Annotated in this window: 54 protein-coding genes and 1 other annotated feature (2 of these 55 running past the window's edge); of the genes, 13 read left to right on the top strand and 41 right to left on the bottom strand. The window is 39.1% G+C overall.

All coding sequences use genetic code 11. The annotated features are described in order from the left end of the window. A protein-coding gene (locus tag IHV11_RS03125; RefSeq protein WP_197193668.1) for a DHH family phosphoesterase crosses the window boundary here: on the bottom strand, positions 1-481 show its 5' portion. The gene continues 467 nt to the left of window position 1, outside the view; only the first 481 of its 948 coding nucleotides appear in the window; the start codon lies at positions 479-481; its stop codon lies beyond the left edge, outside the window. Positions 482-566: 85 nt separating this feature from the next. On the opposite strand from IHV11_RS03125, the gene IHV11_RS03120 reads away from it, so the two are divergent. Then, complete coding sequence (locus IHV11_RS03120) at positions 567-863, top strand: YtpI family protein (protein WP_197131588.1); 297 nt, start codon at positions 567-569, stop codon at positions 861-863. 40 nt (positions 864-903) lie between these two features. On the opposite strand, the gene IHV11_RS03115 is transcribed toward IHV11_RS03120, so the two are convergent. The 7 genes from IHV11_RS03115 to IHV11_RS03085 all read right to left on the bottom strand — a co-directional run bounded on the left by IHV11_RS03115 (position 904) and on the right by IHV11_RS03085 (position 7,600). Continuing rightward, the gene (locus IHV11_RS03115) at positions 904-2,220 is read right to left on the bottom strand and encodes a DRTGG domain-containing protein (protein ID WP_197132136.1); all 1,317 of its coding nucleotides are present in this window, start codon (positions 2,218-2,220) and stop codon (positions 904-906) included. A gap of 82 nt (positions 2,221-2,302) precedes the next feature. Continuing rightward, positions 2,303-2,545, bottom strand: coding sequence for a hypothetical protein (locus tag IHV11_RS03110; protein ID WP_197193667.1), 243 nt, complete (start codon positions 2,543-2,545; stop codon positions 2,303-2,305). Positions 2,546-2,602: 57 nt separating this feature from the next. Continuing rightward, entirely contained in the window at positions 2,603-3,283 is a 681-nt protein-coding gene (locus tag IHV11_RS03105) for a metal-dependent hydrolase (protein WP_197193666.1), read from the bottom strand. A gap of 124 nt (positions 3,284-3,407) precedes the next feature. Then, complete coding sequence (gene ald / locus IHV11_RS03100) at positions 3,408-4,529, bottom strand: alanine dehydrogenase (protein WP_197189570.1); 1,122 nt, start codon at positions 4,527-4,529, stop codon at positions 3,408-3,410. Positions 4,530-4,785: 256 nt separating this feature from the next. Continuing rightward, positions 4,786-4,950 carry a hypothetical protein gene (locus tag IHV11_RS03095; RefSeq protein WP_197131600.1) on the bottom strand — a complete coding sequence of 55 codons (165 nt, stop codon included), beginning with the start codon at positions 4,948-4,950 and terminating at the stop codon, positions 4,786-4,788. A 65-nt stretch (positions 4,951-5,015) separates the two neighbouring features. Further along, positions 5,016-6,401, bottom strand: coding sequence for an argininosuccinate lyase (argH, locus tag IHV11_RS03090; protein WP_197193665.1), 1,386 nt, complete (start codon positions 6,399-6,401; stop codon positions 5,016-5,018). Beyond that, the gene (locus tag IHV11_RS03085) at positions 6,398-7,600 is read right to left on the bottom strand and encodes an argininosuccinate synthase (protein ID WP_197193664.1); all 1,203 of its coding nucleotides are present in this window, start codon (positions 7,598-7,600) and stop codon (positions 6,398-6,400) included. The genes argH and IHV11_RS03085 overlap by 4 nt, the downstream gene beginning before the upstream one ends. 213 nt (positions 7,601-7,813) lie before the next feature. Between IHV11_RS03085 and IHV11_RS03080 the strand changes: the two genes are divergently transcribed. Beyond that, positions 7,814-8,128, top strand: coding sequence for a hypothetical protein (locus IHV11_RS03080; RefSeq protein WP_197131608.1), 315 nt, complete (start codon positions 7,814-7,816; stop codon positions 8,126-8,128). A gap of 152 nt (positions 8,129-8,280) precedes the next feature. Here IHV11_RS03080 and IHV11_RS03075 read toward each other — a convergent pair whose 3' ends face one another. The 8 genes from IHV11_RS03075 to IHV11_RS03040 form a co-directional block, all read right to left on the bottom strand. Then, positions 8,281-8,787 (bottom strand): MogA/MoaB family molybdenum cofactor biosynthesis protein, encoded by a 507-nt coding sequence (locus tag IHV11_RS03075; protein WP_197131611.1) that lies wholly within the window; start codon positions 8,785-8,787, stop codon positions 8,281-8,283. A gap of 18 nt (positions 8,788-8,805) precedes the next feature. Then, positions 8,806-9,636: an EcsC family protein gene (locus IHV11_RS03070; protein WP_197189572.1), complete on the bottom strand. Its 831-nt coding sequence runs from the start codon at positions 9,634-9,636 to the stop codon at positions 8,806-8,808. A gap of 76 nt (positions 9,637-9,712) precedes the next feature. Beyond that, positions 9,713-10,375, bottom strand: coding sequence for a GNAT family N-acetyltransferase (locus IHV11_RS03065; RefSeq protein ID WP_197193663.1), 663 nt, complete (start codon positions 10,373-10,375; stop codon positions 9,713-9,715). 144 nt (positions 10,376-10,519) lie between these two features. Beyond that, complete coding sequence (locus IHV11_RS03060) at positions 10,520-11,707, bottom strand: acetate kinase (protein ID WP_137788653.1); 1,188 nt, start codon at positions 11,705-11,707, stop codon at positions 10,520-10,522. A gap of 205 nt (positions 11,708-11,912) precedes the next feature. Continuing rightward, positions 11,913-12,911 (bottom strand): class I SAM-dependent methyltransferase, encoded by a 999-nt coding sequence (locus IHV11_RS03055; protein ID WP_197193662.1) that lies wholly within the window; start codon positions 12,909-12,911, stop codon positions 11,913-11,915. A 170-nt stretch (positions 12,912-13,081) separates the two neighbouring features. Further along, positions 13,082-13,582 carry a thiol peroxidase gene (gene tpx / locus IHV11_RS03050; RefSeq protein WP_191752649.1) on the bottom strand — a complete coding sequence of 167 codons (501 nt, stop codon included), beginning with the start codon at positions 13,580-13,582 and terminating at the stop codon, positions 13,082-13,084. Between the two features lie 88 nt (positions 13,583-13,670). Beyond that, the gene (gene ytfJ, locus IHV11_RS03045; protein ID WP_197193661.1) at positions 13,671-14,123 is read right to left on the bottom strand and encodes a GerW family sporulation protein; all 453 of its coding nucleotides are present in this window, start codon (positions 14,121-14,123) and stop codon (positions 13,671-13,673) included. Between the two features lie 2 nt (positions 14,124-14,125). Then, entirely contained in the window at positions 14,126-14,794 is a 669-nt protein-coding gene (locus IHV11_RS03040) for a DUF2953 domain-containing protein (protein ID WP_197193660.1), read from the bottom strand. Positions 14,795-14,947: 153 nt separating this feature from the next. On the opposite strand from IHV11_RS03040, the gene IHV11_RS03035 reads away from it, so the two are divergent. Then, complete coding sequence (locus IHV11_RS03035; RefSeq protein WP_197193659.1) at positions 14,948-15,745, top strand: NAD kinase; 798 nt, start codon at positions 14,948-14,950, stop codon at positions 15,743-15,745. Between the two features lie 70 nt (positions 15,746-15,815). Here IHV11_RS03035 and IHV11_RS03030 read toward each other — a convergent pair whose 3' ends face one another. The 6 genes from IHV11_RS03030 to ezrA form a co-directional block, all read right to left on the bottom strand. Then, on the bottom strand, positions 15,816-17,405 hold the full coding sequence (locus IHV11_RS03030) for an amidohydrolase (RefSeq protein ID WP_197193658.1): 1,590 nt from the start codon (positions 17,403-17,405) through the stop codon (positions 15,816-15,818). A 95-nt stretch (positions 17,406-17,500) separates the two neighbouring features. Beyond that, positions 17,501-19,075 (bottom strand): acyl-CoA synthetase MbcS, encoded by a 1,575-nt coding sequence (mbcS, locus tag IHV11_RS03025; RefSeq protein WP_197193657.1) that lies wholly within the window; start codon positions 19,073-19,075, stop codon positions 17,501-17,503. Between the two features lie 128 nt (positions 19,076-19,203). Further along, positions 19,204-19,389 carry an alpha/beta-type small acid-soluble spore protein gene (locus tag IHV11_RS03020; RefSeq protein ID WP_066396835.1) on the bottom strand — a complete coding sequence of 62 codons (186 nt, stop codon included), beginning with the start codon at positions 19,387-19,389 and terminating at the stop codon, positions 19,204-19,206. A gap of 515 nt (positions 19,390-19,904) precedes the next feature. After that, positions 19,905-21,116, bottom strand: coding sequence for a tRNA uracil 4-sulfurtransferase ThiI (gene thiI / locus IHV11_RS03015; RefSeq protein WP_197194904.1), 1,212 nt, complete (start codon positions 21,114-21,116; stop codon positions 19,905-19,907). 5 nt (positions 21,117-21,121) lie between these two features. Next, positions 21,122-22,264, bottom strand: coding sequence for a cysteine desulfurase family protein (locus IHV11_RS03010; protein WP_197193656.1), 1,143 nt, complete (start codon positions 22,262-22,264; stop codon positions 21,122-21,124). Positions 22,265-22,436: 172 nt separating this feature from the next. After that, positions 22,437-24,128 carry a septation ring formation regulator EzrA gene (gene ezrA, locus IHV11_RS03005; RefSeq protein WP_197193655.1) on the bottom strand — a complete coding sequence of 564 codons (1,692 nt, stop codon included), beginning with the start codon at positions 24,126-24,128 and terminating at the stop codon, positions 22,437-22,439. Between the two features lie 222 nt (positions 24,129-24,350). Here ezrA and hisJ point away from each other — a divergent pair, with 222 nt between their 5' ends. Beyond that, entirely contained in the window at positions 24,351-25,184 is an 834-nt protein-coding gene (gene hisJ, locus IHV11_RS03000; RefSeq protein WP_197193654.1) for a histidinol-phosphatase HisJ, read from the top strand. Here the strand turns inward: hisJ and refZ are convergent. Beyond that, positions 25,149-25,835: a forespore capture DNA-binding protein RefZ gene (gene refZ / locus IHV11_RS02995; RefSeq protein ID WP_231620176.1), complete on the bottom strand. Its 687-nt coding sequence runs from the start codon at positions 25,833-25,835 to the stop codon at positions 25,149-25,151. The two genes, hisJ and refZ, sit on opposite strands and share 36 nt — an antisense overlap. A gap of 152 nt (positions 25,836-25,987) precedes the next feature. Here refZ and IHV11_RS02990 point away from each other — a divergent pair, with 152 nt between their 5' ends. After that, on the top strand, positions 25,988-26,473 hold the full coding sequence (locus IHV11_RS02990) for a GAF domain-containing protein (protein ID WP_197193653.1): 486 nt from the start codon (positions 25,988-25,990) through the stop codon (positions 26,471-26,473). Positions 26,474-26,670: 197 nt separating this feature from the next. On the opposite strand, the gene megL is transcribed toward IHV11_RS02990, so the two are convergent. Beyond that, positions 26,671-27,849 carry a methionine gamma-lyase gene (megL, locus tag IHV11_RS02985; protein ID WP_197193652.1) on the bottom strand — a complete coding sequence of 393 codons (1,179 nt, stop codon included), beginning with the start codon at positions 27,847-27,849 and terminating at the stop codon, positions 26,671-26,673. A gap of 345 nt (positions 27,850-28,194) precedes the next feature. On the opposite strand from megL, the gene rpsD reads away from it, so the two are divergent. After that, on the top strand, positions 28,195-28,797 hold the full coding sequence (gene rpsD, locus IHV11_RS02980; protein ID WP_191751958.1) for a 30S ribosomal protein S4: 603 nt from the start codon (positions 28,195-28,197) through the stop codon (positions 28,795-28,797). A gap of 64 nt (positions 28,798-28,861) precedes the next feature. Here rpsD and IHV11_RS21420 read toward each other — a convergent pair whose 3' ends face one another. From IHV11_RS21420 to tyrS, 3 genes are all read right to left on the bottom strand, one after another. Continuing rightward, positions 28,862-29,791 carry a methyl-accepting chemotaxis protein gene (locus tag IHV11_RS21420; RefSeq protein ID WP_197193651.1) on the bottom strand — a complete coding sequence of 310 codons (930 nt, stop codon included), beginning with the start codon at positions 29,789-29,791 and terminating at the stop codon, positions 28,862-28,864. 147 nt (positions 29,792-29,938) lie between these two features. Beyond that, positions 29,939-30,841, bottom strand: a complete 903-nt coding sequence (locus IHV11_RS02970) for an aldo/keto reductase (protein ID WP_197193650.1) — start codon at positions 30,839-30,841, stop codon at positions 29,939-29,941. Between the two features lie 65 nt (positions 30,842-30,906). Continuing rightward, a complete protein-coding gene (tyrS, locus tag IHV11_RS02965; protein ID WP_197131655.1) occupies positions 30,907-32,166 on the bottom strand; it encodes a tyrosine--tRNA ligase in 1,260 nt (419 codons plus the stop codon). 54 nt (positions 32,167-32,220) lie between these two features. After that, positions 32,221-32,442, bottom strand: a binding site (T-box leader). 124 nt (positions 32,443-32,566) lie between these two features. On the opposite strand from tyrS, the gene IHV11_RS02960 reads away from it, so the two are divergent. Next, positions 32,567-35,434, top strand: a complete 2,868-nt coding sequence (locus tag IHV11_RS02960) for a transglycosylase domain-containing protein (RefSeq protein WP_231620175.1) — start codon at positions 32,567-32,569, stop codon at positions 35,432-35,434. A gap of 21 nt (positions 35,435-35,455) precedes the next feature. Here IHV11_RS02960 and acsA read toward each other — a convergent pair whose 3' ends face one another. Continuing rightward, on the bottom strand, positions 35,456-37,171 hold the full coding sequence (gene acsA / locus IHV11_RS02955; protein ID WP_197193649.1) for an acetate--CoA ligase: 1,716 nt from the start codon (positions 37,169-37,171) through the stop codon (positions 35,456-35,458). Positions 37,172-37,331: 160 nt separating this feature from the next. Between acsA and IHV11_RS02950 the strand changes: the two genes are divergently transcribed. The 3 genes from IHV11_RS02950 to IHV11_RS02940 all read left to right on the top strand — a co-directional run bounded on the left by IHV11_RS02950 (position 37,332) and on the right by IHV11_RS02940 (position 40,008). Next, on the top strand, positions 37,332-37,964 hold the full coding sequence (locus tag IHV11_RS02950) for a GNAT family N-acetyltransferase (RefSeq protein WP_197193648.1): 633 nt from the start codon (positions 37,332-37,334) through the stop codon (positions 37,962-37,964). Positions 37,965-38,213: 249 nt separating this feature from the next. Then, positions 38,214-38,864 carry an acetoin utilization AcuB family protein gene (locus tag IHV11_RS02945; RefSeq protein WP_197189585.1) on the top strand — a complete coding sequence of 217 codons (651 nt, stop codon included), beginning with the start codon at positions 38,214-38,216 and terminating at the stop codon, positions 38,862-38,864. Beyond that, complete coding sequence (locus IHV11_RS02940; protein ID WP_197193647.1) at positions 38,854-40,008, top strand: acetoin utilization protein AcuC; 1,155 nt, start codon at positions 38,854-38,856, stop codon at positions 40,006-40,008. Before IHV11_RS02945 ends, IHV11_RS02940 begins: the two co-directional genes overlap by 11 nt. A gap of 269 nt (positions 40,009-40,277) precedes the next feature. Here the strand turns inward: IHV11_RS02940 and IHV11_RS02935 are convergent, their stop codons facing one another. The 3 genes from IHV11_RS02935 to IHV11_RS02925 form a co-directional block, all read right to left on the bottom strand. Further along, a complete protein-coding gene (locus tag IHV11_RS02935) occupies positions 40,278-40,979 on the bottom strand; it encodes a 5'-methylthioadenosine/adenosylhomocysteine nucleosidase (RefSeq protein WP_197131667.1) in 702 nt (233 codons plus the stop codon). A gap of 21 nt (positions 40,980-41,000) precedes the next feature. Beyond that, positions 41,001-42,002: a catabolite control protein A gene (ccpA, locus tag IHV11_RS02930; protein ID WP_197131669.1), complete on the bottom strand. Its 1,002-nt coding sequence runs from the start codon at positions 42,000-42,002 to the stop codon at positions 41,001-41,003. Between the two features lie 259 nt (positions 42,003-42,261). Further along, positions 42,262-43,350 (bottom strand): bifunctional 3-deoxy-7-phosphoheptulonate synthase/chorismate mutase, encoded by a 1,089-nt coding sequence (locus IHV11_RS02925; RefSeq protein ID WP_197193646.1) that lies wholly within the window; start codon positions 43,348-43,350, stop codon positions 42,262-42,264. A 119-nt stretch (positions 43,351-43,469) separates the two neighbouring features. On the opposite strand from IHV11_RS02925, the gene IHV11_RS02920 reads away from it, so the two are divergent. Beyond that, positions 43,470-45,623: a cell division protein FtsA gene (locus IHV11_RS02920; RefSeq protein ID WP_197193645.1), complete on the top strand. Its 2,154-nt coding sequence runs from the start codon at positions 43,470-43,472 to the stop codon at positions 45,621-45,623. Positions 45,624-45,648: 25 nt separating this feature from the next. Here IHV11_RS02920 and ytxJ read toward each other — a convergent pair whose 3' ends face one another. The 3 genes from ytxJ to IHV11_RS02905 form a co-directional block, all read right to left on the bottom strand. Further along, complete coding sequence (gene ytxJ, locus IHV11_RS02915) at positions 45,649-45,987, bottom strand: bacillithiol system redox-active protein YtxJ (RefSeq protein ID WP_197131683.1); 339 nt, start codon at positions 45,985-45,987, stop codon at positions 45,649-45,651. Between the two features lie 82 nt (positions 45,988-46,069). Beyond that, on the bottom strand, positions 46,070-46,486 hold the full coding sequence (locus tag IHV11_RS02910; RefSeq protein WP_191751970.1) for a YtxH domain-containing protein: 417 nt from the start codon (positions 46,484-46,486) through the stop codon (positions 46,070-46,072). Beyond that, the gene (locus tag IHV11_RS02905; RefSeq protein WP_197189589.1) at positions 46,487-46,942 is read right to left on the bottom strand and encodes a DUF948 domain-containing protein; all 456 of its coding nucleotides are present in this window, start codon (positions 46,940-46,942) and stop codon (positions 46,487-46,489) included. A gap of 177 nt (positions 46,943-47,119) precedes the next feature. Between IHV11_RS02905 and IHV11_RS02900 the strand changes: the two genes are divergently transcribed. Next, complete coding sequence (locus tag IHV11_RS02900) at positions 47,120-48,232, top strand: aminopeptidase (protein ID WP_197193644.1); 1,113 nt, start codon at positions 47,120-47,122, stop codon at positions 48,230-48,232. A 212-nt stretch (positions 48,233-48,444) separates the two neighbouring features. Here IHV11_RS02900 and murC read toward each other — a convergent pair whose 3' ends face one another. The 7 genes from murC to IHV11_RS02865 form a co-directional block, all read right to left on the bottom strand. Then, a complete protein-coding gene (gene murC, locus IHV11_RS02895) occupies positions 48,445-49,752 on the bottom strand; it encodes a UDP-N-acetylmuramate--L-alanine ligase (RefSeq protein ID WP_197131692.1) in 1,308 nt (435 codons plus the stop codon). Between the two features lie 218 nt (positions 49,753-49,970). Continuing rightward, positions 49,971-51,068 carry a nicotinate phosphoribosyltransferase gene (locus IHV11_RS02890; RefSeq protein WP_197193643.1) on the bottom strand — a complete coding sequence of 366 codons (1,098 nt, stop codon included), beginning with the start codon at positions 51,066-51,068 and terminating at the stop codon, positions 49,971-49,973. Between the two features lie 342 nt (positions 51,069-51,410). Further along, positions 51,411-54,113, bottom strand: a complete 2,703-nt coding sequence (locus IHV11_RS02885) for a DNA translocase FtsK (protein ID WP_197193642.1) — start codon at positions 54,111-54,113, stop codon at positions 51,411-51,413. 143 nt (positions 54,114-54,256) lie between these two features. Beyond that, entirely contained in the window at positions 54,257-55,072 is an 816-nt protein-coding gene (locus tag IHV11_RS02880) for a DUF1444 family protein (protein WP_197189592.1), read from the bottom strand. A 72-nt stretch (positions 55,073-55,144) separates the two neighbouring features. After that, positions 55,145-55,570: a preQ(1) synthase gene (gene queF / locus IHV11_RS02875; protein WP_066396893.1), complete on the bottom strand. Its 426-nt coding sequence runs from the start codon at positions 55,568-55,570 to the stop codon at positions 55,145-55,147. 63 nt (positions 55,571-55,633) lie between these two features. Continuing rightward, positions 55,634-55,960 (bottom strand): thioredoxin family protein, encoded by a 327-nt coding sequence (locus IHV11_RS02870; RefSeq protein WP_197193641.1) that lies wholly within the window; start codon positions 55,958-55,960, stop codon positions 55,634-55,636. Beyond that, a complete protein-coding gene (locus IHV11_RS02865; RefSeq protein ID WP_197193640.1) occupies positions 55,929-56,981 on the bottom strand; it encodes a PTS transporter subunit IIC in 1,053 nt (350 codons plus the stop codon). Before IHV11_RS02865 ends, IHV11_RS02870 begins: the two co-directional genes overlap by 32 nt. 171 nt (positions 56,982-57,152) lie before the next feature. Between IHV11_RS02865 and IHV11_RS02860 the strand changes: the two genes are divergently transcribed. Continuing rightward, on the top strand, positions 57,153-57,671 hold the 5' portion of the coding sequence (locus tag IHV11_RS02860) for a methyl-accepting chemotaxis protein (RefSeq protein ID WP_197193639.1). 1,665 nt of this gene lie beyond the right edge of the window; only the first 519 of its 2,184 coding nucleotides appear in the window; it begins with the start codon at positions 57,153-57,155; its stop codon lies off the right edge, out of view.

Below are 57,671 nucleotides of genomic sequence, written 5' to 3'. Positions count from 1 at the left end.
AAAAGCGACCAGTGTCCCCAATAATACCAGCATAGATAAGTCTTGCTGCATGTTCATCAAGCTTAAGTCCAGACGTTGCTCCGAAAAGATAAAGATCCATTATCATCTCAGATGTAGAACTTGCTTCAGTATCCACCCAGATTAAATCTCCATAAGGATCTTCGTTAGGATGATGATCAATTTTAATAATAAAATCTCCAAGTGAATAACGATGATCACTGATACGAGGTGAGTTTGCTGTATCGCAAATGATGACTAAAGCACCTTTGTAAACATCGTCTTCTATGACATCCATTGTGTTTAAGAAGGTAAGACCCGCTTCCTCTTCCCCTACAACATACACTTCTTTTTGAGGATAGCTCGCCCTAAGGATCGCTGAAAGCCCACCTTGTGATCCAAGCGCATCTGGGTCTGGTCTGACATGTCGATGAATAATTATTTTTTCATACTGTTCGATTACTTGTAAGATTTGTTCTTTCATAGCAGACTCCTTTTAGATGTCGTTGTGGCAATTATGGTTTTAAACGTTTACAATATAGTGGAGTAAATACGTGGGGGAATTTTCAATGCCTATTTTTATTATCCTAATTATACTTTCTTTTGCTCTATATGTGTTCTATAAAGTTTCTGAAGTACGTGCAAAAGAACCATTCTTAAAGCGCTGGACAGGCACAAAAGCAAAAATGGCACTCGGTTCATTCTTAGCTTCCTTCGGTCTGAACGAACTAACAGCAGTTGAAGGACGTGTACAGCTTTGGGTGGCACTAGTCTTTTTAATTTACGGAATCGTTCTTTTAATCATGAATTATAAAATGTACAAGCATTTCCTTACGCTTGCACGTGAAGAAGCACAGAAAAATTAAATACGTATGGATAAAAAGTCCCTGCAGGAGGGACTTTTTATTATGAACGATGATCAAGAAGCTGTGCCATCATCATTGCTTTTCCAACAATCTTTCCATCATGATGGATTTCCACATCTACTTTTCCAAATTTCCGACTCACTTCAAGCACTCTTGGGATCAGTTCGATATCACTATCAATCTGTACAGGCTTAATATAGTAAAACGTTACGTTCTCCACAACGAGGTCGCCTTTTTTAATTTTTCTGAGTGCTTTCCGTGCGGTTTCAGTCACGATGGTCATCAATACACCATATGAAACAGTACCTAGGTGGTTGGTCATCTGCGGTGTAATTCTACAGAAGTACGTAACCTCGTTATCCACCTTTTGTTCTTTTAACTCTGTAGTTATCAAATCATCAAAGGTCGCGCCCACTTGAGGCTGCTTTTGCATCATCTGCATCGCTTTTAATACATCTTGCCTTGTTAAGATTCCGATCAGTTTATGAGAAGTTCCGATAACAGGGAGCAGTTCGATCCCTTCCCAGATCATCATATGAGCGCAAGCTGCAACAGATGTTTTTTCCGTAACGGTTAAAGGTGCACGAGTCATTACTTTTTCAACCTGCATGGAAACAGGAACACCTATAATGTCTTTAGAAGTGACTACACCTGTTACGCGATTGCCTTGATCGACCACCGGATAACGACTATGCATCGTTTGTTGATTCAATTCGTGCCAACGCTGAACTTTATCATGTTGATAAAGATAATGCGTCTCATCTATTGGAATTAAAATATCAGAAGCTAAAACGATATCCTTCTTGATCAAACGGTCATGAATCGCTTTATTTATCATTGTCGCAACAGTAAAGGTATCATAGCTCGTAGAGATAACAGGAAGTTCAAGCTCGTCAGCGAGTCTTTTCACTTCTTCTTCTGTATCAAAGCCACCAGTAACTAAGATTGCACTCCCTGCTTTCAGTCCAAGTTCATGCGCGTTCACACGGTTACCGACGATCAACAAACTCCCCGCATCAACATAGCGCATCATCGCTTCAAGTTTCATAGCTCCGATTACAAATTTGTGCAGCGTTTTATGAAGACCAGCGCGCCCGCCTAGTACTTGTCCTTCAACAATATTTACTACTTCAGCAAACGTTAACTTTTCAATATTACTTTTTGCTTGTCTTTCGATACGTATCGTACCAACACGTTCGATCGTGCTTACGATCCCCTGGTTTTCAGCTTCTTTTATCGCTCGATAAGCTGTTCCTTCACTAACGGTCAGATCTTTTGCAATTTGCCGAACGGAGATTTTTGATCCGACATCAAGGTCCAAAATATGCTGTAGTATTTGTTCATGCTTGGTTAGCATTACATTCACCGTTCCTTCTACCTGTATCTATCTGTTTTATCACTTTGACTAATACAGATTATACAGGCATTAGAACAGAAACTCAACTTTCCATGTGTATCCTTTTTTTCATTTTTGAATCTGAAGCTATACTTTGCTTTTTAACAGCCCTTTTTGGAGCCGTATCCTTTTTAAACAATAAGCTGACCAAAAGCATACTGGCAAATCCTATCCAAGCTACTGAAAAAAGTTGTTGCAGAAGCGGGCCGTCAAACGATATAACAGGTATCGCTACATAGAAAAGCACCAACAACATTAATACTTTTGCCATTTTTTCTTGTCTCATAAAAAACACAACCTCCCTTACTATCATTGGTATGCATAGAAAGGGAGGTTAGAATCATTATACGCTTATACTTTCGCCGCTTTGGAGCACTTTTCCTTTGTTTCCAAGTTTAGATGTGAATGAGGTTTCTGGATCTTGTTCAATCACAGGAAACGTATTGTAATGGATTGGAACGGTCACCTTTGCACCGATCCACTCTGCGGCAATCAATGCATCCTCTGGGCCCATTGTGAAATTGTCACCAATAGGCAAGAAAGCAATATCTGGTTTTGCAAACTCTCCGATTAATTTCATATCTGAGAATAGAGCTGTATCTCCTGCATGATATAGCGTTTTTCCATCATGTGAGAATAAAATTCCCGCTGGCATTCCCGTATATACGACCGTGCCATCTTCTTGTGAATAACTTGATCCATGAAAGGCTTGAGTGAACTTCACTTTTCCAAAATCAAATGTTCGGCTTCCTCCGATATGCATAGGATGTGCCTCTACGCCGAGTGTTTGCATGTACTCAGCAAGTTCAAATGGCGCAACGACCAAGCTGTTATTCGCTTTTGCGATCTCAACTGTGTCTCCTACATGATCGTTATGACCGTGTGTTAAGAGAATCACATCAGCTTTTACGTCCTTAACATCGATCTTAGCTTGTCCATTTCCATTAATAAAAGGGTCGATCCAAATGGAATGTTGCTCTGTTTGAACTTCCAGTACGGAGTGTCCGTGAAAAGTCACTTTCATATTTACATGCTCCCTTCTCAAATAAACGCTGAAATATCTTACTTCCATTACATACCCTATTATAGAACAGAAAAAAAGTCCGATTCCAGAGAAAAGGAATTTTGGACTTTTTCGTTGTTATCTTTTAGTTAGATTTTAGAATAGATACGGCATCTTTATAATCTAGTTGATGCGCTTCAGCAACCGCCTTATACGTTACAAATCCATCTAAGGTATTAATACCTTTTAGTAGAGCTTCATTATCTAAACACGCTTTAACATAACCTTTGTTTGCGATTTGAAGAGCATACGGTACTGTAACGTTAGTCAGACCAATCGTCGAGGTTCTAGGGACAGCGCCTGGCATGTTAGCTACAGCATAGTGAAGAACACCATGCTTTTCATATGTTGGATTATCATGTGTAGTGATTCTATCAACCGTTTCAAAAATTCCACCTTGATCAATGGCAACATCTACGATTACAGCCCCTGGCTGCATGCCTTTAATCATCTCTTCGGTAACAAGTTTAGGTGCCCTTGCTCCAGGAATTAAGACAGCCCCAATAACTAATGCTGACTCTTGAACGGCGAGAGCTATATTTAACGGATTGGATATGAGCGTATTGATCTCAACACCAAAGATATCATCGAGCTGACGAAGACGTTCTGGGTTTAAATCGATGATTGTTACATCTGCTCCTAGACCCATAGCAATTTTAGCCGCATTCGTCCCGACTACTCCGCCTCCGATAACTGTTACTTTGCCGCGTCTTACACCAGGAATTCCACTAAGGAGGATACCTAGACCGCCCTTTGGCTTTTCTAAAAATTGTGCTCCTATTTGAGCAGCCATTCTTCCTGCTACTTCACTCATCGGTGTAAGCAAAGGTAGCGTTCCGTTTGGCAACTGAACCGTTTCGTACGCAATACCCACTACTTTATTATCTGTTAATGCTTTCGTTAGTTCCGGCTCTGGTGCAAGATGTAAATAGGTGAACAAAATTAAACCTTCACGGAAGAAGCAGTACTCCTCAGGAAGCGGCTCTTTTACTTTCATGACCATGTCCATCGACCAGGCTTGAGTTGGTGTTTCAACGATAACACCACCAGCACTTTCATATTCTTCATCTGTAAAACCTGATCCGATCCCAGCGCCTTTTTGAATAAAGACCTCATGACCTGATGCAACAAGGTTCAATACTCCTGCTGGTGTCATCGCTACACGATTTTCATTATTCTTTATCTCAGTCGGTATACCTATTTTCATGTTTCAACCTCCTTTATATCACATGGAAATTTTTTCATTATTCTATAGTTAACATACCACCAAAAATTCAAAATAAAAAGTTGAATTTTATTTGAATATGAACATAGTTAAGACAGCATTAAGATGCCCTAAATGGAAAAAGAACATTCTAGTTTTTAGTATCGAGAAAAATTCAAAAGCTGCTAATAATCAGAGCAATCTTTATTTAAGTACACAAAAAAGGATAGCTCGACTATACGAACTATCCTTTCTTCAGTTATGAGAGACTTTCTTCTTCATCTAACTTTGTTCTTTGCTGTCCTTGATCTACTTTATCAACGATTCCGCTTTGATAAGCTTCTGTTATCTGCTGATGAACAGTCATTTCACCTTCAGCATCATATTCAAGCTGTTGATTGGGACGTTTTTCATTCTCCATCATTCTTTCCTCCTTCACTTGCAAGACTTTAACCATAGTTTTAGTCTTCTGAGGAAAGTTCATTTGAGCTAATTATTGGAAACGGCCATTCTTGATTGTGCTGCATCAATCTGCTGGCGAACGGCTTCGAAGCCTGTTCCACCTTCAGAATTTCGTCTTTCTACAGCAGTTTTTGGAGATAGTGCATCAAACAAATCATTTTCAACGAGCGGACACCAGTCCTGATATTCATTTAAAGATACATCAAGAAGGTAGCAGCCTTTTTGAATACATTGAAGGACCATCTGCCCCACTAATTCATGTGCTTCTCGAAATGGAATTCCTTTTTTCGCTAGGTAATCAGCAAGTTCTGTAGCATTAGAAAAGTCTTGATGAACGGCTTTATTCATCTTATCAACATGAATCTTTACTTCATTCATCATGCCCGTCATGATACTTAAGCATCCTTTAACTGTTTTTACCGTATCAAAAACAGGCTCTTTGTCTTCTTGCATGTCTTTATTGTATGCAAGAGGCAATCCCTTCATTAAGGTAAGTAGGGAGATCAATGAACCATATACTCTCCCACTCTTCCCACGAATCAATTCAGCCATATCAGGGTTCTTTTTTTGCGGCATCATGGAGCTACCTGTAGTGAAGCTATCACTGATCTCGATGAACCCGAATTCTTCTGAAGACCAAAGGATCAGTTCTTCACAAAAACGAGACAGATGCATCATGATCATTGATGCGTTGCTGCAGCATTCAATCGCAAAATCTCGATCACTCACAGCATCCAAGCTATTGAGATATTTATCTCTGAATCCTAGTTCGTTCATTGTAATGTTGCGGTCGATATCAAATGTTGTTCCCGCTAAAGCCCCAGCTCCAAGAGGCAAAATATCACTACGCTTTAGACTATCTTGCAGTCTTCCTTTATCTCGATCAAGCATCCAGAAATATGCTAAAAGATGATGAGCAAATGAGACGGGCTGAGCACGCTGAAGATGTGTATACCCAGGGATGATCGTCTCTACATGTTCTTCTGCAAGATTCAACAGAGATTTTTGCAGTTCTTCTATATGATCAATGATCAATATCGTTTCTTCTTTAACATACAGATGGAAATCTGTTGCAACTTGATCATTTCGACTTCTTGCCGTATGAAGTTTGCCGCCATCAGGCCCAATTTTGTCTGTTAATAATTTTTCAAGGTTCAAATGAATGTCTTCATATTTAACTGAATACGTAAGCTCCCCTTCTTCAACATCTGATTGAAGAGAAAGCAAACCATTCTTTATATTTTCGTAAGCACTCTCATCAATAATCTTACACTGAAACAACATCTTAGCATGAGCAAGACTTCCTTTAATATCTTGACTAGCCAATTGCTGATCAAAAGAGATGGATGCTCCAAACTCATCTACCCATTCTTCAGGCTGTTTTGAGAAACGTCCTCCCCATAACTTTTTCACACTTTCACCTCATTTTTTTGAACCATGCTGCTTACTTTTGTAGGAAGTCCCCATAAAGATATAAAACCTTTCGCAGCTGTATGATCAAAAGCATCGTCTGATGTATATGTTGCTAATTTTTCATCATAAAGAGAATAAGGTGATTTTCTTCCTTCGACGATCGCATGTCCTTTAAAGAATTTAACACGTACCGTACCTGTTACATGTTTTTGTGTTTCGTCCAAAAAGGCTTTTAATGATGCATTTAGCGGTGAGAACCATAAACCTTCATAGATCAGTTCAGTCATCTTCTTTTCAATGATCGGTTTAAAGTGAGCGACTTCTTTAACTAATGTTAGATCTTCAAGCTCTTTATGTGCTTTGATAAGTGTTGTTGCCGCTGGGCATTCGTAAACTTCACGAGATTTAATTCCTACTAATCTATTTTCGACATGGTCGATTCGTCCAACACCATGAGCGCCTCCCCATTCGTTCAACTGATTTATCAGAACATCTAATGTAACATTCTGCCCGTTCAGTGAAACAGGTACACCTTGTTCAAATCCAATTTCGACAACCTGCGGCTCATCTGGCGTATGTTCGAGAGCAACAGTCATCTCATAAGCTTCTTCTGGCGGAGCAGCCCACGGATCTTCTAAGATTCCGCATTCATTGCTTCTTCCCCATAGATTTTGATCAATAGAGAACGGATTTTCTTTTTTGATCGGTACAGGAATATCATGATCTTTCGCATATTGAATCTCTTCTTCTCGCGACCAGCTCCACTCACGAACTGGTGCTAAAACCTCAAGATCAGGAGCTAGTGCAGCGACAGAAACTTCAAAACGGACTTGGTCGTTTCCTTTTCCGGTACATCCATGAGCAACTGCTGTAGCTCCATATTTCTTAGCTGTTTCTACTAACTTTTTCGCGATCAACGGTCTGCTTAATGCAGAGATGAGTGGATATTTCCCTTCATATAATGCATGTGATTGTAGAGCGACTAATGCATATTCATCAGCGTATTCCTTTTGAACATCAAGTACGATCGATTCTGATGCTCCGATTGATAACGCCTTTGATTGTATAAAAGGAAGGTCTTTTCCTTCCCCTACATCCAAGCATAATGCAATGACTTCGTATCCTTTATCCGCTAGCCACGGAATCGCAACAGATGTATCTAACCCTCCAGAATAAGCTAAAACTACCTTTTTCCCCATATGAAATCTCTCCTTTTGTTATAGACAAAAATGAATATTTATTTATTTTTATACATTTTTGTTTATAAAAATACCATTTATGATAGTTCATACTATAACAAAAACATCACAGGGATTGCAAGGTTATTCTTTAAAATGAATAAAAATAACATTTGATTTTTAACTACCATCAACACCCACCCTTTTGTACAATAGGATTAGAGGTGATTTCAGTTGCAGAATGACTTTGTTTGGGATGAAAGACTTGGAATCTTTGTTCCACATTTAAATAAAGCGTGGGAAAAGTACGATACATCCACTCAAGAAGCAATCATGTTGCATTGGGAAAGGATCAGAGGAAGAATTCCAGACCGAATCGGAGAGATCGAACGGAAAATTAACGAGTTACAAGATCAATTATCGACTGAAGAACATTTTGAGGTCTCTTGCGAATTGAACAACAAAATCGCGAGCCTCGCTTCTGTCATAAACGATCTTTGGTTATGGTATCGATTGAATCAGAGTATAACATCCAAAATACACGATTAATTAAGGGGGATGCATATATGGTTCCCCTGATTTATTAGAAGTCTTCACATAAAAATAAGGAGGATGCAAATGCATCCTCTTTATTTTGGGCTGTTTTCGTATACAATGTCACTCTTTGAATGTAGTTGATGTCTGCTCTTTAGAAAACAGCTTTATTTTTTTAGCTGTTGAACAACATGTGACAGCTCGGGGATGATCAATTTTTCCATGCCCAGTTTTACAGCACCTGACGAACCAGGGAGTGCAAATATCGCTGTTCTATCCTTAACTCCCGCTACTGCTCTGCTTAGCATCGCACCAGATCCAATATCTTCTGTATAACTTAACATGCGAAAAAGCTCACCAAAACCATTGATCTCTTTATCAAACAAATAGGATAACGATTCGATCGTTACATCTCTAGAAGCTATCCCTGTGCCTCCATTAAAAAGCACAACATCAATGTCTTCGTTCTGTATGCCGTATTCTGCAGCATCTCGTATAGACTTCATATCATCTTTTACAATTCTATATTCAGAAATCTTATGATGATTTTTCTCTAAAAAAGAATGTATCAATTTGCCGCTCTTATCTGTTTCTTCATTACGTGTATCACTAACGGTTACGATCATGCATCTAACAACTTCTGGAGCTAGAGCTTTATGTTCTTGAACACTCATGAATGCAACACCTGTTTCTTAATATTTTTCGTAAAGATATCTTTTTTGATAAAACTTGTGTGCAATTTCTGTAATCTTTCTCGACTGTTGATAGTTCATAATAGCACCCAATGCCATACCGAAAATCGGCAGACCTTGAGTGAGCTTCTTTCTGAGAAGGAGAATCGCCATCATCTTCACAGCTTGCTGTATCGGATGAGACATCCAGGACACATCTGCAATCACATCTTTTCCTGCATAAAAAATCGGATCTTCTTCCTCTCTGATCTCAACCATCAGTTCGTCCCACTTTTCCTGCTGAAAACGCTTTGGCATCGTGGCTGCATGATAGACTTTTAAGGAGCGCATCATTTCTGCAGGTCTTTGTATATCATATCCATAGTGCATCGCGATAGATTGCACAGAGCGAATTCCTAGAGCAACCATTGCAGGCAGGTCTGTACCTAAGAAGAGAAGTCCTCCTGTGCCTGCGAGTCCTCCTTGAGAGAATGACAACAGTCTGTTTCTTGCGATCTGCTGGTCTGCCATATAAGACAACTGATCGATCGAACACTTTTTCAGATCTTCAATTTCAAAGATATCGTCTCTAAAGACTCTAGCTTCAGACAACAGCCTTTGCTTCGTATCCAGTTGGAATTGTGAATTCTGAATAAGAGCATGAATATGAAACAGTGCAGAATCAACATACTCTCCTATCGTCTCTTGCATCTCGTCTGGAAGAAGGTCCATCTGCCTTGTTGCCCATTTTTCGTAAGTACGACCAAAATCCGTTGGTTCATATGTAAAAAAATCTTCTTCCCACGCATTAATGTCCTGCCAGATCTGTTCTTCACGCTCTGTTAGTGCCATACATATCCTCCTTTAAAACCTTTTAAATAGTGTAGTATAAATTACTCTTAAAGTAAAAAATCTGGAGTGATCAAACTCACAGAAAAGGATTTTTCCATTCCATCAATAAAGCATGGTTAGACGATTCTTCATCCTCTAAATAATCTGGGATAAGCATCAACGGATTTCTTCCACAGCGCATTAGAAACGAGATGACCGGATCATATAGCTCTCCACTGATCACTTTATCAGCATATTGTTGAGGAGAAAGAACATGGGAGTGCTGAGAAAATCCCGGCATCCTTCCGCCACCTAGCAATCGCTCCAATTTAAGGTGAATGACCGTTTCGTACAAAGCCTGCATAAGAAGCTTGCCTAAATTTAATTTCCGATAGGATGGCCGTATACAAATATCTACAACATAAAGAGTATTCCCATTTTGATCATGATTCGTAATATAGCCATTACTGGTTATCTCTTCCCACGTATGCTGTGGATGTTTTAAATCATATTCAACGAGCAAACTTGTTATGGATCCAGCAACAACACCATCGATCTCTACACATAGTGCGCCGTTTGAAAAGAGTGAGGTATGATTATGTAATTGTTCTTCGTTCCATAATAATTCTTTTGGAAACGGAGGGGGAAAGCTTTCTTTTTGAATGGCAAGGAGTTCAGCAAAATCTTTTTGTTCATAATTTCGAACGACAGCCTTTACATTTCGATTGTTCAAGTAAAGATATTGTTCCTTTATGTACATTTTCGGCCACCCTCTTTTATAAACTGATCGTTATTTATTTACTCATTAGATGGTTTACGCTAAACGACTCCATATTCCTCCTTACACTTGCATATCTAAGCATAAAAAAACAGCCTTTTCCGGGGGAAAAGACTGTCTCTATCACTACATCGCATAGCGCATTGTATCACGCGCGATCATTACTTCTTCATTTGTAGGAATGACGATAACTTTTACTGGTGAGTGAGGATAGCTGATGAATGCCTCTTTACCACGAACTTGGTTAAGAGCAGGATCCCAATATACTCCCATGAACTCTAAGCCGCGAAGTACGCGCTCACGTACAGCCGTACTGTTCTCACCGATACCAGCAGTAAAGATGATCGCGTCGATTCCAGCCATTCTCGCTGCATAAGATCCGATATATTTATGGATACGGCTAGCAAAAACTTCTAATGCAAGTTCAGCACGTTCGTTTCCTTTTTCTGCTTCACTTTCAATGTCGCGAAGGTCAGAGGAGAACCCAGAAACTCCAAGCATTCCACTCTTATTGTTCAATACATTAATTACTTCTTCAGCGCTTTGACCTGTTTTTTGCATGATATAAGGAATCAATGAAGGGTCAATGTTACCAGAACGAGTTCCCATTGTAACTCCTGCTAAAGGCGTGAACCCCATAGATGTGTCAATCGATTTTCCACCTTCGATCGCTGCAATACTTGCACCGTTACCTAAGTGGCAAGATAAAAGACGAAGTTGCTCAACCGGACGTCCAAGAAGCTCCGCAGCTCTCTCTGAAACATACTTATGACTTGTTCCATGGAATCCGTATTTACGAATACCGTATTCTTCATAATACTCGTATGGAAGGCTGTATAAGAATGATTTTTCAGGCATGGACTGATGGAAAGCCGTATCAAAAACTGCAACTGCTGGTACGTTAGGCAACACGTTCTTGAAAGCTTTGATTCCAACAACATTCGCTGGGTTGTGTAATGGCGCAAGATAAGAGATCTCTTCAATCTCATGTAAAATCTCATCTGTGATTAAAACAGAGTCGTTAAACTTTTCTCCACCATGCACAACACGATGACCGATTCCTTCGATCTCATCTAGAGAAGAAATGATATTATGTTTTACTAATTTATCTAAAAGCATTGATACTGCTTCTGAGTGATCTTGGATATCTTTAATTTCTTTTACTTTTTCACCGTTAACTTCGATTGTGAAAACTGAGTCATTTAATCCGATACGTTCTACAAGTCCTTTAGTCAGTACTTCTTCTTCAGGCATTTGAAGCAACTGAAATTTTAAGGACGAGCTTCCGGCGTTAATTGCAATAATTTTAGCCAAAATAGCCATCTCCTTCATATTCAATGAAATAGTAGGGTGTGAACTCACACTTCCATCTCACTTGAAACTATAATCCTTCCTTATTTAAACATTGACCCTTATTAATATCAAGGTTGTAAAACGCTTACACCTTATATTCATGCAATTCAGACTTGAATCCGTTTGCAATTCCATGAAAAAAACAGCATAGGATAGACCCACGCTGTTATTTTTCACGTTCCCACTCTGTTTTAAACCACTCATTAATCTGTTCCATAACATTTCCTAATCCACTCTTATTTGAGAAGGATGGAAGCTGAGCAAGCATCGCTTGTTTAGGCTTTATCGCACCTTCTCCATTCTTTTGAAGAATCAGGATACTTTTTGCATGTACGGAGGACTTGAATAATGATTCAGGTAGCTGAAGAAGACCAAGTACGGTTACTGTTTCCTTCATCCAACTTTTGAACAAGTCCGCTTGTTCACTTTCAAACAGGTTGTTCGGCACGATAAAAATCCCAATGCCAGTTTCTTTCAAGTGATGAACCGCTTGCTCGATGATTAAGTGATGTGCAAAAGTATGTCCTTCTTTTTCATGAACTTTAAAGGCTTTAGCGGCTTCGTCGTCTGGATAATATCCTACAGGCAAGTCGGCTACTACAACATCAACAGGATCAGCATAAAGCGGTTTGATCACATCTTGATGAAAAAGCTCTAACTTATGTTTTTGGATATTCGCATTGACCCAAGCTAATCGCAAAAGAGTTTCATCCACTTCTACTCCAAACGAAACACACTCTTTGTCTTTCAACTGGTTCATTACAGCTGTTAGCAAGTTCCCTGAACCAACTACAGGATCTAACAACGTAAGATTCTCGGATTGTTTCATGAATTTTTGAACAAGATATCCAGCAAATAATGCAACGGCATCCGGTGTCATCGCATGGTGTGGTTGTACAGCTTCTTTCATGCCTTTAAGTACAGCCAACTGGAAAGCCTTGCGCGTTTCTTCTTTACCGAATTCTGTAACGTTCACTTTTTTGTATTCATCTGTTAACACAGTTGTTAATTCTTTCGGGTATTCTTTTGGTATCTCCTGAAAGAACAGGTTTTCTCCTGATTCCACAAGAGCGTCTAAATAAGGCAGTTCAAGTTTATCCTTAATTGCCGTCGCTGTATTGTCGAGAACAACAAATAGCTTTTCTACATCTTTAAAAGAACTCATATATCGCTTCCTCCTAAGTTTTCACAGGAAACATTTTAGCAAACTACGTACAGGATATACAATCATTAACTTCTATTGCTTGTAAAATGAATGGATTATGCTGGGTTCTATCCCTTTTAAACAAAAAAATCTCCGGTATTTTAAACGCTATACCGGAGATGTCTGATTGCTTATTTCGCTGCTTTAGCTGCTTCGATCGCTGCTTCGTAATTCGGATGGCTCGTTACTTCGTCTACGTATTCTACATACGTAACTTTATCAGAGCTATCAATAACAAATACGGAACGTGCAAGAAGACGAAGTCCCTCGATCGCAACGCCGTATGCTTTACCGAATGAAAGATCACGGTGATCGGATAGCGTTTGAACATTTTCAATACCTGCTGCAGCACACCATCTCTTTTGTGCAAAAGGCAAGTCCACTGATACCGTTAATACTTTAACGTTATCCAGCTTAGATGCTTCTTCATTAAAACGACGCACTTCAGCATCACATACGCCCGTATCAACTGAAGGAACAGCAGCGATCAAACGTACACTCCCTTTTGAATCTGCAAGGCTCACTTCAGACATGTCGTTTGCCAGCACTTTAAAATCTGGAGCTTGGTCCCCTACTTTTACTTCATTTCCTAGTAATGTAACTGGTTTTTCTTTAAATGTTACAGCCATGATTATATTCCTCCTTTAAGGTATAAATTATGTACTTTCCCTTTCATCTTAAAGCAATGCAGAAAAAAAAGCTAACGAGATGTTAGCTTTTTTAAAACTCATGTGTTTGTGTATTTGATGAACCATTATTATGTTTGTTCTTGTTCATCATATGCTGTAGCTTATCAATCACACCAGGTGCTAGATCTAAGATTCTCTCATACAGATGCGTACTATTATCTAAGTGGATCGTCTTGATCCCTGTATTGCTTACTACTAAGAATGCAATCGGAGTAATAGAAACTCCTCCTCCACTCCCTCCACCAAAAGGCATCTCTTTTGATTGACTAGATGAACCTTGCTGTGTGGAAGAATTACGGGATTCTTCCTGTCCACCGAACTCACTTCCACCTGCTGCAAATCCAAATCCTACTTTTGATACAGTAAGAATGACACTGCCATCTGGTGTCTCTACAGGATCACCAATAATCGTATTTACATCGATCATTTCTTTTAAGTTTTCCATCGCGGTTTTCATTAAACCCTGGATCGGATGTTCACTCATTTTTACATGCCTCCAGTCATATATTCAGAATTCACCTTAGCCGAACGACTTACTATTCGCCAGGACTTTAAGATTTTCAACATAACGACAATAGCATGCCCGATTTTAAATGAAATCATACAAGAAAAGCGCGTTTCACTATGCATCCCCTGAAAAACAGGAACAACAGATACATTCGGAGATTCTTCAAGTTTAAAAAACGTATTGAGCACTTGTATCGCTATTCCTTTAAAACCCCATACTGCTCCTGCTGCAATCGCAGACGAAGAAGCTTCTCCGAGTCCGATTGCACTGTGCCATTCTACTTTTTTCATCTTCATTTTCTTCAAAAATGCAGCGAGTATTTGATAAAAGTGGTTTATATGCTTTAGCATCTTTTTAAATGATTGATATTGATTTTTTAGTTGTAAGAACGTAATCTTCTTCTTTTCTTTTTTCTGTCCGAGCGTCGTTTCTTTTTCTTCTCTTATCTTTACAGAGTGATCTTGAGCATCTACCATGATTAGAGGTACATTCAATTTATATTTTAAAAAATGATACATTTTAAAATTGACCTGAATGTTACTATTATCATTTCGATGAACGAAATAAATGGAGATGTGGATCGTTGAAAGACTTATCACGATTAATAAAAATAGTAAGATACCTATTATGATTGTAAACCAAACCATACATGCTCTCCCCTTCTGTTATCTTTTCATTATAGGCAGAGCGCATTCAATCTAAACCTTAAGAAGTCTGTCTGTTACAATAGAATTAGGAATTTGATCTCATCACTCAGAACAAAATAGTGAAGCAGAGAAATTAAGGGAGGAAAAGCAATTATGGCTGTTCGTAATAAAATTTTCTTTTTTTACAAAAAAGAAGAACGCACTTTAGAAAAGATCAACCAATTACTATCATTAGCCATAACAGAGGGATTCGAAGTAGTTGAAGATGAGAAGGAAGCAAACATCATAGCTAGCATCGGTGGTGATGGCACCTTCTTACAAGCAGTCCGTAAAACTGGTTTCAGAGATGATTGTCTTTATGTAGGTGTGAGTACACTCGAGAATGAATTTTATTGCGATTTTCATATCGATGATCAAGCGGGTATGATTGAAGCGATGAAAAACGAACAAGTTGAAGTTAGAAAATACCCTGCTCTATCTGTAACCATTGATGGACAAGGATCGTTCTTCTGCTTAAACGAATGTTCTCTTCGTTCTTCCATTATTCGAACTCTTGAGATTGACGTCTTCATCGATGATCTATATTTTGAAACCTTCCGTGGGGATGGAATGATTATTTCGACACCTACTGGTAGTACAGCTTATAACAAGTCGGTGAACGGTGCGGTCGTCGATCCAATGCTTGCATGCTATCAAATCAGTGAACTCGCTTCGTTAAATAACAATCACTACCGTACTTTAGGTTCGTCGTTTATCCTAAGTGATAACCGTAAGATGACATTAAAGATCAAGCATGATAACAGCCATTATCCGATTATCGGTATGGACAATGAGGCGATGAGTATTAAACATTGTGAGACATTGAATTTTGAGCTCACAACTAAAAGAATCAAGACTGTAAAATTAAAAGACAATTCATTTTGGCATAAAGTAAAAAGAAGCTTTTTGTAGAAGATAAACAACCAAATAAAACAGCTTGCATCATCTGCAAGCTGTTTTTTTGTTCATGATTCGCGTTCTACTAACCCTTGTTCTCATAGACAATATCACCATCTACAATTGTAAGTACAACCTTAGATTTTAAGATCTCATCTTCTGAAACTTCAAATAGATCTTGATCTAATACAGTAAAGTCAGCCAAATATCCTTCTTTAATGACCCCTTTAATATCTTCTTGCATGATGGCAGAAGCACTTCCGATTGTATATAAAGATATTGCTTCAAACATCGTTAATTTTTGCTCTGGCACGTAACCTTCATGACTCTCCCCTGGTTTTCTTCGTGTTACTGCAGCAAATATTCCAAGGAGCGGATCCACCGGTTCAATAGGAGCATCAGAGCCACCTGCACAAATTAGTTTTTCATCGATCAATCTTCTGAAAGGAAAAGCATTTGGAATTCGATCCGTACCGAGTCGTTCGATCAACCATGGAAAGTCTGATGCTACAAATCCTGGTTGAATATCTAGTATGACTGGTAGTTGTTTCATTTCTGCAATTAAATTATCATCTACAAGCCCAACATGAATTAGGCGATCTCTGCCTTCCTTTGCAGGGTTATTTTTTATCGCTTCAATCGTTTGTTTCAATGCCATATCACCAATCGTATGTACAGCAACATTCATATGATACTCTCTCGCTTTTTGAACAAGTTTAGCTAGATCAATATCTGCATGGATCGATACACCTGAGGTTTCAGGTGCATCATTATAAGGCTGAGATAGCCAAGCGGTCCGGCCTCCAAAAGCTCCATCTGCAAATATTTTCAATGCTCCATACTCTACGAAAGGCAACTCATATTCCTTTTTTACATTCTTGAAGTCTTCAAAGGCTTCATGATGTACCAATAGATGAGCTCGAAACTTAATCTCTTCTCCATCAATGACAGTTCGATAAGCACTCAACGGCCTTTCTATATACCCATAATAGCTTAAGTCTTCCGAATGACCTCCTGTTAATCCTAATGAAAGTAAATGTTTGATAGAGGTTTTTAAGGCCGTATTCAAATAGTTCTGTGAAGCTTCTGGCACAGCTTTCTTTACAAGTTCTGCAGCACTATCATGTAACAGCCCTGTTGCTTCTCCATTATTATCTCTTACGATAATTCCACCAGGAGGATCGATCGTATCCTTAGTGATACCTGCCAATACTAATGCTTTTGTGTTCGCTAAAAATGCATGCCGACACACTCTGGATAGAAGAACAGGACGTCCTCCTGAAATATCATCAAGTTCTTGCCTATGAAAAATCTTACGGTCGATAAAATTGTTCTCGTTCCAACCTTCTCCAATCAACCATTCATCGGATGTAAGTGTAGTTGCTTTTTCTCTCAGAGCACGTTCCATCTCTTCAGCAGAAGTCATTTCTGAGAGATCGAGTTTTATCAACTTTTCACCATGACCGATCAAGTGTAGATGACTGTCCACAAATCCCGGATACATGAAGTTCTCATTTAGATCAACCCTTTTCGTAATACGCTCTCTAAATGTATTACTTAGATGTTTTTCCGTTCCTGTTTTAATGATATGACCGTTCTCCACGTAAACAGCTTCGATATGTTCACCTTCGTTTGCCATCGTGTAGATTTTTCCGTTATAAAAGAGAGTCCCCAATTTATTTGACCACCTTTATTCATCTTCTTTTAAAAGTAGTATAACTTAAAAACCAAGCAAAAAAGCAGATAAGTTATCTGCTTTTTCCTTAAAAATCATCTTGATTTTGATGCTTCTAGCTGACGAAGCTCGATACGTCTGATCTTTCCTGAAGTTGTCTTTGGAAGATCATCAACATATTCTATGGATCTTGGGTATTTATATGGAGCTGTAAGTTCTTTTACATGTTCTTGAAGTTCTTTTGTTAAGGCATCGTTACTTGCAGTATGATCTCGTAAAACAACAAACGCTTTAACAATATGACCACGTATTTCATCTGGACTTGCCACTACTGCACATTCTTTAACAGCTGGGTGCTTTACAAGTGCATCCTCTACTTCAAAAGGTCCGATCGTATACCCTGAGGAGATGATAATATCGTCGCCTCTGCCTTCGAACCATAAATAGCCTTCAGCATCTTTCTTCGCTTTATCACCCGTCACATAATAATCACCACGGAAAGCCATCATCGTCCGATCTCGATCTTTATAATATTCTTTAAACAGAGCAGGACAATTTTTATGAACGGCAATATCACCAACTTCTCCAGCAGCAACAGGTTTTCCGTTTTCATCAATGACATCAACATCATTTCCAGGCGTCGGCTTACCCATTGAACCTGGCTTGATCTCCATGCCCTCCAACGTACCGACTAATAATGTATTCTCTGTCTGTCCATACCCATCACGGACTTTGATATGGAAATATTTTTCAAACGTATCGATCACTTCTCGGTTCAGTGGTTCTCCTGCTGATACAGCACTTCTTAAATGCGGTAATTTGTATTGATCTAAATTGTCTACTTTAGCCATCAAACGATACTCTGTTGGTGTACAGCATAACACCGAGATCTGTTGGTCTTGCAAAAGTGTTAAATATTTTTTCGGATCGAACTTACCTTGATAGACAAAACCCGTAGAACCAGTACCTAGAGTGGATAAAAAAGGACTCCAAATCCATTTTTGCCAACCCGGTCCCGCTGTTGCCCATACTTTGTCATTTTCTGAAATGTTCAACCAGCTTTTTGCTGCCGTTCGAATATGCGCATACGCCCATCCGTGTGTATGAACGACACCTTTAGGCTGTCCTGTTGTGCCAGATGTGTAGGATAAAAAAGCCATATCATCCTTCGCCGTTTCAGGCGCTTTATAGGAAACGCTTACATTATTCGTTATTGCTTGTAAGCTTAACCAGTTATCTGTTTCCCCGTTCGCACTAATTTTATATGTAAGTGTAGGCAAGTGGTCTTTGATCTCATTAACTTGCTCTGTAAATCGGTAATCCGCAATGATCGCTTTAGCTTCACTATGCTGGACACGGTAGCTCAGGTCCTTAGCTCTTAACATTTCTGAGCATGGAATAACAGAAATTCCAGCTTTCAAACAAGCGATATAGACCGCATACGTTTCAATCAGTCGTGGCATGATGATCAGAACTCTATCACCTTTAGTCAGTCCAAGTTCTTCTAAAGAATTTGCAATTTGATTCGCTCTGTCTAGGAGCTTCTTATATGTAATCTCCTCTGTAATACCTTGTTCATCCATCCAGATTAAAGCTTTTTTTTCAGGGTTTAAAGCATACTTTTCCATTTCTTCTGTTAAATTATAAATGTTTGGAGCAATCAAGTTCATTTACTTCACCCTTTCAATTCATGTTGTTCTTTACCATTATAATATATTTTAGAAAATTTTTAAAATTTAGTCATATATACACAAAAATAAAAGGAGCGGGGACAACCCGCTCCGTTAGCCATTACTATTTACTTAGAGTATCCACCTAGAGCTTGAGCTACTAGACGCTTAGTGATTTCTCCACCTACAGATCCGTTAGCACGTGCAGTTGAATCTGGTCCAAGGTTTACACCGAATTCAGAAGCGATTTCATACTTCATTTGGTCTACAGCTTGTTGTGCACCTGGTACTACTAATTGGTTTTGGTTTGCCATGTTGTTTCACCTCCTTTGTACTAATAAGATGTGTCTAAATGGCCGATTCAATTCTTGGAAATTGTTGTGTGTGTTGCCATTTCAATATTAATTGAAAAGAACATTTTAAAAGCAGTTAATTTCCGCTCATATTGCTCGCTTCGACAAACTTGCGCACCAATCAACCTGCAAGTGAGAGTCAATACAAATGCAAAAGCTACGGCTCCTAAAAAAGAAAAAAGCCCACACAATGTGCAGACTTCTTACCCTTAGTCTTATCTTGTTAATTTTTGAACTGAAGCGTGCATGAATCTCCACCGCTAAACGTTGTAGTCATTAATCAATTTTTTATCACCGATTACTTTCATGTCATTTCTTTTCTCTTCATTGACTACTTGATTGGAGTGAAAGGTGCGAGACTCCTGTGGGACAAGCGGTCAGGTGAGACCCTTAAGGGCGCAAAGCGGCAAAGGGCTCACCGCCTGCCCCACGGAAAGCGAGCACCTGTAACGGAAATCAACTACTTACAAGATGTCTTAAAGCAAATCATCAAACGTTTCGTCCGTTGATTTCCCTTCTTCAAGAATCAGCGTCTCAACTTCATTAACCGCTTCTTCAATCAACTCTTCAAGGTTTTCAATATTTTTCTCAAACCGAATCGCTTTCTCACGCTTCGGCTTAGTCTTTGGTGCAGATGGCAAGAAAATGGTACAGCAATCTTCATAAGGACGAATTGAAATCTCATATGTTCCAATTTTATGCGACAAATTCATGATCTCTAGCTTATCCATTGTAATAACAGGGCGAAGAATAGGCAGGTTTGTTACTTCATTGATCGCATACATGCTATGCATCGTCTGACTTGCAACTTGGCCGAGATTCTCTCCGTTCGTGATAGCCATCGCATGGTTGTTCTCCGCTAAACGCTCAGTGATTCTAAGCATTACTCTTCTCATGATTGTCATGCTATAACTAGACGGAATCTTATCTTTGATCGTTTGTTGAATTTTTGTAAAAGGTACAACATGAAGCTTGATCTTGCCTCCGCTATAGCGAGTGAGCTCTTGTGTCAGATCCACCACTTTTTGTTTTGCCCGTTCACTTGTAAATGGCGGACTATGAAAATGAACACCTTCAATTCGAACGCCGCGTTTCATCGTTAAGTATCCCGCTACTGGACTGTCGATTCCTCCTGAAAGCATTAGCATCGCTTTACCGCCAACACCGATCGGCAGACCGCCAGCTCCCTCAAATGATTTTGAGCTGATGTAAGTTCCTGTATCTTTTACTTCCACTTTTACATTTACATCTGGATTATGAACATCAACGGTTAAACCTTCCGTGTTTCTTAAAAGGTATCCTCCAACTTCTTGGTTAAGCTGCATGGAGTTAACTGGGAAGGACTTTAATGAGCGTTTACCAGTAACTTTAAACGTCTTCTTTCCTTCCATCGCTTCATTAAGAGCGATTAACGCTGCTTTCTGGATCGCTTCTAAGTCATTTTCAGATCTTACAGCTAAACTGATCGAGTGGATGCCAAAAATATCCTGTAGTGATTTGACGATAGGCTCATATGATTGGCCGTTTAACTCAATAACAATTCGGTCAAAGTGTTTTGACATATGCAGATCCTGAAACGGACGCATTTTTCTTTTTACTGTTTCAAAAAGCTGTGATTCGAAATGCCTTCTGTTCTTTCCTTTTAGTGATAATTCACCATAGCGTACGACTAAATGATCATAAATCATCTTCATTACCTCATTACCTTCTTAATATTTATTAGTTCTTCTTTTAATATTTTTAAAGACAGTTCTGCTTCTTTCAAAGTGTTTCCATAGGAGGTACTCAAACGAATAGCCGTTGAAGCACGATTTTCTCCTAACCCCATCTCTAGTAAGATACGGCTAGCTCCACCTTGTTTTGATGAACATGCAGATCGAGTTGATACATAAACATCTCTTTTATCAAGGGAATGGATCAGCACTTCTGGTTTGATACCCTTCACTGAAAAATTAATAATGTGAGGAGCTGAGTACTTTATAGATGTATTGATGTCTATTCCATCTATGGAACGCAACTCTTCAATTAAGAACTGTTTAATCTCAAGTAAATTTTCTTTCTTTTCCTTCATTTCTTGAAGAATTAACCTTAACGCTTTTGCCATAGCTACAATACCTGCAACATTTTCAGTCCCGGCTCTTTTCTTTAATTCTTGTTCTCCACCAGTGAATAAAGAAGAGACACTCACACCATTCTTCACAAATAGAATCCCATTTCCTTTTAAACCGTGAATTTTATGGGCAGATATCGTGCATAGATCAATCCCCCACTCCTTTAGTGGCAGGTCAACCTTACCGACACCTTGAACATTGTCGACATGGAAAAAAATCTTCGGATGCTCTTTCAAGATCTTACCTATCTCTTGAATAGGTTGTATCGTTCCCGTTTCGTTATTGACATGAATAAGTGAAACAAGAATCGTATCTGGCCGGATCGAACACTTAAGTTCTTCTAATGAAATCAAACCGTTGTGATCCACAGGAAGATACGTTACTTCGAAACCTTGTGATTCAAGATATTGAAAGGATTCATGACTCGATGCATGCTCAACAGAAGATGTTATAAGGTGTTTACCTCGATTTTGATGTTGAAAAGCAATCCCTTTGATCGCAATATTGTTGCCTTCTGTACCACCAGAGGTGAAAACGACTTCTGATGGAGCAACCTCCAGTAACTGAGCAATTGACTTTCTGGCCTGACCAAGCAATTTCTCAGCTTCGCCTCCTTTAGAATGAAGGGAAGATGGATTGGCAAAATACCTTTCTGACACCGTAACGAACGTATCAAGTACTTCCTTATATGGCTTTGTTGTTGCACTATTATCCAAATAAATCATTGTTGAATCCTCCAATTATCCATTCCAAACCGTTCTAAAACACACATTTCATTATCATACCATAATTTAGCTATCGTGCACATCTCCACTTATATCCTAGTTTTTGTTAACTCACTAAAATAAAATTCTTTTAAACAGCAAAAAAACTGCAGGAATTGAATCCTCGCAGTTTTTATACATGTGACTTTAAATTGATTTCCATCTCTTTAAGGATTCCAGGTCTAACACTTTCTATCGCAGAAGCTGCAATCTCAAGAGCATCTTCATACTGATAATTTCGAAAAGCGATCTCTGCTTCAATCAATCGAACGGATACAGATTGATAAGAACTTCTGAATCTATTGCCGTACTGTATGAGCTTCTCAGCTAAGAAAGCATTCTCGATCATCTTAGACGTTTCATCGTAACCTTCGTTTACTGCTTCGTGCGCTTTGTTTAGTACATAAGAAACATCTGACATTTCAAGAGGCTTCTCATCCAGCTTTTTAGAAACTTCGATGATATATTCTTCTGCCTTCCCGATCGTAATCAAGTAGTGTTCCGGTAATCCAGGAAGGTTGCTCTTTTGTACCATTCTTCTTGCTTCGAGCAGTTTCTTTCTTAGTTCTCTTAAGCTTTGTTTCGTTTCAAGCTCATCTTTTCTTAAGTTATGAAGCATTTCTTCATATACTTTCTGAGAACGCTGCAGTTCTTCCATCTGCTTTTGCATCTCTTCCATCATCTCTCGAATAACTGAATAAGATTCTCTTTTTTCGTCTATTGAATCTTCAATGATTAAGAAACGACTCTGTAGCTTGTGAAACAGTTTTTCAATCTTCTTTTGCATTTCTGCTTCATTTTGTTCGATCAAGTAAGTAGAAGAAACAATTTGGGTCTCTTGCTTTAAATTCTCAATTCTATCTTGAAGATCTTGAATGGAAGAGAAGAAGATTTCTCTTTCACTAATTACAAATTGCTTAGAATGCACTTCGTTCTCGAGCATTTCATAGAGCTGATCCATTTTCTGAACCGTTTCGTCCATATCTTTTTGAGCACTCTCAAGCTCCAAATCTAACACTCTGTTCAACGCTTGTTCGTTAAGATCTTTCAAAGAACTGATCTCTTTTTCAATACCGATATGATGTAGAACGTAGCCTTGCTGTTCCATCTCAGTAAAACCTGCACTTAATTCTTTCAATGAATTTGGTATATCCGATTGAAGGATCACTAGAAGTTCAGGAACACCCTGCATCTTCGTTTTACAGTCTGAAATACGGTTTAAACTCTCTACAAGTCTTTGTCTAGCTTCTAGATGGCTTCCTTGAACAGTAAGTGATTCAAATGTTTCAAACAGTGCTTTAATCTCATCCAGCTCTTTATCAAAAATTGGTGCTGTCTGACCAAGTGCGCGGATATGTGTTAAATAGTACTTCTTTGTTTCTTGCAGCTTTTCTTTCGCTTCAACGATCTCTTCTCGATTTAGTTCCTCACTCGTAACTAACTCATTAATCTCTGAAGTAATCTCTTTAATTCTCATCTCGATTTTTTCTAATGATTGGCTAACCCCAGCTAAAATAGATCTAGCTTTTTTAAAGCGGTACTTATCTGTATATTCCTCAGCGTCGAATAAGTCTTCTTCTAAATTAGGAAGTTGAGCCGTTACCATCTCATCCCATTCTTGACGCCACATTTCAAATTTTTCTTCCGTTTCCCCAATCATCGCCATACCCTTAACTTTTGAAATCTCTTCTGTTAATGGGCGATTCATAATTTGCATTTTCCATGCTTCAAGTCGATCAATTTCTTTATACACTCTTCGGCGTGACATGGCACCGTATAGGATCAATGCTAGGAATGTAACGATGGCAATGACTATGTATATCATCAGAGGCACCCTTTCTATCTGTTCAAATTTCTATATGGCCTACATTATGTATTCGTATGTTTAAATCGCTTTACCGATCTAATTTAGTTTTTATTCTATAAAAATTGCAGTTTAATGCTTTTATGATAACATGTAAACAAACATTTGACGCAAAAAAATTGCATAATATGATAATTTTTTTCCAATTTAATGAAGATTTTGTCGAAAGGAGGAGTAAGAAAGATGTACTATGATGGACATGTCCATACGCCTTTTTGTCCCCATGGGTCACTAGACACATTTGAAATGTATATCGAAAGAGCTATCTCTTTAGGTATGAAAGGTATTACCTTTACAGAGCATGCCCCGCTCCCTCATACATTTACCGATCCTGCTCCCACGAAAGACAGTAGCATGACACACGAACAATTAGGAAGTTACTTTAACACTTTGAGAGAAGTTAAGAAATTTTATAAAAGTAAAATAGAGATTTTTACTGGATTAGAGATTGATTTTATAGATGGATATGAAGAGGAGACGAATACGTTTCTTAAGGAAGTTTGGCCAGAGCTCGATGATGCCATTCTCTCTGTTCATTTTCTAAACGTCAAAAATAAGCACTACTGCATGGATTATGATGAGAATGTATTTAAAGAATTGATTGAACAGTCGGGTAGCCTTTCTGCTGTCTACTCCCTATACTTTCAGACGGTTAGAAGATCAATCAGTCATTCATTTGGGAAGCATCAGCCAAAAAGGATTGGTCATATCACATTAGCTAAGAAGTTTCAGACACTTTTCCCTCCAGATTTTAGTTATGAAAAGGAAGTAGAAGACATTTTAACAACCTTGTCTGAACGTAAAATGTATTTGGATTACAACGGGGCAGGTGCTGTTAAGCCTTATTGTTTGGAGCCTTACCCTTCAGATTGGATCATAAAAGAAGCACAAAAAAGAAAAATCCCTCTCGTCTATGGGTCTGATGCCCACAGTGCTAAGGGACTCGGTCAAGGATTTGATCAATTAGTAGCAACAGCAACATTAACTTCCCCACTTCTCTTGAATAGAGCCGAATAACGGCTTTTGAACAGCAGACAGTAGGGGATTTTTTCTTTCAGGAAGACAAACACATTTATCAAACCAGTTCATCATCCATTTTTTATAAGGTTGGATGAACGTTTCTGTTTCAGCACTGATCTGATAAACTTCAGCTAAATATAGTGGATGCAAAAATGGTAGCATCATCATATCCTTGAACTGAATAGTTAAAAAGTCCACAGGCTGCCTTCTGAATTCTTTTTTCTTCATCCCTTTTTCAAACAAAGTTTGCAAAAAGTATTTTTCTTTTACTAAGTAGGTAGACATGAGTTCACGTACCAATGTTGAATCAAGCGTCATCTCACGATAGACAAAGCGTGCAAGAGGTAGGTTTCGCTGTTGATAGATCAACAAAGCTTCTACTATTTCAATAAAATTCCCTTTTACTGTTGGAGAGCTCGATGTATGATAGATGATTTCAATCCTTCTGATATACCCTTCAAAAAATGAAGTGATCAACTCTTCTAGAAGACCTTTCTTTCCTCCAAAATGGTACGAAATTAAAGCGATGTTCACACCAGCTTTTTTTGCTATCTGCCTAACGGTCGTTCCTTTAAATCCTTGGCTTGTGAAAAGAGCAATCGCAGCCTCAGCTATTTTCAGTTTCGTTTCCATCGGATCTGTCTTCATTTTCTTCCACCGTCCTTCCCTCTTGTATAAAATTCTTGGGCGGAAGACATAAACCTTTAATAATCGCTCGACAAATAAGGGCTTTTGGGTGTATAGTTCAACATTATTTGATAGGATAGAATAAACAATTTATCAGGTTTGGAGGAATCTTGATGTTTTCCGTTCAGCAATATAGCACAGACAGAAATGAGGGGTATTCTCTTCTGTTAAAACAACTTTCTGCTTTACTTGAGGGTGAAACAAACGCTACTGCGAATCTTGCAAATGCTTCTGCTTTACTGAATCAATTCTTAGACAGAGTAAACTGGGTCGGATTTTATACACTTGAAGTAGAGACGAACCAATTAGTTCTTGGACCCTTTCAAGGGCTTCCAGCTTGCGTAAGAATACCTCTTGGAAGAGGAGTATGCGGAACTTCCGCTCAAAACCAAGAAACATTAGTAGTAAAAGATGTTCATGAGTTTCCTGGACATATCGCCTGTGATGCAGCTTCTCAATCCGAGATCGTTGTTCCGTTAGTTAAAGACGGCCAGCTCCTAGGAGTTCTAGATATTGATAGTCCAGAGAAGGAACGATTTGATGAGATTGATCAAGAGAACTTAGAAAAGTTCTGTGAGGTTTTACTTCGATATATCTAATTTCTCTTACCTATTAAAAAAGCCCTGCGCCGATATAAGCGCAGGGCTTCTTTTATTTATAACGCCCATCTAAAAGGTGTTGCTTTCATTACAGTTGATTGGAGTGTTAGGTGCGTGCCTCCTGCCCCGCGGAAAGCGAGCAGCTTAGAACGGAAATCGACTACTTCCAGAAGCAACAAAGTTTACGAAAACAGCCTTTATAAAGAATCTAAACTTTGTTCTATGTCACCCCAAATATCTTCCCATGCTTCTAAACCAACCGATAAACGCAGAAGCTGATCACTGATTCCCATCTGAAGACGATTCTCCTCAGGTACGACAGCGTGCGTCATCGTAGCAGGATGCTGGATGAGTGTTTCTGCATCTCCAAGACTAACTGCAATTTTAATGAGTCTTAATGCATTCATGAATTTTTGTGCGACCACTTTATCTCCTTTTATTTCGAAACTGATCAGACCGCCCGTGTTTAACATTTGTTTGTTCGCAAGCTCGTATTGAGGAAAATCAGAATCACCCGGATACAAAACTCGATTTACAGCAGGGTGTTTCTTTAACAAGTCTGCCAGCTTTTTTGCATTATCACAATGACGGTCCATTCGAACAGGAAGTGTTTTGATTCCTCTTAAAAGCAACCAGGCATCAAAAGGAGACATTACTCCACCAATATCCTTTTGAGTGGTAATAGCAAGATGGCTCATCAATTCTTGCTTTCCAACCGCTAGACCTCCTATTACATCCCCATGTCCACATAAATATTTCGTGGCACTGTGCAAAACGATATCACAGCCTAATTCAAGTGGACGCTGTAGATAAGGAGAGGAAAACGTATTATCTACAACTACTGGAATATTAAATTCTTTTGCAATTCTTGCCACCATACTTAAATCAACAAGTTTCATCGTCGGGTTTATCGGAGATTCAATATATATGACTGTTGTATGGTCGTTAATTGCTGACCGTATTGATTCCTCATCGTTCATCGAATGAAAGTTGTGTGTAATATGATACTTTTCTTCCATAAGCTGAAGCAGGCCAAAGGTACAACCATAAACTCCTTCAGAACAGAGGATATGATCACCTGTTTTCGTTAAACCGAGAAGAATAGCTGACACGGCAGCCATACCGGAACCAAACGCTAGACCTTTCTCCCCTTTTTCCATCGCTGCTATTCGCTCTTCTAACATCGCGACGGTAGGATTGCTAAGTCTAGAATAGATATATCCTTCCTGTTCACCTGCAAACCGTGCTGCACCCGTTTCAGCACTGTCAAATACAAAAGTTGAAGTTTGAAAAATCGGAGGAGCCAAACTCCCATTATGTTGTTCTGCATTATACCCTTTGTGAATCACATCTGTTTCAAAGCGTTTTGTGTCCATTTTTACTTCTCCTTTGAAGGCAATATAAAATGTAAGCGCTTTCTTAAACATATCATATATGAATTTTCATGTTTTTACAATTTGTCCCTTAAAATGTTTTATGTATTTATAGATAGAGTTGACACGGTATAACAAAAAAGCTTATACTATTCTTTGTGTAAAATAAGCGGCACTGTGTCCATCATTTGTTTTTATTTTGTACCCTGGTTTTCATTAATCCGGGAACATCTCGTAGCTTCATGGCTGCTGAAGTGAAGATGTTTTTCATACAAAATATGCTCATGAAAAGGCCATAGTCACTGTTGTTGTTTTAACACAAACAAACATGTGAAGGAGGAGTCTATAATGGCTCGATATACAGGTTCAACATGGAAAGTTTCTCGTCGTCTTGGAATTTCTCTAAGCGGAACTGGGAAAGAACTTTCTAAGCGTCCATACGCACCAGGACAACATGGTCCAACTCAACGTAAAAAAATCTCTGAATACGGTTTACAATTACAAGAGAAGCAAAAGCTTCGTTACATGTACGGTGTAAACGAGCGTCAATTCCGCCGCATTTTTGATGATGCTGGTAAAATGACTGGTATCCACGGTGAAAACTTCATGATTCTTTTAGAATCTCGTTTAGATAACGTAGTTTACCGTCTTGGTCTTGCTCGCACGCGTCGTGCTTCTCGTCAACTAGTAAATCACGGTCACATCACAGTAAACGGAAAGCGTGTTGATATCGCTTCTTACCGTCTATCTGCTGGAGATGTAATCGGTGTTCGTGAAAAATCTCGTAACTCATCTGCTATTAAAGAAGCGATCGAAGTAAACAACTTCGTACCTGATTTCTTAACATTTGATGAAAACAAATTGGAAGGTACTTTCACTCGCTTACCAGAGCGTTCTGAACTTCCTGCTGAGATCACAGAACAACTTATCGTTGAATACTACTCTCGTTAATAAGAGTGAAGAAACCCCTAACACCTTTTCTAAAGGCATTAGGGGTTTTTCTTATTTTTTAGACCTATAGAAGTTCCTTAAACTTACTTGCCTGTGACTCCAACTGTCTCGCAGAAGTTTCGATACCTAAGAACTCTTGCATCGCTTGTTCGATTAATTGTTTGTTATTCGTTATCCCTTCTTGCGATCGGTGAGTCACATCATTGATCTTGTTTATCTCGCCAGTGATTCCTGAAATATGTGCATTCACTTCTTGGATAGAGTCTTGCACGCGATTAGCCAGTTTTCTAACCTCAACCGCCACAACGTTAAATCCTCTTCCATGATCACCAGCTCGAGCTGCTTCTATAGCTGCGTTCAAAGCTAACAAATTGGTTTGTGCCGCAATTTCACGAATCGTTTTTACAATATCTTCTATAGAAGTAGCTTGCTTTTTTAGAGATTCTAATATAGATAAATTCTGTTGGGATTCAGACACTAATTTTTCGGTAGATAATGAAATCTCATTACTTTTCTTTAATCCTTCTTCCGCTCGTGTAAGCAATTCTAGGGACATCTGTTGTAGGTCGGAAGCAACCCTGATCGTATTATTTTCTCTATTCGTAATATCTGTTGCAATCTTTACCACAGCTGTCACTTTATGATTTTCATCCACAACGGGGGTATACGTAGCTTCTAACCAAATCAAACGCTTTGATTTCGTTACACGTTGAATCTTTTCTTGAAATGTTTTACCTTCTCTTAGACTTCGCCAAAACCGATCATACTCACCGCTTCGCAAAAACTCTTCTGTGCAAAATTGCTTATGGACCAAAAACGGCATCTCATCAACATGGTATTCCACCGTTGTTGCAAAATTTTCATTTGCCCATAGTACTTTTCCATGAGGGTCAAATTCAATCATGGCTACTGATCGATCAATCGCTGCCAGTACAGCACTTTCATTCAATACTTGTGAGCTCTTCGTAGAACTGTTGTTGCTTAATGTAATCATTGATGCATCCCCATTTTTTAGTATTTATTTCTAATATTATACTACTAAGGAACTAATTACTAACGAAATGTTCTATAGATATAATAAAAAAATCCACACATCATACTGTGTGGATTTCGGCTTATTATTGAATGAGTAAAGTATGAATCAATCTACTTCTTTCCCCATACTTTCTTGTAAAATGTAGAACCATTGCTCGCGTGTTAGCGGTAAGTTTGCTGCATTTATCGCTGCCTCAATACGATTCATTTTTCCGCTACCAACAATCGGCATGACTTGTGCCGGGTGATTCAACAGCCATGCATAAGCTACTTCATCAATAGATGAGGCTTCTGTTTCACTAGCGACTCTTTCTATAGCCTTTTTCACTCGTACCGCTTTTTCATCTTTACCATTAAACAATCTTCCTCCAGCAAGCGGAGACCAAGCCATCGGTCTAACTTTTTCTTTTTGAAGGTGATTGATCGTGCCATCAAAGAAAAACTGTTCATGAAGAACGGACAACTCGATCTGATTCGTTACAAGTGGTCCATCATACTCATTCTGCAGCATTTCCATTTGTTTAGGTGTGAAGTTAGAAACACCGAAATGTCTCACTTTCCCCTCTTTTCTTAAGATGTGAAACGCTTCTGCTGTTTCAGCTGGGTCCATAAACGGATCTGGGCGATGAATCAATAGTACATCTACAAAGTCTGTGTTCATTTTTTTCAATGAATTTTCTGCAGAAGCGATTATGTGTTCTTTACTCGTATCATAAGATTTAATCGTATGATGTGGACGGTTTTCAGAAATGAGTTTAATACCACACTTAGTCACGATCTGCATTTCATGTCGTAAGGATGGTTTAAGAGCTAGTGCTTGTCCAAACAGCTCTTCACACATGTAATTACCATAAATATCAGCATGATCAAACGTTGTAATTCCTGCCTCTATACATCTTTCTATAAGTGAAAGAAGCTCTTCGGGAGAGAGATTCCATTCTGCTAAACGCCAATGTCCGTGAACGATCTGTGAAAACTGAAGGTCTTCTGCTAATTGAATTCTTTTCACAACAAACACATCCTTTAATAAAATTAGATAGTAACTCTGCTACGATTGGGTTCCTATCCTTCATTTTAATATCTGATCAACGTGTATTTTTTCTTTCCGCGACGGATGATCACAAACTTATTTTCAATGCGGTCTTTTTCACCAATCATATATGCTGTATCTTGGATCTTTTCACCGTTGATTGATACAGCTCCGTTTGTTACATCTTCTCTTGCTTGCCGTTTAGATGGAGAAATCTTCGCATCAACAAGCAGATCTACAATGTTTAAGTCCTCCGTATTCGTTGCGTTAAATGACGGAACATCCTTGAAACCTTGTTCGATCTCAGCAGCCGTTAAGTCAGACAGATTTCCACTGAAGAGTGCTTCAGTGATTTTTACTGCTTGTTTGTATGCTGCTTCACCGTGAACTAAAGTTGTTACTTCTCGTCCTAACGCTTTTTGCGCCTCACGTTTTTCTGGCGCTTCAGCTAAGGATTTTTCAAGAGCTACAATTTCTTCTTTAGATAAGAATGTAAAGTATTTTAGCCAGTTGATTACATCAGCATCTGCTGCGTTTACCCAGAACTGGTAGAACTCGTATGGAGTCGTTTTTTCTGCATCTAACCAGATCGTTCCAGATGCTGTTTTACCAAACTTCGTTCCATCCGCTTTTGTGATTAACGGAATCGTTAGTCCGAAAGCCTTTTCTTCCTCGCCAGAACGACGAATCAATTCCATACCAGCTGTAATATTCCCCCACTGGTCACTTCCACCTATTTGAAGTTTTACGTTTTCTTTTTGGAAGAGGTTAAGAAAATCATACGATTGTAAAATCATGTATGAGAACTCGGTAAAAGAGATACCCGCTTCTAATCGAGAGTCAACAGAATCCTTGGCAAGCATGTAGTTAACTGAGAAATTCTTTCCAACGTCACGAAGAAACTCGATCATCGTAAGTTGACTTAACCACTCATAGTTATTCACTGTCTTAGCAGGATTGTTTTCTCTTTCAAAATCAAGAAGTCTAGAAAGCTGATTTTTGATTTTATTTGTCCATTGAACAACAATCTCAGCTTCGTTCAATGTTCTTTCTGTTTGTCTACCACTTGGATCACCAATCAAACCTGTTCCACCGCCAACTAGCGCAAAAGGCTGATGTCCAGCTTCTTGAAATCGTTTAAGTGTAAGGATCGGTAACAGGTTTCCAATGTGCAGGCTGTCTGCAGTTGGATCAAATCCGCAATAAAGCTTTACGATTCCGTTTTCAAGTTCTTTTTGCAATCCCTCTTGATCTGTTACTTGATTAAGAAGACCTCTAAATTCTAGATCTTGTAGAATATTCATTCCTATCTTTCCTTTCGTTGTTTAATGACAATAAAAAAAGTCCCTCTCCAGTTGGAAAGGGACGTGATGACTATCTCGCGGTACCACCCTAATTAAAAGCCCAAAAAAAGGCTTTTCACTTCATTTCGTAACGGTTTTATCCGTTCTCTGCTACTTAACGTTCACAGAGACAGCTCCAGGAGGTAATTCACAGCATGCCTTTGCACTGGTTCGCATCAACCACCAGCTTTCTGAAACAGGGAGACACCTGCTACTCATTCCTATCTTCGCTTTCAACATATAATAATCTTCATTTATTTTTACCACATAGTTGAATTTCATGTCAATCTTCATCTTCAAAAACGGTGTTCTATCATAAATCGACCTTATGTTATAATACACGAGGGGGAGGGATTACCAAATGATGTCTCGTTTTGATGAATTGAAGCAAAAATGGGAGAAATTTGTCCACTTTTTGAAAGAAAAAGGAATTATTCGAACAGCACGAATTACATATAACGTCACATGGAACATGTTCTTGATCGTAACTGTATTACTTATCCTCGGTGGTGTTTTCGCAGCAGGTGTAGGAGCTGGTTTCTTCGCTTCTCTTGTAAAAGACGAACCCGTGCGAGCTCACACTTCTATGAAAGAAGATATCTACAACTATGAAGAAACGAGTACCGCTTATTTCGCTAACAAAACATATTTAGGAAAGCTTCAATCTGATTTGGATAGGCAAGAGATCAGTTTAAAAGAAGTTTCTCCTTATGTTTTAAAAGCTGTTATATCAACAGAGGATCAATATTTTTATGAACATGAGGGTGTTGTGCCAAAAGCAATATTCCGCGCCATGTTCCAAGAGTTTTCAGGTGCTTCTGTTGTAACAGGTGGAAGTACGCTAACTCAACAACTAATTAAAAATCAAATTCTAACGAATGAAGTATCTTTTGATCGAAAAGCAAAAGAAATTTTATTAGCAATGAGACTTGAAAAAGTACTCAAGAAAGATGAAATCTTAGAAGCTTACTTAAACATCGTACCTTATGGAAGAAACTCGTCAGGTAGAAACGTTGCTGGTATACAGGCTGCTGCAGAAGGTGTTTTTGGAGTACCTGCATCCAAGCTGAATTTAGCTCAATCCGCATACCTATCTGGACTACCAAAGAACCCTTTCGTTTATACCCCTTTTAATAAAGGTGGGGAGCAAAAGAAAGACATGTCTGCCGGCATAAAACGTATGCAAACTGTTCTAAGCCGCATGTTATCTGCCGGGTCTATTACACAAGCAGAATATGATGAAGCAATGAAATATGATATAAAAAAGAATCTAACAACTAAAAAGCAATCTTCATATGAGAGATATCCATACTTGACTGTTGAAATCCAAAGACGAACAGTGGATTTACTGACAAAGTTGAACGCTGAAAAAGATGGAAAAAAACTCAGCGATTTAAATGCTGAGGAATTAAAAGAGTATGAGGATAATGCCCGAACTCAAGTTAGGCAAAAGGGAATTAAAATTTTCACAACCATCGATCAAAAAATATACGATGATATGCAGCAAGTAGTGAAAAATGATAATTTATTCGGTCCTGCTAATCAATACGTGTATAACAGCAAAGGCCAAAGAATTAAACTTGATAAGCCCGAACCTGAAGAAGTCGGTGCAACTTTGATAGAAAATAAGACAGGAAAGATCATCAGTTTTGTCGGAGGACGTGATTTTAACCGCGAACAAACAAACCATGCGATGAGAGCTCCTCGTCAAAACGGATCAACGATGAAACCATTGCTTGCTTATTCTTACGCATTGGAAACAGGTAAAGTTCAACCAGGTTCAATCGTTCCTGATACACCAATTGCATTAGGAACATGGAAGCCAAATAACTATGATATGGATTTCGATGGTCTTGTATCAGTTCGACATTCTTTAAAAAAATCAAGAAACATACCAGCTATTAAATCTTATCAACGTGTAGATCATATGAAAGCTACTGAGAAACTAATGCAGATGGGTGTAACGAGCCTTACGAAAGGCGATCGTACACAAAATGCAATGGCTCTGGGTGCCTTGGATGTAGGTATTACAGTTGAAGAAAACGTTAACGCTTTCTCTACCTTCGCAAACGGAGGAAATTTTGTTGATGCATATATGATTGAACGCATTGAATCTAATGATGGTGAAGTCATCTACCAACATAAGAGTGAAGCGAAACCAGTATATAGTCCACAAACATCCTATCTATTAATTGACATGATGAGAGATGTTCTGTCTTCTGGAACGGCATCAGGTGTTCCTCGCAAACTAGCTTTCCAATCTGATTGGGCTGGTAAAACAGGAACAACAAATGCGGATAAAGACTCATGGTTTGTTGCATCAAATCCTAACGTAACGTTCGGTGTTTGGATTGGTTATGATACTCCAGCTGACCTAGCGGGTAACACCGGGCAAAGAAACCAAACAATATGGGCACAACTTATAAATGCTGCTTATAAACATTCACCACAGCTCGTAGACGCTGACAAGCAATTCGCAATGCCTTCAGGAATCGTACGTCGAGAGATCTGTGGGATATCGGGTAAACTGCCTTCTGATCTTTGTCGAAGTGCTGGACTCGTAACGACTGATCTGTTTAATGCGAAGTTTACACCTAATGAAGTGGACGACACACTCACAAAAGGTCGTTATGTGCTTGTAGGCGATGCGAAATATAAAGCACTTCCTTCAACACCACAAGAGTTCACAAAAGATGGTGTTTTGATTAAGGAAGAGTTCCTACGCGAACTTGGATTAGAAGCGCTAAACAAATTAACGAATACAACGAATCTATTGAACAACATTGTTCCTGAAAAAGAGTTAAAAGAGAACGGTAAAGTTCCTTCCGCTGTTGCGGGGGCAAAAATGTCGGATGGCGTGCTTTCTTGGGCGTCACATGGAGAGAATGATGTAATTGGTTACCGCATCTATCACTCTTCAGATGGTACATCATTTAAGAAGATCGGTTCTGTGACCGCTGATAAAACTTCTGCAAAAGTACCTGCCGGAGTCGTTTATGTTACAGCAGTAGATATTGCTGGCAAAGAATCTCCCGCACAAACAAAAGTTCAGGTCGGTGAAAAGAAGCCACCAGCTGAGCCACCAACACCTCCAACAGAAGGAGATGGAGATAAGCCTGATGAGCCACAAGATCCACCGCCGCCACCAACTGAACCTACAGATCCTGGCACTGGTGATCCGCCACCAGCCACAACACAAAATAATAATAAGAAAAAACCCTCGAATTGATTCGAGGGTTTTTCATTGTTATTAATCTTCCATCGTAGAAAGATCACCTGTCGGTAGATCAAGCTCCCACGCTTTAAGAACACGACGCATAATCTTACCGCTTCTTGTCTTCGGAAGCTTATCGCGGAATTCTATTTCACGTGGTGCCGCATGTGCAGCAAGTCCTGCTTTTACAAAACTACGGATTTCCTCAATCAGCTCATCACTTGCTTCATAGCCAGAACGAAGGGCGATGAACGCCTTAATGATCTCGCCTCGAACAGGATCGGGTTTTCCGATAACACCGGCTTCCGCCACAGCAGGGTGTTCTACGAGTTTACTTTCCACTTCAAACGGCCCGACTCGTTCTCCAGAAGTCATGATAACATCATCAATTCTACCTTGGAACCAGAAGTAGCCATCTTCATCCATATAAGCAGAATCTCCGGAAACATACCAACCACCTGGCGTGAAATATGAATCATATTTTTCAGGATTGTTCCAGATTGCTCGCATCATGGACGGCCATCCTTTTTTGATAGCAAGATTGCCCATACGATATGGTGGTAAGATGTTATCTTGGTCGTCAATGATCGCTGCTTCTATCCCTGGGAACGGTTTACCCATCGAACCAGGTTTAATTTCCATCGCTGGGTAGTTGCTGATTAACTGACCACCTGTTTCCGTCATCCACCAGTTATCATGTATCCGTAAGTTAAACACCTTCATTCCCCATCTAACGACCTCAGGGTTAAGAGGTTCACCTACACTTAAAATATGTCGAAGTGAAGACATATCAAATTTCTTTACCACTTCGTCTCCAGCACCCATCAACATACGAAAAGCAGTTGGAGCACTGTACCAGATCGTTACACCATAATTTTCAATCGTTCCATACCAATCTTCAGGTGAAAAACGCCCCCCGCGAATGACACTTGATGTACCGTTCAACCATGGCCCGAATATACCATAAGAAGTTCCTGTCACCCAGCCCGGATCTGCCGTACACCAGTAAACATCATCTTCTTTTAGATCAAGTACCCATTTTGAAGTTTGGAAATGCTGAAGCATCGCATTATGAACATGTAGCACACCTTTTGGTTTCCCCGTCGATCCAGACGTATAGTGAAGGATTAATCCATCTTCACGATCCACCCATTCAATATCTAGATCCTTCGATGCTTTTTCCATACGATTAAAATAATTTACATATGGTCCCTCTTCTTTAATATCTTCTCCTACCAAAATAACATTTTTCAATTTTGGCAGCTGATCAACCGGGACACGCTCTAAAAGCGCTGGCGTGGTAACAAGCACTTTTGCCTCACTATCTTCAAGTCTATCTCTTACTGCCCCCTCCATGAATGCTTCAAACAATGGGCCAACGATTGCTCCGAGCTTGATTGCTCCAAGGAACGTAAAGTAAAGTTCAGGTGAACGCGGCATGAAGATGAAGACGCGATCTCCTTTTTCAACACCTATTTGGCGTAACATATTACCTGCTTTGTTAGACATCTCTTTCATGTCTTTAAACGTATACTTCTCATCTCTTTTTTGATCTGAAAAGTAGAGTGCTACTTTGTTTTTACGATGGGATGCTGCATGACGGTCTATAGCTTCATATGCCATATTAACTCGTCCTGTCTTGTGCCAGGAGAATTCTTTTTCAATGTCTTTCCAATCAAATGCTCCGTATGTAGCCTCATAATCTTGTAGATTAAAATCACCTTTTATAATCGGAAGCGCTTCCAGTTTCATTGCCAAATCTCCCTTCCCTTTTGGATATCCCTTTAATTATATCATATTATCTAAATTTTTTAACTTATTAGAACTATCTATAAAAACCGTTATGTAAACCCTTACAACATGGTTTTATGATGTATAATAGAAGTTGGAAACCAACCTAGGTGGTGTAAAAATGAAACATACGAAAACATACAACTGTGTAGCACTAAAAACGAGTCATGGAACCATTACGGTCGAAGGACCTGTATCAGCAGATACGTTAGAAGGTCTTTCTTTCCATGAAGATCTAAAAGCATTTCGGCCAGCTCAAGAGCAAAAAAAAGCAGTTACCGAAATCGCGAGGCTAGCCGAAGGAAGAATCATTATCGCAAGAAATAAAGATACCATAGTCGGTTATGTTACATATGTCTATCCTGATCCATTAGAACGCTGGTCAGAAGGAAACATGGAAAATCTATTAGAACTAGGTGCGATAGAAGTCATTCCTGATTATCGAAACTTTAAAGTTGGAAAAACACTATTAAAAGTTTCCATGATGGATGATGCCATGGAAGACTATATTATTATCACAACAGAATACTATTGGCACTGGGACTTAAAAGGAACGAAACTATCCGTTTGGGATTACCGAAAAGTCATGGAAAAGATGATGAATGCAGGTGACCTTGAGTATATGGCAACAGATGATCCTGAAATTAGTTCGCACCCAGCCAATTGTTTGATGGTCCGTATCGGAAAAAGAATAGACTTAGACACGATTCAACAGTTTGACCGGCTGCGTTTTAAGAATCGTTTTATGTACTAATAAACTTTTAGGATGTTTTTCTTTTACTTCATATGCCAGTTGATTGAAGCGCAAGGTTGCCGACTCCTATGGGACGAGCGGTCAGGTGGAGACTCCTAAAGCGTATAACGGCAGGAGGCTCACCGCACGCCCCATGGAAAGCGAGTAACCTGGAGCGGAAATCAACTACTTTCATGAGCAACAGTGTATACGAAAACAGCATAATAAAAATATCACTTTATAGAGAGAAATCAAATGGGAGTGTTACATATGATCGTTCAAAATATGATGCAAAAGAATGTTGTAACGATTCATGAAAGCGAGACGATCGGTACAGCCATTCAACTAATGCTAGAAAAAGATGTTCGAAACTTGCCTGTCATTGATAACAACGGAGATCTACTAGGACTTGTTACAGATCGTGAAGTGAAGGATGCCAGTCCATCTATTTTTCACCAGAACGAACATCCAGAAGATTTTGAGAAGCCTGTTTCAAGCATTATGAAACAAGCTACCTTTTCAGCTCATCCTTTCGATATCGCAGAAGAACTTTCCACGATTTTTTATGAACATAATGTAAGCTGTATTCCTGTACTTGAAGAGACGAAGTTAGTTGGTCTAGTAACTGAACGAGAGATGCTTCATGCTTTTATCTTATTAACAGGTACTCATCAACCGGGGTCTCATCTAGAGGTAGCCGTCCCGAACGAGTCTGGTGAACTGGCTAAGGTTGCGAGTGTGTTGAAAGATTTTCACTTGAACATCAGCTCTGTCCTTGTCTATCCGTCTCATAATGAGCGAGAAAAGATTATCGTATTTCGCGTTGGTACGATGAACCCGCTTCCGGTCATCGAACACTTGATTGAAAACGGCTATGAAGTGAAGTGGCCACCTGTTCCGGGTGAACGCGATGAAAAATGATTCCGTTTTTGTTTATTCACCAGATCTTTTAGGATATAAGTTCAGTGACACCCACCCTTTCAATCAGCTTAGAGTACAACTTGCTTATGAGTTGTTAAGAGATTCAGGGTGTTTGGATGACGATCAGATTGTCTTACCTAGACAAGCGACAGATGAAGAGATCATGATGATTCATGATTCAGGGTATGTGGAAGCCGTAAAGCAGGCTGGAAAAGGACTGCTTAACCGTGAAATCGCTCTAAACTATGGACTTGGTACAGAAGATACTCCCATTTTTCCAAATATGCATGAAGCCAGCAGCTGGATCGTCGGTGCTACTCTTACAGCTGTAGATCATGTCATGGAGGGAAAGTCCAAGCATGCTCTTAGCCTAAGTGGAGGGCTGCATCACGGTTTTAGAGGCAAAGCTTCTGGATTCTGTATCTATAATGACAGTTCAATCGCTATCGAATATATGAAACGAAAATATAATGCACGTGTTTTATATGTCGATACGGATGCCCATCATGGTGATGGTGTGCAGTGGGCTTTTTATGATGATCCAGATGTTTGCACACTTTCCATACACGAAACAGGACGCTACTTATTTCCTGGAACAGGATCAATCCATGAAAAAGGAGCTGGCAAAGGGTATGGTTTCTCCTTTAATGTTCCTGTTGATGCCTTTACAGAAGATGAATCCTTCTTAGAGTGCTATGAAAGAAGTTTGTGGGAAGTTGCAGATTTTTTTAAACCGGACGTCATCATTACCCAAAATGGTGTTGATGCTCATTATTATGATCCTTTGACTCATTTGTCCGTAACGATGAAAACGTATACTGAAATTCCAAGGATTGCAAAGAAAGTCGCCGAAAAATATTGCGGCGGCCGCTGGATTGCAACAGGCGGTGGCGGTTATGATATTTGGCGTGTCGTTCCGAGGGCTTGGTCTTACCTTTGGTGTGTCATGAACGATCAAGCACCTTCCGGACAGATAGCAGAGAACTGGCTAAAGCGTTGGACGAGCGAGGCGAAGTATCCGCTTCCTCCTACATGGGAAGATGAATCCGGAATCTATAAACCAATTCCAAGGAAAGAAGAGATCACATCAAAAAACAGAGCAACATTGGAAAAAAGCTTATATTCCATTAAAAAGAGTTCATAAAAAAAGAGGACTATACCGTTTAGTCCTCTTTTTTTATACTTTTTGAGCCGGAAAACAGCTGTTCAAGCCATATTTTCTAATGAACACATTCATAATTTCACGGTAATCGAAAATATATCCACGGTAAATAGGATTAATTTCACGGTAATGTAAATTAATTTCACGGATAAAAATTTTTAACCACTTTTCGACAAATCCATAAGACCTCATGACCCTCAACCAAAAAAACTGACCCGTCCATTGACGGGTCAGTTCTCCAAAGTCACATTCTATAATGATTCTATAATGCTTTCGACCATGTCTGACGAACGACGTGCAGCTAATGCGGTGAATTCAGCAAAGCTAGCTGGCGCTTCACCGTTTGCTTTATCAGAGATCGAACGGATGATCACGAACGGTACTTCATTTAAGAATGAAGCCTGAGCCACTGCTGACCCTTCCATTTCAATGCAAGTTCCATTGAAAAGAGCAGAATATACTTCAACCAGTTCCCGATCAGCGATAAACTGATCACCGCTCAGTACTTTTCCGATCTTCACTTTCGGTCCTTGTAATCTTTCTGCTGCTGTTTCTGCAAGTTTTACTAACTGAGCATCTGCTTTAAACTCAGAATCAAACGCGAACATCGGAATCGTTCCTTTTGGAAAGTCAGGGCTCAATGCAGATGCATCCATATCGTGCTGCATCGCACTTGATGAGATTACAATGTCTCCTACTTCCAGTTCAGGATCAAGTGCACCTGCTACTCCTGTAAAAAGAACATGAGTAACTTGAAAGCGATCGATAAGAATCTGTGTGGTAATCGCTGCGTTAACTTTCCCTACGCCAGACTTACATAAAACGATCTCTTTGTTATGATGTGTACCTTCATAAAATTTATTTTGAGCAAAAACGCTCTCCCCATAGATATCCAGTGCTTCTTTCATATAAACGATTTCCTCGTCCATCGCACCGATGATGCCAATCCTCACTTCGCCCACCTCAACACTTCGTTATTGTTTTGTAGAATCTCTGAATTGAATACGATGAGGCAATACTACCGTATGTTCTTCAACTGTTTCTTTGTTCATAAGTTTTGTTAACAAGCGCATCGCTACAGCTCCGATATCATACATTGGCTGAACGACCGTTGATAATGTCGGACGCACCATCGTAGCAAGTCTTGTGTTGTCAAACCCAATCACTTCAATATCTTCTGGCACGCTCAAACCTCGGTCTTGTGCACCATGGATCACACCTAGTGCCATTTCATCCGTACCTACAAAGACAGCTGAAGGTTTGTTTCCACTGTCTAAGAAGCTTTCAATCGCTTCAATTCCAGAATCATATGTGTATTCACCAACGAATACTTGACTTTCATCAACCTTCTTACCGTGCTCTTCTAATGCTTTACGGTAACCGTTAAATTTGTAATAACCGTTGATTGGATCTTCTAATGGGCCAGTTACCATCGCAACAGAAGAATGACCTTTTTCAAGCAAGTGAGAAACTGCTTCATAAACAGCATTTTGATAATCGATGTTCACAGATGGAACTTCTTCGTTCATATCAACAGTAGCAGCCATTACGATTGGAACTGCCGCACGCTTGAATTCCTCTACATGCTCTTCTGTGATCTTCCCGCCCATAAATACAATTCCGTCCACTTGCTTACCTAGTAAAGTGTTTAACAGATGGATCTCTTTGTCCTTGTTCTGATCAGAGTTACAAAGGATAATGTTGTATTTATACATGGTGGCAATATCTTCAATCCCACGAGCTAATTCCGCAAAAAAGATGCTAGAGATATCCGGAATGATAACGCCGACCGTTGTTGTTTTCTTGCTTGCTAATCCCCTTGCTACTGCATTCGGGCGATAACCTAATCTTTCAATCGCTTCAAGTACTTTCTTTCTAGTAGATGGCTTGACGTTTGGGTTTCCGTTAACAACACGAGAAACCGTTGCCATTGAGACACCTGCCTCACGAGCTACATCATAAATTGTTGTATTCAAAAAAAATCCTCCTTATATACTGCATATCCGACAGCTATGTAATGCTATTATCATACGATAAAGTAGTAAAGTAGGCAATGAATAGAGACATGTTTCACCATTTATTCATACATTAAAAAAAGAATAAAATAAAATGAACCTATTTTACTTATTTTTGGCGAAAAAAGGCAGAATCATACGCTTTTTCAGAGTAGTTATTCCTATACAAAAAAACCGGCAGCTAAATCCTTAAGCTCACCGGTCCTATGTTGATCACTTATTAAACCATTTGATTGATTTTAAGAAAACGTGAGGAAACAAGTTCTTCAACAAACACTTGAAATTCTTCGATGTTCATCTGCTGTGCAGCATCTGATAAAGCCACTGCTGGATCAGGATGTACTTCTGCCATCACGCCATCCGCTCCGATCGCAAAAGCTGCCTTCGCTGCTGGAAGGAGCAAATCTTTTCTTCCTGTTGAATGGGTGACATCTACAAACACAGGCAGATGGGTTTCTTGTTTTAAGATCGGTACGGCTGTAATATCTAATGTGTTTCGTGTTGCTCGTTCATACGTACGAATCCCTCTTTCACAAAGGATGATCTGCCCGTTTCCTTGCGACATGATATACTCCGCCGAATTAATGAACTCCTCTAACGTTGCTGCCAGTCCTCTTTTTAATAGAACAGGCTTATTGAGCTTCCCTGCTGCTTTCAACAGCTCATAGTTCTGCATGTTTCGAGCACCAATTTGGATGATATCTAAATACTCACACGCCATATCAAGGTCTTGTGGATGGACGATCTCACTGATCACCGCACAATTGTATTCATCTGCCACTTTTTTTAGAATCTGAAGTCCCTCCACACCTAATCCTTGGAAATCGTAAGGTGACGTTCGTGGTTTGAATGCTCCTCCTCGTAATAGTCTTACCCCATTCTTTGTAACAGCATCTGCTACAGAAGCTGTTTGTTCATAACTCTCTACAGCGCACGGCCCAGCAATTAAAATAGGATTTCCGTTTCCGATCTCCATCCCCTTAACAGAGATAACCGTATCTTCAGGTCTTTGCTTTCTAGAGACAAGAAGTTCCTTTTTATGATCTACTTCCTGTAATTCTAGACCTGCTTTAAATATTTCTTTAAAAAGATGCTGAAGAGTACTCGTTTCAAATGGCCCCTCATTATCTGTTGAAATGAGATTTAACATATGTCTTTCTCTAACAGGATCGTACTTCTTCATACCTTGATCTGATTTGATCTTACCGATCCGCTGAACAAGCTCACCACGTTTATTGATTATCGCTAATAACTCTTTATTCACATCATCAAGTTCTGCTCGTAACGTGTTTAATTCTAGATGATTCATATCTTAGCACCTCAGTATTTATATAATGTAAGAAATATGATACATTTCTAATAATTAGGACGTTTTCTATCACTTATAAGACTACCTATACATCTATCGTAACAAAAAGAGGTGCCTTCGTGGACAAAAATCTTTTATTCGCATTAGATATCGGTACACGCTCCGTGGTCGGTATGATTTTAAAGCAGCATGAAAACGGAAAGTATGAAATTTTACATAAAAAAATGATCGAACATGAAGAGCGCTCTATGCTTGATGGCCAGATCCACCATATCCCTGCTGTTGCTAAAGTGATCAGGACTATAAAAAATCAGCTCGAACATGAAGTAGGTTCGCTTTCTAAAGTTTGTGTTGCTGCAGCAGGAAGAGCTCTTAAGACCGTGAAAGGCCGTTCTGAAAAAGATCTCTCACTAGGTGACATCACTTCAAATGAAGAAGTGATCCATATGGAACTTGCAGCGGTTCAGCAAGCTCAATATCAATTAGCGAGCTTATTAGATGAAAACTCCAATTTACTCTACGATTGCGTTGGATATTCTGTCCTTCATTATTATCTCGACGAGCAGGAGATCGGGAGCTTTATCGGTCAGCAAGGAAACAGAGCTAGTGTAGAAGTTATCGCTACATTTTTACCGAGAGTAGTTGTAGATTCCTTAATGAAAGCTCTAGAAGAAGCTGGCCTTGAAATGGAAGCTCTAACGTTAGAACCGATCGCAGCCATCAATGTGCTGATTCCGCCTTCTATGCGTAAGTTAAATGTAGCTCTTGTTGACATTGGAGCAGGTACTTCAGATATCGCGATAACTGCTCAAGGAACAGTTATTGCATATGGTATGGTACCGGTCGCAGGGGATGAAATTACGGAAGCAGTCAGTTCTGAGTTTTTGTTGGATTTTCCTGTAGCTGAGCAGATTAAACGTTCGTTAACGCAAGAATCTGAAATAATATACACAGATATCTTAGGATTTCCATCCAAGAAAGTCACATCTGAAGTGATTTCAACGATAGCCTATTCGATCGACAATTTGGCAGTAGGAATTACAAATGAAGTCCTTCGCTTGAACGGCAAAGCACCACAGGCGATCATGCTTGTGGGAGGAGGCAGTTTAACACCTCTATTACGCGAGAAAGTCGCTGAAAAGCTTACCCTGCCAATCGAGCGAGTTGCGATTCGTGGTCTTACCGCCATCCAATCATTGATCCCAACACTAAAAGAAGATGGCCCTGAACTCGTAACACCTGTAGGTATCGGTATTGCGGCTAAAGAAAATCCGGTTAAATATGTAACCGTCTCTGTGAATGGAAAGACAATACGTTTATTTCAAGTAAAAAAACTTACGATCGGTGATGCCTTGATCGCTGGAGGAGCTGATCTTTCGAAACTTTACGGTAAACCTGGAATGGGATTGATGGTTTCTGTGAATGGGAAGGTGAAGATGTTTAAAGGAAAGATCGGTTCAGCTCCTACCATTGAGATGAATGGTGTTCCTTGCACGCTATCAAATGAAATCTTAGAGGGTGCAACCATCCATTATGAACCTGGAAATAACGGCAAGGATGCAGAAATCTCGATAAAAGACGCAATTGATGATCACTCTGTCAAAACGTTATGGGTGAACGGGGAAGCTGAGACATTTGAAACGCATTATTATATAAATGAACAACGTGTATGCGCCAATACTTTATTATCTGATAGAGATGATTGTTATTATCGCTTCCCTTCAACCCTTTCAGATATTTTTGATCTGAAAAAGTGGAGTAGCGAAACAAAGAATTTGGATTTTACTCTTTTTGTAGATGGTAAACCGCTCTCTCTTCCTACTACAATCACGAGTACGGTGCATCTAAACGATCTAAGTGTTACCCTTCATACAGAATGGAACGACGGAGATCGTTTAGATTATCAACGTTCTGAAGAAGAGCAAGTAACTTTGAAACATGTAACGAACGCACTAGATCTAAACCTTCATCAGTCATGTACGATTATTTTTAATGAAGAAGAACTGACTCTTGTAAGACCACTTTATACATTCTACCGTGAAGAGGAAAAACTGTGTAGCGATTCAGTTCTTCATAGTCAGGAAAGACTTTTGATGAAAAAGACCAATCAACAACCGTTTATTTTTCAAGACGTTTTTACAGAAGTTGAACTTACACTTCAACCAAAACCAGGTGAAAGCCTGATTTTGTTAAAGAACGGAGAAAAAGCCGGCTTTCAAACCGAAATCCAAACAGGTGATCAATTACTATTAAAATTTGAAGTACTTGTTTAAAAAGAAAAAAGCGTAGCAATTTCTGCTACGCTTTTGTTTTTTCGTTCGCTTGTGCAAGCTTCTTATTCGTAATATTCCAGTGTGAATCATGCCAAACCACGTTATTTCCATCGAAAATTAAAACTTGAGGAGATTCGTGCTTCACTCCTGTTTGCTCAGCAATCGCATTACTTAGTGGTCTTGAATCTTGCACGTTCAGATAATACAACGTTTCATTCTCGTTATCAGCTGCAAACTTTTGGAATTCTTTAAAAGCTTCATGACTTACGGGACATGTTGTACTGTTTTTCATCAAGATAATGCGGTTTCTTTGTTCTTTTACTAAATTCCAATCTTGTTCGTTTTGTAATTGAATGAGTGACATATCGATTTCTACCTCCATAATAAAAAGAAAAGAAAAAGAAACAAGTTCTTTTTCTTATCTTTTCATATTCACACCATACTTATCAATATTTTTGCTCTACTAATTCTTGCTCATTAGCAGGATCATAATCCAGCTTACCTTCATCTTGGATATCATCTGTAATCTCACCATACAGTTCAGACGCGTTTTCTTCTTCTTTCGCACGCCACTTATCAATATCTTTGCGAAGATTTGAAGTTAGATCTTTAACCTTTGTTGCGACTTGGTTCGATTGTTCAGATACGGTCTTAACAATGTTTGAGGATTTTTCACGAGCCAAATGAGAGATCTCATTACTTTTATCCTTTAAATAGACAGCTTGTTCATTCAGATCGCTTCGCAATTCCTTCCCTGCTTTAGGCGCTAATAATAGCGCTGCTGCAGCCCCTAACATGCCACCAACAAGAGCACCGATAATAAAATCTTTGCTATCAATGTTTTGATTGTTGTTGTTGCTCATTTATACTCCTCCTCTGGAATATTGATTTGTCGCTGTGTCAACATTGGATTTTTTGAGTTTGTATTTTTCCCATAAATTCAATGCTGCATTTCCCCATTGAACCGCTTGCGATATTTGTTTAGACTGTCGCTCTGTTTCAACCGTAATCTGGTCTGTTACTTTGCGGACAGATTGGTTCACCTTTTGAACGGATTGACCGAAATCCTGAACTGCAGAAAACACGTTGTTAAGAGAATCTGATTTCTTTTGAACATCCTCGGCTAACTGGTTTGTTTTATGTAACAAATCGGTTGTCTCGCGCGTTACGCCATCTAATTGCTTCTCTAGACTTTCTAGCGTTACCGCGACATGATTGAGGGTAATTTGTAATGATTTCAAAGCCCCTGATAAAAAATAAACGAGTACGACAAATGCAACTGCGACTAATGCTACACTGATTGAGATAATGATATCCATTATTCGAGACACCTCCTGAAAGTATATTATTGCTTTTTCCCGAGTTTTTATCAAAGGAAACGTGTTTTTTTATAGTATTCTTTACCACTTCATTAAAATCCTTTTCTAGAACATTACAAATTGTTTAAATTAAGTTAAAATAAAGAAGATATCAAATATATAGGGGGCTTCTTCAACATGAGAGATCCAAGAATTCAACAACTAGCAAAAAACTTGATTACATATTCAGTAAACCTGCAAAAAGGTGAAAAAGTATTGATTGAAAACTTCGGCCTGCAAAAAGAACTCGTGAACGCACTTGTTCAAGAAGCATATGCTGCTGGCGGTTTTCCATTCGTTCTGTTAAAAGACCATTCTGTAATGCGCGCTCAATACACACAAGCAACTGAAGAACAAATGGAGATGATCGCTAAACACGAAGGTGATCTTATGAACCAGATGGATGCTTATATTGGTCTACGTTCAGGTGACAACATCAACGAAATGTCTGATGTACCTTCCGAAAAAATGGCGCTTTACGAAAAAACAATCTTTGCAATGCACCGTAAGATTCGTATCAAAAAGACGAAATGGTGTGTGCTTCGTTACCCGAACGCATCTATGGCACAATCTGCAAGCATGAGCACAGAAGCTTTCGAAGATTTCTATTTTGAAGTATGTAACCTTGATTATGGAAAAATGGATGACGCCATGACTGCACTAAAAGACCTCATGGATAAGACAGATAAAGTTCGCATCACAGGACCTGGAACAGATCTATCGTTCTCGATCAAAGATATTCCTTCCATTAAATGTTCTGGACAAAACAACATTCCAGATGGTGAAGTGTTTACAGCTCCAGTTAAAGATTCTGTTAGCGGAACGATTTCTTATAACACGCCTTCACCATATAACGGTTTTACATTCGAAAATGTACAGCTAACGTTTGAGAACGGGAAGATTGTAAAAGCAACAGCTAACGATTCTGAGCGTATTAACAAGATCTTCGATACAGATGAAGGTTCTCGTTATGTAGGTGAATTTGCGATCGGTGTAAATCCGTTCATCAAGCATCCGATGAAAGATATACTTTTCGATGAGAAGATTGATGGCAGTTTCCACTTTACGCCTGGACAAGCATATGAAGAAGCGTATAACGGTAATGAATCAAACATCCATTGGGATATGGTCATGATTCAACGTCCAGATTACGGTGGCGGAGAGATTTTCTTTGACGATGTGTTGATCCGTAAAGATGGTGTTTTCGTTCTACCTGAATTAGAGCAATTAAATCCTGAGAATATAAAGTAATACTAGTAGAAAAGCTCATGTAAGTAGTTGATTTTCGTTCCAAGATGCTCGCTTTCCGGGGGGGGCGTGCGGTGAACCTCCTAGCGCTCTGCGCTGTTAGGCACTACAATCAACTTATCAATGAAGCACTAGCCTTCACAGGTATAAACTTTCACGAATTAATCAAAAGTAAATACAAAAAAAAGACTTGCCGTCAGGCAAGTCTTTTTTTCTTAAGGTTTTGCAGTCAGTGTTTCCTCGTATGCTCTTTGGAATTTTTGAATATCTCCAGCACCCATGAACAATAAAACACCGTCATTGTATTTTTTTAGGACATCCACTTTATCTTCTGTAATGAATTGTGCGTTAGGGATTTTTTCTATCAAATTCTCGATCGAAAGATTCCCCGCATTCTCTCTTGCAGAACCAAAAATATCACATAGATAAACGTGATCTGCTTCACTTAAGGCTGCTGCAAATTCATCTAGAAACGTCTTTGTTCGTGTAAATGTATGTGGTTGGAAGATCGCTACCACTTCACGATTTTTATACTTATACTTTGTTGCTTCAATCGTTACTTTAATCTCAGTCGGATGATGAGCGTAGTCATCGATCAGAATCTGGTCACCTACTGATTTTTCAGAGAAACGTCTTTTAACCCCTGTGAAGCTCTTTAATTGCTCTTTAATGATATCCATGGGTAATGTTTCATAATGACAGATCGCAATGACTGCAAGGGCGTTCAAAACGTTATGTGTGCCGTATCCTGGAATCTGGAACGTCCCATAAAACGTGTTGCGAACAAATACATCAAATGTTGTTCCTTCATCACCACGATTAACATTCTTTGCTTGGAAATCATTATGATCACCAAAACCATAGAACACAACAGGTACTTGTGCATGAATCTCTTGAAGATTTGCATCATCACCACATGCGATGATCGCCTTTTTAACCTGCATCGCCATAGCCTGGAATGCACTGATCACATCTTTTAAATCAGAAAAATAATCAGGATGATCAAAATCAATGTTTGTGATTATCGCATAATCAGGATTATAAGATAAGAAATGTCTGCGATATTCACATGCTTCAAACACAAAGTATTCGCTGCCTTTGCTGCCTTTACCTGTTCCATCACCGATCAAATAGGAAGTAGGTTTTGCTGCACCTACAACATGTGCTAGTAATCCTGTAGTTGACGTTTTTCCGTGCGATCCCGTAACGGCGATCGATGTAAAGTTAGATAGATACTCTCCAAGAAAATGGTGATATCTATGAATAGGTATATTTTTTTCATTTGCAGCTTGAATCTCTTCATGCTGTTCGCCAAAAGCATTACCCGCGATAATCGTTTGTCCTTCTTCAACGTTGTTCTTGTCAAACGGTAACACCGGTATGTTTTTCTCTTCAAGTGCTGTTTGAGTAAAGATATATTGCTCAATATCAGATCCTTGAACATCATGACCAGTGTCATGAAGGATTTGTGCCAACGGGCTCATTCCTGTCCCTTTAATTCCAATAAAATGGTATTTTGTCATGTATAGCCCTCCACAAAAAGAACACCTTCTAAAAGGCCTATTTGTATTATTATATGCCTGCTGTTTGAATCGGTTATTTATGCACAGTCAGGCTTGATTCGGAATACTTGAACCATTATATCAAAGTTGTTGTCCTATCACCATGATAGACAAATGATAAAAGTCTAATAGACCTTTTTATCTATTTTTACCCAACTTCTCCAAAATAATGATACTTGTTATTCCACTAACTCTAGTCTTGGATTATGGCGATAGATTCTTCCAGCTTTTGCTTGATGCTGTTCGTTCATCATAACGTTATCACCGGTAAATCCAATATTAATCTTTAATAGATTGCTGCCTACCCCGTAAATATCTACAGGTACTTTTTGTTCTTCAAACTGCTCGATTCTTTCTTTCTTGAACCCACCGCTAACAACGATTTTGACATGTTGGTAGCCTTCTTCATCCAGCGCTTTTCGGAGTGCAAAGATCAATTCTGGATTGACGCCTCTAGGGTCAAACGAACCTAACACATCAGGGTTTCTAAAGAAATATTGATCGACCATCGTTCGCGAAGTATCAACCCTTACCCCTTTTAAAGTCTCTCCAAACACTCTTGCTACTTTTAAGGCATCTGTTATCACATCATTGTTATAATCAACGAGTGAGATAAGGTCGTCTTCAGGGTATTTTGCATGATAAGCTTTCGTAGCTTCCACTATGTCACCGTTGAAAATTTGAATGAGGGCATGTGGCATCGTGCCCATTCCTTTTTTGCCCCACCATTCATTCATCGCATGTGTAGCCTGTGCAGTTGAGCCGCCAATATAAGATGCATAACCATCTCCTGCTTGCTGTGCAAAATGATCATCTCGGTCTCCCATAAAGATGACCGGTTTCTGTACGCCCGATTTGCTAGCAGCTTTTACAACATTATAAACATTCGTTGCAACCGACGTTCTTCTGGCTAGTATGCCATCTATCATACCTTCTAAGAACCCAAAGTTTTGGTAAGGTCCCTTAATCGTTAACACCGTTTCAAACGGAGAAATCTTGTCTCCATCTTTTAGAGAATGGATCTCTAGAGAATCAACATCTTTAGCAAACGTTTTAATAAGAGCGATCGCTTCATCCGAACCGCACAGAACAGCATCACTCTTTTGAAAGAACTGCATGGTTACGATATTATCTGGTTTAAATGATTCTACAATCTCACACGTTTTTAGAAAATAAACAGCAGAGAACCAGCCTTCTCTGATCCGTTCATCAAATTTAAATGTTTTATTTGTTAGCCGCTTGATCTTACCTTGCAGCTTTAATTCTATCTCTTTCATTAGATTACTCCTCATGACTTATTCCAAGGTATAAAAGAAAGGGAACTATTCCCCACACTATAATAGCGAACAAGGCACAATAACTCAAGAAAATCATTTAATAGAGACTTTTAGAGAGCAACCAGAAACTGAAATAAATGAATAATCGGTCAAATTTGTCGATATAAATGAAATTTTGCTGATAAAAGATATTTCCCGCCGATATAATCGGTTTCTTGCCGATATACCTTTATTCTTGCCGATATTCTTACTTTCTACCGAAGTGTGAACTTCACCACTCTGCTTACAAAAGAAGAGCTGATGTAAGGCGTCCCTTACAATCAGCTCTTTCTGATTACTTCATTACTCTACACCACTATATAGACGATTCTCTAGTTCTTCTTGTGTAAGAAGAACATGTCTTGGTTTACTTCCCATCGTTTCAGAGACGAGGCCGAAGCTTTCCATCATGTCTACTAATCTTGCTGCACGGTTGTAACCAATTCTAAATCTACGCTGCAAGCTAGAAGAGGATGCTGCACCTACTTCGATTACATAGTAACATGCTTCTTCAAAAAGCTCGTCTTCTACTTCTGTAGTTTGCTGATGCTGAATCAGTTCTTCACGTGTAAAAAGATATTCGGTTTGATATTCTTCTTTTACGTAACGCGCTACTTCTTCAATTTCTTCATCAGAAACGAACGTACCTTGAATACGGACCGCTTTGTTCGAGCCATTTTCCATAAAGAGCATGTCGCCTCGCCCTAATAATCGTTCCGCACCACTCATATCTAGAATGGTTCGCGAATCAATCGCAGACGAAACGGCAAATGCTGTACGAGTTGGTACATTGGCTTTGATCAGCCCAGTGATAACATCTACGGATGGACGCTGTGTTGCGAGTAGAAGATGAATTCCACATGCTCTTGCTTTCTGAGCAATTCGGCAGATTGCTTCTTCAACTTCTTGCGGTGATACCATCATAAGATCTGCCAATTCATCAATGACTACAACAATATATGGCATCTTGTTCTTATAATGCTGCTCTTCTTCCATCTTTTGATTGTAACGTTTGATCTCACGTACACCTGTTTTTGCAAACTCTTCATACCGGCGTTCCATTTCTTCAACCGCCCATTTCAAAGCAGCTGTAGCTTCTTTTGCATCTGTGATAACAGGAGTCACTAGATGCGGGATATGATTGTATGGTGCGAGTTCGACCATTTTAGGATCGACAAGTAACAGTCTGACATCTTCCGGCTTTGCTTTATACAGCAAGCTCACAAGTATAGAATTGATACAAACGCTCTTTCCTGAACCTGTAGCACCTGCGATAAGTCCGTGAGGCATCTTTTGGAGATCTGTTACTACAGGTGCTCCTGAAATGTCTAAACCAAGAGCCACTGTTAAGGAAGAAACTGAATCCTTAAACACATCATCTTCAATGATCTCACGTAAATAAACAGCTCTGCTATGCTGGTTGGGAACTTCTATACCGATTGCATTCTTTCCTGGGATCGGCGCTTCAATTCTTATATCACGAGCAGCGAGGCTAAGTTTTATATCATCTGTAAGATTTGTAATCTTGTTTACCTTAACGCCTGGAGCGGGTTGAACTTCGAACCTTGTTACGGCAGGGCCTTTTGTCATATGAACTACTTTTGCGTTCACATTAAAGTTATCCAATGTTGATTGAAGTGTAAGCTTTTGTTCGTTTAACCAAAGATCATCATCTTCAAGTGATATCTTCGCTTTATTCAATAATGACATTGGAACAAACAGCTGATTTTTTACAGATTCAGCACTTTGATGAATGTTTATTTCTTTTCTTGCTGTTTGTCTACTTTCTGACTGACGCATTTTTGGATTTGAAACACTGCTTAGTGACTTTCTGTCTTTTTTTAGCATCAGCACATTGAATGGAACGAATTGACCTCCACTTTTTGGAGCTTCTTTCTTAGGCGGAGTCTGTTCAATGACTACATCTTCTTGTACTTGCTTCTCTGACTTACTTGGGGCTACCTCTTGAACATATTGTGTATCAGGTTTCTCCACACGTTCATCAGCAGGTTCTGATTCATCAACAGGCTCAATCATTTCATCCTGTTTCTCCACATTTAACGTGTCAGGTGCAACCTCGAAGACCTCCTCTGACACATGCTCTTGGTGTTCGATAACTATTTCAAGCGACTCATTTTGTTGTTCTTCTTCAGATGCTACATCCTGACCCAAGATTATTACTTCATCTTCAACCGGTAATTGTTCTGGTTCAACCATACTTTGATTCGAATCTTGAAATTGAGAAATCTCACGCCGAATCTCTTGTGAATCCATCGTGTCTTCTGTTGTTGCAGCTGGAAGAACTTCTTCAACAGTCTTTAAAAGTTCTTCTGTCACAGAATCCTTCTCAGGTATATCTCTACCGATGAACAAGATACCTTCTGGCTTTCTCTTTCCATACCCGTATACAGGAGAAGGTACATCTGTAGGCGTAAACCTTGATTTCACTTCAGGAGTGGTTTCCTTTTGTTCAGGCTTTACCTTTGCATCATTCTTATTTCTTCTCTCATATCCGTAAACAGGCGATGGAACGTTAGATGCTTTGAATGCTTGACGTTTTGGTTCCTGGCTAAAATTAGTTGATTTGGCTTGAATTCTTCTGTTGTCTTTTTGAAGAGATCGTTGCTCACGTACAGGGCGCTCATCTCGGTATGGTTTTTCTTCCCTAACAGGGGCTTTATACTGTTGTGTCTCTTTCTGCTGATATGTATGTCGTTGTACAGGTGGTTTTGCCGTTTTTTCATCCGGGATCACAGGAAAACGAAATGGCGCATTCTCTGGATACTTATGCAGCATTTTCGCAGGATGCTGTATATTTGATTGAGACGGTTTTCTCCCATTGTTTACAAAAGGAACTGACCTCGTCTTTTCTGTACTTTCCTTTTTTTCGGTTGCTTGTTGCTTTTTTACTGGCTCTTGGTTTTGCTTTCTCTCATCCTCATAATAGGAATCATCTTCATTTTCATCGTCAAAAAACGTATTCATTAATTTTTTTATCCAACTCATCTTCTCACCTATTTCTGTTGGTTGTTTCTTTATTGTAGCGAAAATAGAAGAGAAACAATAGTCTAAATATTCATCAATAGCACATGCGTCTAAAAAGATAAGAAATAAAAACCACTAGATGATCTAGCGGCTTTTATTATTAATCAATCTGTTGTTTCTTCTTCTACTGGTCTATTCTTGGCTAAAATAAAGACAGGTTCTAGCTCTTTGTTTTCATACATAAACGGTAAAGCCGTGATTGGTACTCGTCCGTTCATAAAAAATTGCATCGCCATCTGAGCCAAGACATCGTATCCTTGCTTATTTTTGATATCTGCAACGATCAATACATCTTGATGTGGTATGGCAACTGCCATTTCTCCGGTAATGTTTTTCTTCATTTCTTCTAAGAACTGAACATTCAGGATTCTGCTCGCATCGTAACCATCGTTATGGTTTAAAAAGAAGAACGTATTTCCCGCAACTTGGTCTTCTTTATAATCTGTTGATAATCGTTTTACATTGAACTTTGCTGCATCAAGTATTTGAGACTTTTCTACCTCCAACGCCTTCATCTTATTATTCGTTAGAAGTTTGTAGGTTTTGCCTAGGTCTAAAGCATAATAAATCCTCGTCTCTGCTGTATGCTCTTGATAGAACAGTTCTTCTCCTTCTGGTGTTTCTGTAGGAAAGGAAGCAGAACGAATGACTGGGAAGATGCGTGATAGGCTATTCGAACTCTCATCTTCATGGGACGCGGCGTTCAATCCTTCTTCTACGTAGTAAACAAGTTTATCGATAAGCTCATCTTTTTCTTTCGACCAGCGCGCACTGAGACCTCCGAGAGATAAAGATACACCTTTACCCGTTAACTTATTCGTAATTCGCAGTGTTTCATCTTCTCTATCATATGAAAATTCTCTGGTTGGACTCATTAGTCTCTCTTGTAACGTTTTCTTTAGTTTAATGGAACTGCTCATATATGAATCCTCCTTTCCTAAACTACGGTTACTCGTAACGTGAAAAACCTCCTAATGGAGGTTTTTGTTCGTTTACTTGCTGTTCTCTTCTTTATATTCTACTACTACTTCTGTTCCTAGTCCGCCACGTGCGTTCCAGTTTCCTACTACTTTTATATACTTTGGTTTAAGCAGCTTCACTAGATCTTCCAAAATACGATTTGTAGCATGCTCTTGATAGATTCCAACATTACGATATGAAGTTAGATAATACTTCAATGACTTCATTTCTACTAGATCTTCATTTGGAATGTAGCTGATGATGATATCAGCAAAGTCCGGAAGACCTGACCAAGGACATACAGATGTAAATTCAGTCGTAGGAATGGTTACCATTGTATCTTTTCCTACATACTCATATGGAATTGTTTCTAATATATCAACGAGGATTACGTTCTCATCTTGGATGTCAAAACGAATTCCTTCATATTTACTGTGATTTACTTCAACTTTAGCCATTAAAAAAACTTCCCTTCACCTAAAAAAATATCATTTTTCGTTATTATAACATACTCTTTTGACCTATTTTGAAGGAATGTTAAGCTCTTCTAAAAAGGCAACAATCTGCTCTTTTGTTTTTCTCTCTTTATTCACATAACGTCCGATCTCTTCGCCGTCCTTAAATGCTAAAAAGCTCGGTATACCAAAAATATCATGCTCTTGACAAAGTTCGATCAGTTCATCACGATCCACATAGACAAATTGATAGTTTGAATATTCTTCTTCAATTTCTGGTAGGATCGGCTTAATTACCACACAATCCGGACACCAATCAGCAGAAAAGACAGCTATTGTAACGTCCTTTTTGATTGTTTCTTTAAATTGTTCGATCGATTTGATATTTTCCATTTAGATCGTCTCCATATTGATTCAGCTTCATATCGCCAAATTTAATATATCCTTTTTTTCTTAACCATTCTGAAAGTATCAAACTAATGATAATGGGTCCTATAAAATGCAAAATAAATATAGCAAGAAACGTTTCAAAGGTAAAGCCCATCGTCCTGAGCGTCATAATTTGCCCTACGAGGCCACTTGTACCCATCCCTGCTCCGGCTGGAATATTCTCCATTTGAAAATAAAGTGTTCCGATGGGTGCTAATAGGATACCTGCAACTGTTGGCGGAATTAAGATATACGGATTTCTCACCACATTCGGAAACTGTAGTTTTGATGTTCCGATTCCTTGGGTAAGCCAGCCTCCAAATCCATTTTCCCGGTATGAACTTGTGGCAAACCCTATCATTTGAGCTGCACATCCAATTGTTGCTGCACCAGCGGCTAGACCCTCTAGGCCAAGCATCATCGCAATTGCGGCAGAAGAAATCGGACCTGTTAGTGCAAAACCAAGCAATAGAGCTACTAATATCCCCATGATCAACGGTCTCTGTTCGGTTGACCACATAACAAGCTGACCAAATGCCTTCATGAATTGATCAATTCCTGGTCCGATAAATGTTGCAATCGTAAAACCTGTAAAGATCGTAACTGCAGGTGTGATTAAAATATCAAACTTCGTTTCTTCAGACACTAGCTTTCCTGTTTCTACAGCAATCAACGCTGCTACATAACAACCCGCAACACTCCCTAGATCCGCTCCTGCTGCCCCCGCTATACCTGCTGAAAAGATAACGAGTGGAGGTGCTTTTAATCCGTACGCCACTGCCGTACCGATCACTGGACCCATCAAAGTCATCGCTAACTGTCCCATCTCTGTGAAAAATGGAAGCGAGAGTTGCTCACCAATCGTCTTTAGAATCAGTCCTACGATAAGCGATGCCATCAATCCTAGTGCAAAATATTGAAACCCCGTAATAAAATACGTTTTTGGGGATAGAGTTACCCCTTTTTTATTTAAAAAATCCCTCATATGAAATGACTCCTTTTGCTGTTCTGTTAAACATGTCCCCCAAACATTATAACTTGTTTTAAACCCATGTAAAGACAGGTGTAAAGCTAATTAGTTTTATATACAATTCTTTTTACTTTGAAACTTAAAATAATTCAAAAAAGACCGATAAAATGGCAGGGGGGAATTCATATGAACATGTCGATACGAAGAAGAGTGCGACTGATGCTTTTCATCAGTTTAGCCGGAATGGTACTATTACTTGCATTTATTGGATTATTTTTATGGCAGAACACCCAAATGGAAGAGGAAAGAGATCAAGTACAACTAACATTACGTTCTAGTAATGATATTCAAAGTACATTTAATGAAGTGCGTAAACTTGAACAAGAGTATTTAAGAGATCCTAGCACAGAAGCTAAAGAAAAAGTTTTAACTTCATTGAGTGACTTGCAAAAAGCAACAACTAAAATAGCTAAAGAAACGAACAGTTCTTCAATTAAAGGAATAGAAAAAGACCTGTCTGCTTATCAAACATCGTTTAATTCTGCCACAAGCCTTACTACACAACTTAACTCATTAAAGCAGATGATGACAGAAACATCTAACAACTTTTATGAATCAGTAAAAGCCATGAACGACCAAGCTTTATTGATCACACTGCTGCAGATGCAAACGTATGAAAAAGATGTTCATATTAAGTATGACAGC

Origin of the sequence: Fictibacillus sp. 26RED30, assembly GCF_015903845.1 — a bacterium.
GTDB classification, from domain to species: domain Bacteria; phylum Bacillota; class Bacilli; order Bacillales; family Fictibacillaceae; genus Fictibacillus; species Fictibacillus phosphorivorans.
The sequence above is the reverse complement of the archived record's forward strand: the minus strand, read 5'-3'. Positions and strand labels throughout refer to the sequence as shown.

Coding starts and splice junctions, on each gene's coding strand:
- IHV11_RS03120 (WP_197131588.1), top strand. CDS start 567: ATGCCTATTTTTATTATCCTAATTATACTTTCTTTTGCTCTATATGTG.
- IHV11_RS03115 (WP_197132136.1), bottom strand. CDS start 2,220: ATGCTAACCAAGCATGAACAAATACTACAGCATATTTTGGACCTTGAT.
- IHV11_RS03110 (WP_197193667.1), bottom strand. CDS start 2,545: ATGAGACAAGAAAAAATGGCAAAAGTATTAATGTTGTTGGTGCTTTTC.
- IHV11_RS03105 (WP_197193666.1), bottom strand. CDS start 3,283: ATGAAAGTGACTTTTCACGGACACTCCGTACTGGAAGTTCAAACAGAG.
- ald (WP_197189570.1), bottom strand. CDS start 4,529: ATGAAAATAGGTATACCGACTGAGATAAAGAATAATGAAAATCGTGTA.
- IHV11_RS03095 (WP_197131600.1), bottom strand. CDS start 4,950: ATGATGGAGAATGAAAAACGTCCCAATCAACAGCTTGAATATGATGCT.
- IHV11_RS03085 (WP_197193664.1), bottom strand. CDS start 7,600: ATGGGGAAAAAGGTAGTTTTAGCTTATTCTGGAGGGTTAGATACATCT.
- IHV11_RS03075 (WP_197131611.1), bottom strand. CDS start 8,787: ATGAGTGTTCAAGAACATAAAGCTCTAGCTCCAGAAGTTGTTAGATGC.
- IHV11_RS03070 (WP_197189572.1), bottom strand. CDS start 9,636: ATGGCACTAACAGAGCGTGAAGAACAGATCTGGCAGGACATTAATGCG.
- IHV11_RS03065 (WP_197193663.1), bottom strand. CDS start 10,375: ATGTACATAAAGGAACAATATCTTTACTTGAACAATCGAAATGTAAAG.
- IHV11_RS03055 (WP_197193662.1), bottom strand. CDS start 12,911: ATGAGTTCTTTTAAAGATGTAGAAAAGCTATTTGTTGTTCTCGACAAT.
- ytfJ (WP_197193661.1), bottom strand. CDS start 14,123: ATGAGTGAACATCCGATCCAGGGTTTAATGAAAACCGCGATGGAAAAC.
- IHV11_RS03040 (WP_197193660.1), bottom strand. CDS start 14,794: ATGGTTTGGTTTACAATCATAATAGGTATCTTACTATTTTTATTAATC.
- IHV11_RS03035 (WP_197193659.1), top strand. CDS start 14,948: ATGGCTGTTCGTAATAAAATTTTCTTTTTTTACAAAAAAGAAGAACGC.
- mbcS (WP_197193657.1), bottom strand. CDS start 19,075: ATGAACTTGATTGCTCCAAACATTTATAATTTAACAGAAGAAATGGAA.
- IHV11_RS03020 (WP_066396835.1), bottom strand. CDS start 19,389: ATGGCAAACCAAAACCAATTAGTAGTACCAGGTGCACAACAAGCTGTA.
- thiI (WP_197194904.1), bottom strand. CDS start 21,116: ATGATTTATGATCATTTAGTCGTACGCTATGGTGAATTATCACTAAAA.
- IHV11_RS03010 (WP_197193656.1), bottom strand. CDS start 22,264: ATGATTTATTTGGATAATAGTGCAACAACAAAGCCATATAAGGAAGTA.
- ezrA (WP_197193655.1), bottom strand. CDS start 24,128: ATGATATACATAGTCATTGCCATCGTTACATTCCTAGCATTGATCCTA.
- hisJ (WP_197193654.1), top strand. CDS start 24,351: ATGTACTATGATGGACATGTCCATACGCCTTTTTGTCCCCATGGGTCA.
- refZ (WP_231620176.1), bottom strand. CDS start 25,835: ATGAAGACAGATCCGATGGAAACGAAACTGAAAATAGCTGAGGCTGCG.
- IHV11_RS02990 (WP_197193653.1), top strand. CDS start 25,988: ATGTTTTCCGTTCAGCAATATAGCACAGACAGAAATGAGGGGTATTCT.
- megL (WP_197193652.1), bottom strand. CDS start 27,849: ATGGACACAAAACGCTTTGAAACAGATGTGATTCACAAAGGGTATAAT.
- rpsD (WP_191751958.1), top strand. CDS start 28,195: ATGGCTCGATATACAGGTTCAACATGGAAAGTTTCTCGTCGTCTTGGA.
- IHV11_RS21420 (WP_197193651.1), bottom strand. CDS start 29,791: ATGATTACATTAAGCAACAACAGTTCTACGAAGAGCTCACAAGTATTG.
- tyrS (WP_197131655.1), bottom strand. CDS start 32,166: ATGAATATTCTACAAGATCTAGAATTTAGAGGTCTTCTTAATCAAGTA.
- IHV11_RS02960 (WP_231620175.1), top strand. CDS start 32,567: ATGATGTCTCGTTTTGATGAATTGAAGCAAAAATGGGAGAAATTTGTC.
- acsA (WP_197193649.1), bottom strand. CDS start 37,171: ATGAAACTGGAAGCGCTTCCGATTATAAAAGGTGATTTTAATCTACAA.
- IHV11_RS02950 (WP_197193648.1), top strand. CDS start 37,332: ATGAAACATACGAAAACATACAACTGTGTAGCACTAAAAACGAGTCAT.
- IHV11_RS02945 (WP_197189585.1), top strand. CDS start 38,214: ATGATCGTTCAAAATATGATGCAAAAGAATGTTGTAACGATTCATGAA.
- IHV11_RS02940 (WP_197193647.1), top strand. CDS start 38,854: ATGAAAAATGATTCCGTTTTTGTTTATTCACCAGATCTTTTAGGATAT.
- IHV11_RS02925 (WP_197193646.1), bottom strand. CDS start 43,350: ATGAATCATCTAGAATTAAACACGTTACGAGCAGAACTTGATGATGTG.
- ytxJ (WP_197131683.1), bottom strand. CDS start 45,987: ATGTCACTCATTCAATTACAAAACGAACAAGATTGGAATTTAGTAAAA.
- IHV11_RS02910 (WP_191751970.1), bottom strand. CDS start 46,486: ATGAGCAACAACAACAATCAAAACATTGATAGCAAAGATTTTATTATC.
- IHV11_RS02905 (WP_197189589.1), bottom strand. CDS start 46,942: ATGGATATCATTATCTCAATCAGTGTAGCATTAGTCGCAGTTGCATTT.
- IHV11_RS02900 (WP_197193644.1), top strand. CDS start 47,120: ATGAGAGATCCAAGAATTCAACAACTAGCAAAAAACTTGATTACATAT.
- murC (WP_197131692.1), bottom strand. CDS start 49,752: ATGACAAAATACCATTTTATTGGAATTAAAGGGACAGGAATGAGCCCG.
- IHV11_RS02890 (WP_197193643.1), bottom strand. CDS start 51,068: ATGAAAGAGATAGAATTAAAGCTGCAAGGTAAGATCAAGCGGCTAACA.
- IHV11_RS02885 (WP_197193642.1), bottom strand. CDS start 54,113: ATGAGTTGGATAAAAAAATTAATGAATACGTTTTTTGACGATGAAAAT.
- IHV11_RS02880 (WP_197189592.1), bottom strand. CDS start 55,072: ATGAGCAGTTCCATTAAACTAAAGAAAACGTTACAAGAGAGACTAATG.
- queF (WP_066396893.1), bottom strand. CDS start 55,570: ATGGCTAAAGTTGAAGTAAATCACAGTAAATATGAAGGAATTCGTTTT.
- IHV11_RS02870 (WP_197193641.1), bottom strand. CDS start 55,960: ATGGAAAATATCAAATCGATCGAACAATTTAAAGAAACAATCAAAAAG.
- IHV11_RS02865 (WP_197193640.1), bottom strand. CDS start 56,981: ATGAGGGATTTTTTAAATAAAAAAGGGGTAACTCTATCCCCAAAAACG.